This is a genomic window from Paenibacillus filicis (assembly GCF_038070315.1).
In the GTDB taxonomy this organism is placed as follows: Bacteria; Bacillota; Bacilli; order Paenibacillales; family NBRC-103111; genus Paenibacillus_G; species Paenibacillus_G filicis.
Window position 1 is genome coordinate 115,344 of the sequence record NZ_JBBPCC010000012.1, and the last position, 57,671, is coordinate 173,014.

Annotated in this window: 45 protein-coding genes (2 of these 45 cut by a window edge); 9 read left to right on the plus strand and 36 right to left on the minus strand. The window is 54.7% G+C overall.

Translation table 11 applies throughout. The features are described from left to right. The 8 genes from WMW72_RS18895 to WMW72_RS18930 form a co-directional block, all read right to left on the minus strand. Positions 1-401, minus strand: partial view of an ABC transporter permease gene (locus WMW72_RS18895; protein WP_341417095.1) — the beginning only. It extends 673 nt beyond the left edge of the window; the window shows 401 of its 1,074 coding nt (coding positions 1-401); the start codon lies at positions 399-401; the stop codon falls past the left edge of the window. After that, on the minus strand, positions 398-1,921 hold the full coding sequence (locus WMW72_RS18900; RefSeq protein WP_341417096.1) for an ABC transporter ATP-binding protein: 1,524 nt from the start codon (positions 1,919-1,921) through the stop codon (positions 398-400). The genes WMW72_RS18895 and WMW72_RS18900 overlap by 4 nt, the downstream gene beginning before the upstream one ends. A gap of 157 nt (positions 1,922-2,078) precedes the next feature. After that, positions 2,079-3,200, minus strand: a complete 1,122-nt coding sequence (locus WMW72_RS18905; RefSeq protein ID WP_341417097.1) for a BMP family lipoprotein — start codon at positions 3,198-3,200, stop codon at positions 2,079-2,081. Between the two features lie 265 nt (positions 3,201-3,465). After that, complete coding sequence (locus WMW72_RS18910) at positions 3,466-3,705, minus strand: hypothetical protein (RefSeq protein WP_341417098.1); 240 nt, start codon at positions 3,703-3,705, stop codon at positions 3,466-3,468. Positions 3,706-3,849: 144 nt separating this feature from the next. Continuing rightward, on the minus strand, positions 3,850-4,191 hold the full coding sequence (locus WMW72_RS18915; RefSeq protein WP_341417099.1) for a 4Fe-4S binding protein: 342 nt from the start codon (positions 4,189-4,191) through the stop codon (positions 3,850-3,852). Further along, entirely contained in the window at positions 4,188-5,801 is a 1,614-nt protein-coding gene (locus WMW72_RS18920; RefSeq protein ID WP_341417101.1) for an FAD-dependent oxidoreductase, read from the minus strand. The genes WMW72_RS18915 and WMW72_RS18920 overlap by 4 nt, the downstream gene beginning before the upstream one ends. 306 nt (positions 5,802-6,107) lie before the next feature. Beyond that, positions 6,108-7,484 (minus strand): MFS transporter, encoded by a 1,377-nt coding sequence (locus WMW72_RS18925; RefSeq protein WP_341417102.1) that lies wholly within the window; start codon positions 7,482-7,484, stop codon positions 6,108-6,110. Between the two features lie 302 nt (positions 7,485-7,786). Continuing rightward, positions 7,787-10,336, minus strand: coding sequence for a TPM domain-containing protein (locus WMW72_RS18930; RefSeq protein ID WP_341417103.1), 2,550 nt, complete (start codon positions 10,334-10,336; stop codon positions 7,787-7,789). 376 nt (positions 10,337-10,712) lie between these two features. Here WMW72_RS18930 and WMW72_RS18935 point away from each other — a divergent pair, with 376 nt between their 5' ends. Then, positions 10,713-11,648 carry a phosphotransferase gene (locus WMW72_RS18935; protein WP_341417104.1) on the plus strand — a complete coding sequence of 312 codons (936 nt, stop codon included), beginning with the start codon at positions 10,713-10,715 and terminating at the stop codon, positions 11,646-11,648. Positions 11,649-11,701: 53 nt separating this feature from the next. Then, positions 11,702-11,977 (plus strand): hypothetical protein, encoded by a 276-nt coding sequence (locus tag WMW72_RS18940; protein WP_341417106.1) that lies wholly within the window; start codon positions 11,702-11,704, stop codon positions 11,975-11,977. A 190-nt stretch (positions 11,978-12,167) separates the two neighbouring features. Here WMW72_RS18940 and WMW72_RS18945 read toward each other — a convergent pair whose 3' ends face one another. The 5 genes from WMW72_RS18945 to WMW72_RS18965 form a co-directional block, all read right to left on the minus strand. Next, positions 12,168-13,376: an MFS transporter gene (locus WMW72_RS18945; protein WP_341417108.1), complete on the minus strand. Its 1,209-nt coding sequence runs from the start codon at positions 13,374-13,376 to the stop codon at positions 12,168-12,170. A gap of 129 nt (positions 13,377-13,505) precedes the next feature. Beyond that, on the minus strand, positions 13,506-14,405 hold the full coding sequence (locus tag WMW72_RS18950; protein ID WP_341417109.1) for an SDR family oxidoreductase: 900 nt from the start codon (positions 14,403-14,405) through the stop codon (positions 13,506-13,508). A 139-nt stretch (positions 14,406-14,544) separates the two neighbouring features. Continuing rightward, entirely contained in the window at positions 14,545-15,522 is a 978-nt protein-coding gene (locus tag WMW72_RS18955; RefSeq protein ID WP_341417110.1) for an AraC family transcriptional regulator, read from the minus strand. A gap of 319 nt (positions 15,523-15,841) precedes the next feature. Beyond that, the gene (locus WMW72_RS18960; protein WP_341417111.1) at positions 15,842-16,027 is read right to left on the minus strand and encodes a hypothetical protein; all 186 of its coding nucleotides are present in this window, start codon (positions 16,025-16,027) and stop codon (positions 15,842-15,844) included. 73 nt (positions 16,028-16,100) lie between these two features. Next, positions 16,101-16,505 (minus strand): GNAT family N-acetyltransferase, encoded by a 405-nt coding sequence (locus tag WMW72_RS18965; protein WP_341417112.1) that lies wholly within the window; start codon positions 16,503-16,505, stop codon positions 16,101-16,103. Between the two features lie 113 nt (positions 16,506-16,618). Between WMW72_RS18965 and WMW72_RS18970 the strand changes: the two genes are divergently transcribed. After that, the gene (locus WMW72_RS18970) at positions 16,619-17,224 is read left to right on the plus strand and encodes a P-loop nucleotide/nucleoside kinase family protein (protein ID WP_341417113.1); all 606 of its coding nucleotides are present in this window, start codon (positions 16,619-16,621) and stop codon (positions 17,222-17,224) included. Here the strand turns inward: WMW72_RS18970 and WMW72_RS18975 are convergent. Both WMW72_RS18975 and WMW72_RS18980 read right to left on the minus strand, forming a co-directional pair. Then, the gene (locus WMW72_RS18975) at positions 17,196-17,822 is read right to left on the minus strand and encodes an NUDIX domain-containing protein (protein WP_341417114.1); all 627 of its coding nucleotides are present in this window, start codon (positions 17,820-17,822) and stop codon (positions 17,196-17,198) included. The two genes, WMW72_RS18970 and WMW72_RS18975, sit on opposite strands and share 29 nt — an antisense overlap. A gap of 102 nt (positions 17,823-17,924) precedes the next feature. Next, the gene (locus WMW72_RS18980) at positions 17,925-18,773 is read right to left on the minus strand and encodes a sugar phosphate isomerase/epimerase family protein (RefSeq protein ID WP_341417115.1); all 849 of its coding nucleotides are present in this window, start codon (positions 18,771-18,773) and stop codon (positions 17,925-17,927) included. A 221-nt stretch (positions 18,774-18,994) separates the two neighbouring features. Here WMW72_RS18980 and WMW72_RS18985 point away from each other — a divergent pair, with 221 nt between their 5' ends. The 3 genes from WMW72_RS18985 to WMW72_RS18995 all read left to right on the plus strand — a co-directional run bounded on the left by WMW72_RS18985 (position 18,995) and on the right by WMW72_RS18995 (position 21,046). Continuing rightward, positions 18,995-19,753 (plus strand): hypothetical protein, encoded by a 759-nt coding sequence (locus WMW72_RS18985; protein ID WP_341417116.1) that lies wholly within the window; start codon positions 18,995-18,997, stop codon positions 19,751-19,753. 182 nt (positions 19,754-19,935) lie between these two features. Next, positions 19,936-20,535: a bifunctional transcriptional activator/DNA repair enzyme AdaA gene (locus tag WMW72_RS18990; RefSeq protein WP_341417117.1), complete on the plus strand. Its 600-nt coding sequence runs from the start codon at positions 19,936-19,938 to the stop codon at positions 20,533-20,535. Further along, positions 20,525-21,046 carry a methylated-DNA--[protein]-cysteine S-methyltransferase gene (locus WMW72_RS18995; protein WP_341417118.1) on the plus strand — a complete coding sequence of 174 codons (522 nt, stop codon included), beginning with the start codon at positions 20,525-20,527 and terminating at the stop codon, positions 21,044-21,046. The genes WMW72_RS18990 and WMW72_RS18995 overlap by 11 nt, the downstream gene beginning before the upstream one ends. On the opposite strand, the gene WMW72_RS19000 is transcribed toward WMW72_RS18995, so the two are convergent. From WMW72_RS19000 to WMW72_RS19060, 13 genes are all read right to left on the minus strand, one after another. Beyond that, entirely contained in the window at positions 21,039-23,015 is a 1,977-nt protein-coding gene (locus WMW72_RS19000) for an ABC transporter substrate-binding protein (RefSeq protein ID WP_341417119.1), read from the minus strand. The two genes, WMW72_RS18995 and WMW72_RS19000, sit on opposite strands and share 8 nt — an antisense overlap. 214 nt (positions 23,016-23,229) lie before the next feature. Beyond that, on the minus strand, positions 23,230-24,726 hold the full coding sequence (locus WMW72_RS19005; protein ID WP_341417121.1) for an MDR family MFS transporter: 1,497 nt from the start codon (positions 24,724-24,726) through the stop codon (positions 23,230-23,232). A 100-nt stretch (positions 24,727-24,826) separates the two neighbouring features. Beyond that, positions 24,827-26,032, minus strand: coding sequence for a multidrug effflux MFS transporter (locus WMW72_RS19010; RefSeq protein WP_341417122.1), 1,206 nt, complete (start codon positions 26,030-26,032; stop codon positions 24,827-24,829). Between the two features lie 385 nt (positions 26,033-26,417). Further along, positions 26,418-27,611, minus strand: a complete 1,194-nt coding sequence (locus WMW72_RS19015; protein ID WP_341417123.1) for a cohesin domain-containing protein — start codon at positions 27,609-27,611, stop codon at positions 26,418-26,420. Between the two features lie 2 nt (positions 27,612-27,613). After that, the gene (locus WMW72_RS19020; RefSeq protein ID WP_341417124.1) at positions 27,614-28,657 is read right to left on the minus strand and encodes an S-layer homology domain-containing protein; all 1,044 of its coding nucleotides are present in this window, start codon (positions 28,655-28,657) and stop codon (positions 27,614-27,616) included. 294 nt (positions 28,658-28,951) lie between these two features. Further along, positions 28,952-31,735, minus strand: a complete 2,784-nt coding sequence (locus WMW72_RS19025) for a glycoside hydrolase family 3 N-terminal domain-containing protein (RefSeq protein WP_341417125.1) — start codon at positions 31,733-31,735, stop codon at positions 28,952-28,954. Between the two features lie 322 nt (positions 31,736-32,057). Beyond that, complete coding sequence (locus tag WMW72_RS19030) at positions 32,058-37,730, minus strand: GH92 family glycosyl hydrolase (protein ID WP_341417126.1); 5,673 nt, start codon at positions 37,728-37,730, stop codon at positions 32,058-32,060. Between the two features lie 65 nt (positions 37,731-37,795). After that, positions 37,796-38,617 carry a carbohydrate ABC transporter permease gene (locus WMW72_RS19035; protein ID WP_341417127.1) on the minus strand — a complete coding sequence of 274 codons (822 nt, stop codon included), beginning with the start codon at positions 38,615-38,617 and terminating at the stop codon, positions 37,796-37,798. Between the two features lies 1 nt (position 38,618). Then, entirely contained in the window at positions 38,619-39,602 is a 984-nt protein-coding gene (locus WMW72_RS19040; protein WP_341417128.1) for a carbohydrate ABC transporter permease, read from the minus strand. A 61-nt stretch (positions 39,603-39,663) separates the two neighbouring features. Further along, entirely contained in the window at positions 39,664-41,028 is a 1,365-nt protein-coding gene (locus tag WMW72_RS19045) for an ABC transporter substrate-binding protein (RefSeq protein ID WP_341417129.1), read from the minus strand. 155 nt (positions 41,029-41,183) lie between these two features. Next, positions 41,184-41,969: a response regulator transcription factor gene (locus WMW72_RS19050; RefSeq protein WP_341417130.1), complete on the minus strand. Its 786-nt coding sequence runs from the start codon at positions 41,967-41,969 to the stop codon at positions 41,184-41,186. Then, positions 41,966-43,318, minus strand: a complete 1,353-nt coding sequence (locus tag WMW72_RS19055) for an ABC transporter substrate-binding protein (protein WP_341417131.1) — start codon at positions 43,316-43,318, stop codon at positions 41,966-41,968. The genes WMW72_RS19050 and WMW72_RS19055 overlap by 4 nt, the downstream gene beginning before the upstream one ends. After that, positions 43,318-45,081 (minus strand): sensor histidine kinase, encoded by a 1,764-nt coding sequence (locus WMW72_RS19060; protein WP_341417132.1) that lies wholly within the window; start codon positions 45,079-45,081, stop codon positions 43,318-43,320. Before WMW72_RS19060 ends, WMW72_RS19055 begins: the two co-directional genes overlap by 1 nt. A 628-nt stretch (positions 45,082-45,709) precedes the next feature. Between WMW72_RS19060 and WMW72_RS19065 the strand changes: the two genes are divergently transcribed. From WMW72_RS19065 to WMW72_RS19075, 3 genes are all read left to right on the plus strand, one after another. After that, the gene (locus WMW72_RS19065) at positions 45,710-46,048 is read left to right on the plus strand and encodes an ArsR/SmtB family transcription factor (protein WP_341417133.1); all 339 of its coding nucleotides are present in this window, start codon (positions 45,710-45,712) and stop codon (positions 46,046-46,048) included. A gap of 15 nt (positions 46,049-46,063) precedes the next feature. After that, positions 46,064-46,591 (plus strand): SRPBCC family protein, encoded by a 528-nt coding sequence (locus tag WMW72_RS19070; protein ID WP_341417134.1) that lies wholly within the window; start codon positions 46,064-46,066, stop codon positions 46,589-46,591. A 280-nt stretch (positions 46,592-46,871) separates the two neighbouring features. Continuing rightward, complete coding sequence (locus WMW72_RS19075; protein WP_341417135.1) at positions 46,872-47,777, plus strand: alpha/beta fold hydrolase; 906 nt, start codon at positions 46,872-46,874, stop codon at positions 47,775-47,777. Here the strand turns inward: WMW72_RS19075 and WMW72_RS19080 are convergent. The 8 genes from WMW72_RS19080 to WMW72_RS19115 all read right to left on the minus strand — a co-directional run. After that, positions 47,763-48,821, minus strand: a complete 1,059-nt coding sequence (locus WMW72_RS19080; protein WP_341417136.1) for an oxidoreductase — start codon at positions 48,819-48,821, stop codon at positions 47,763-47,765. The two genes, WMW72_RS19075 and WMW72_RS19080, sit on opposite strands and share 15 nt — an antisense overlap. 40 nt (positions 48,822-48,861) lie before the next feature. Beyond that, positions 48,862-49,644 carry a DeoR/GlpR family DNA-binding transcription regulator gene (locus tag WMW72_RS19085; protein WP_341417137.1) on the minus strand — a complete coding sequence of 261 codons (783 nt, stop codon included), beginning with the start codon at positions 49,642-49,644 and terminating at the stop codon, positions 48,862-48,864. Positions 49,645-49,836: 192 nt separating this feature from the next. Further along, positions 49,837-50,580, minus strand: coding sequence for an SDR family oxidoreductase (locus WMW72_RS19090; RefSeq protein WP_341417138.1), 744 nt, complete (start codon positions 50,578-50,580; stop codon positions 49,837-49,839). Between the two features lie 265 nt (positions 50,581-50,845). Further along, positions 50,846-51,436 (minus strand): TetR/AcrR family transcriptional regulator, encoded by a 591-nt coding sequence (locus WMW72_RS19095; protein ID WP_341417139.1) that lies wholly within the window; start codon positions 51,434-51,436, stop codon positions 50,846-50,848. An 87-nt stretch (positions 51,437-51,523) separates the two neighbouring features. Continuing rightward, on the minus strand, positions 51,524-53,044 hold the full coding sequence (locus WMW72_RS19100) for an extracellular solute-binding protein (protein ID WP_341417140.1): 1,521 nt from the start codon (positions 53,042-53,044) through the stop codon (positions 51,524-51,526). A gap of 201 nt (positions 53,045-53,245) precedes the next feature. After that, positions 53,246-55,051: a cache domain-containing sensor histidine kinase gene (locus WMW72_RS19105; protein ID WP_341417141.1), complete on the minus strand. Its 1,806-nt coding sequence runs from the start codon at positions 55,049-55,051 to the stop codon at positions 53,246-53,248. Then, positions 55,044-56,678: a response regulator gene (locus WMW72_RS19110; RefSeq protein WP_341417142.1), complete on the minus strand. Its 1,635-nt coding sequence runs from the start codon at positions 56,676-56,678 to the stop codon at positions 55,044-55,046. The genes WMW72_RS19105 and WMW72_RS19110 overlap by 8 nt, the downstream gene beginning before the upstream one ends. 179 nt (positions 56,679-56,857) lie before the next feature. Beyond that, positions 56,858-57,671: the 3' portion of an NAD-dependent epimerase/dehydratase family protein gene (locus WMW72_RS19115; RefSeq protein WP_341417143.1), read on the minus strand. Its footprint extends 35 nt past the window's final position; 814 of the gene's 849 nt are visible here — the last part of the coding sequence; the start codon falls outside the window, past its right edge; its stop codon occupies positions 56,858-56,860.

A 57,671-nucleotide genomic window follows, 5' to 3' on the forward strand; every position in this document is an offset into this window, starting at 1 on the left:
ACGACCTCATGCACGTTGTATTTGGCTTTGAGCAGACCCGGGATGAACGCCCACAGCATGCCACCGATCATACCGGCTAGCACCATCAACAAAAGCAGCAGCGGTCGCGCCACGTCTAGATTGAGTCCGACGGCCGTTGCGCAGAAGCCGCCGAACAGCATTTGTCCTGCCGCGCCGATATTGAACAATCCCGTCCGGAAGGCGAAAGCCACAGACAAACCCGTAAAAATCAGCGGCGTCCCCGTCGCCAGCGTATTGCCGATGCGCTCCAGGTTTTTCAGACCGCCTTGGAACAAGAATTGGTACCCAAGCAGCGGATTGTGTCCCGTGATGAGCATCAGCACAGCCCCGGCCAGCAAGCCGAAGACGACAGCCATCAGCGAAATGGTAATATTCCTCATACCTGGTCCCCCCGCTTTACGCCGGCCATCATCAAGCCCATTTCATTTTCCGTTGTTTCTGCTGTAATCACGGTATCTACTAGCTCCCCGTTGTTCAAAATCGCGACCCGGTCGGATACATTCAGGACTTCGTCCAGCTCCAGCGATACCAGCAGCACCGCATTGCCTTTATCCCGGTGCTCAATCAGACGCTTGTGGATGTACTCGATCGAGCCGACATCCAGACCGCGCGTAGGCTGCACCGCAATCAGCAGCTTCGGGTTCAATTCGATCTCCCGCCCGATAATCGCCTTCTGTTGATTGCCCCCGGACAACGACCGGGTGACCGAGGTAGACCCTTGCCCGGAACGGACATCGAAGCTCGACAGAATGCCTTCGGCGTAGCTGCGAATTTTCGATTTGTTCAAAATGCCGCTGCGGGAGAAAGGCTCCCGGTTATAAATCTCCAGCACCATGTTCTCTTCAAGCGTATAATCCAGCACGAGTCCCCGCTTCTGCCGGTCCTCGGGAATGTGGCCGATACCGCTTTCAATACGTTTGCGAATGGATAGCTCCACGATATCGCTTCCCTTGAATTCGATGCTCCCGGACTCCACCTTGCGCAGTCCCGTGATCGCTTCGACGAGATCAGACTGGCCGTTGCCTTCGACCCCGGCGATGCCGACAATCTCCCCGGCTCTAACCTCGAGCGAGAAGGACTTCAGCCCTGGCACGTTCTTCGCCTTATTCACGGTCAGCTTGTCCAGCTTCAGCACAACCTCGCCCGGCTTGCTCGGCGCCTTGTCCACCTTGAACGTGATCTGGCGTCCGACCATCATCTCGGCCATCTTCTGTTCGCTGGTCGTCGCCACGTCCACTGTTCCGATCGTCTTGCCCCGCCGGATAACGGTACAGCGGTGAGCGGCTGCCTTGATCTCCTTGAGCTTATGCGTGATGATGATGATCGACTTGCCTTCCTGAATCAGATGCTGCATGATGCCGATCAGCTCTTGAATCTCCTGAGGCGTCAGCACCGCCGTCGGCTCGTCCAGAATAAGCACTTCCGCGTCGCGGTAGAGCATCTTCAAGATTTCGACACGCTGCTGCATCCCGACCGAGATGTCCTCGATCTTCGCATACGGGTCCACATTGAGCCGGTAGCGCTTGGATAATTCCTCAATACGCTTGGCGGCGCCTTTGAGATCCAGCACCACGCCCTTGCGCAGCTCGTTGCCCAGCATAATATTTTCCGTGACGGTAAAATTGCTCACCAGCTTAAAATGCTGATGCACCATCCCGATGCCCAGCTTGTTCGCGACATTCGGGTTGGCGATTTTAGTCTCGGCGCCCTTGACCTTGATTACGCCGCGGTCCGGCTGGTACATGCCGAACAGAATGCTCATCAGCGTCGACTTGCCGGCCCCGTTCTCGCCCAGGAGCGCGTGAATCTCGCCTTTCTTCAACTGGAGCGTAATATCGTCATTGGCGACGATACCGGTAAATTCTTTGCGGATCCCCAGCATTTCGACTACATAGTCCATATAAGTATCGGCTCCTTTCCGGGATAAAGCGCTGCGCGTACATACTCGTCTGGCAGAGACCGCGCGCAGCCCCATCGCCTGCTGAACTTCGAGAAAAAAGAGACGGGCAACGTCCGTCTCTTCGGTTAAATCGATAAATACTTCGCAGACTGTCCGATTACTTGATCAGATCGCCCTTTTCAGCTGCGACTTTAATCTCGCCGCTCTTGATTTTTCCGGAAACTTCCTTCACCTTAGCGACTGTTTCGTCCTTCAGGTTCGGGTTTTTCTCAGGAATACCTACGCCATCGTTCTTCGCGTCAAACGTCAGTGTTTTGCCGCCTTGGAACTTGCCGTCCTTGGCGTCCTTCACCATGTCATAGGCAGCCAAGTCGATTTTCTTCACGGCGGAAGTCAGGATTACGGATTTACCGTCCTTGTACACGCCGTCAGCGAATTGGTCAACGTCTACGCCGACAACCCATACGTCTTTGCCTGCGTTCGCACGCGTTTTCGCTTCGTTGATCGCGCCTACGCCTACGCCGCCTGCTGCAGCGAAGACAACTTTCACGCCTTTATCATACATTTGAGCCGCCAATTGTGCACCTGCCGCTACGTTGTCGAAGCTGCCTTGGTAAACGACGTTCTCAGGCTTGATCGTAATCTTCGTACCCAGCTTCTCGTTGGCATACTTCACGCCTTGCTGGAAGCCCCAGTTGAACTTCTGTACAGCCGGAATTTCCATACCGCCGATGAAGCCCGCTTCTGCTTCCTTCAGTTGAAGAGCAGTCGCTACGCCAGCCAGGAAGCCGGATTCATGCTCAGCAAAGAAGATCGCAACCGTATTGTCCTTTACGACCGGCTTGCCGTCACCTGCGTGAGGCGCTCCGTCGATGATGATGAATTTTGCATCTTTGTATTTATCTTGAGCCTTGAAGATCGCCGTTTCGAACTTAAAGCCCGGCGTTGCGATGAATTTGAAGCCTGCATCGTATAGGTTGCCGATTTCTTTCAGGTATTCCGCTTCGGTCGTGCCGGCCGGTTTCAGGTACTTGGTTGCCATGCCGAATTCCTTGCCGGCCTTCTGAAGTCCTTCCCAAGTGCCTTGGTTAAACGATTTGTCATCGATGGTACCGGCGTCGGTAACCATACCTACCTGAAATTTCGCTGCTGCTGCTGGTGCGCTAGCTCCGCCTCCAGAATCTTTCGTACCTTCGTTACCGGATTTGCTGCTGCCACAGCCGACAACAACCGACATCATGGCACTTACAATTGCTAACGAGATTAGTCCTTTTTTCATACCGCCTGACCCCTTTTTTCTTCAGTTGATGTTTTGAACACGGGTTAGAACATACCCAGACTCTAGTCCCATTCACAACAATAACATAATGAACCTAGTGTCCGCAAAAACCTACTCATGAAGGATTGCATGCCTCCATCATTCCTTACATTTTCTGCAAAACCTTGATTGTTTGTGACATTCCGACCATGCGGGCAAGCTGCAATTCGACATCTAAAGACTGAAATTTTGTAAAAGTCGAACTGTATCATTTGTTAACAATATCTTAAATATAAGTGGAAGAGGACAATTTGTAAACAAATATCTCATCTCTATTTTCAACAAAATATTTATTTGTCAGCTCGATGATAGTTACCTGAACATTCAAATAGTTGCAGCACCCTCTGGTGCTGTCTATCTCATCCATGGATGCGGCTTCCGCTCTACTAGCAAGTGTGCCCAAGCTTACAAAAAACATCCTCGCAGCCAAGGGGTTTGCCGGATGATCCGCTTCGTCCATATCCATAGGGCACCCCCGCCAAACCGGTAGCCGAGGGATGGCCCGGGTACGCGAAAAAGACTTCCAGCCTTTGCTTTCGCAAAAACGGAAGTCTCTGTTTTCATCACTTGCTTCAAGCTCCACTACATCGCTACCGCACCTTGTATACTTTTAATGCAGCGCACGCATCCGCTGGAAGATGATATAAGAGCCGTCGCTGGATGCCGTGGATTTCCGGCCTTTTCCCCAGCCTACATGCTCCCGGTAGCTGCCCAGCAAGCCCTGTGCAGCCAGGTCGTCCTCATTCACTGCCACAAGCTGCTCATCGGCCAACGGCGCTACATACAGTGCATCCGTCGGGCAGTACAGCTCGCACATGAAGCAGCTCTGGCAATCCGATTGCCGTGCGATGACGGGAATGCCGCCCTCCGTACGCTCGAAGACGTTGGTCGGGCATACGGACACACACTGGTTGCAGCTGATGCACCGTTCCTTGCTCAATAGCTCGATCATGCGTTGACCTCCTCCCGGATATCGGACTGGCTGGACGGCTGCGACAGCGGCTTCGCCCATGGGCGATCCAATCCGCCGCTCACAATCCGATAGTGCTGGGCAGCGTCCTGAGCCGGGAAGTCCTCGCGGCGATGCATGCCCCGTGTCTCCTTGCGCTCCAGACCGCTCGTATACATCCATCTGGCTGTCGCCGTCATCGCGGCCGCTTCGCGTGCGCGGACCGGGTTGCCGTCGCTTGTGCTGAGACCTTGCCGGACTTCCTTCCAGACCTGCTCCAGCCGGCCCAGCGAGGCCTGCATCCCCGCGCCGCTGCGGAACCAGTTGCGGTCGTAAGGGAAAACCTCCTCCTGGACGGCCTTGACGATTTCGCCGGCATCAGCCGCCCCAGCGGCCTTCGACGCCTGCGTCGGAATCCCGCTCGCCTCGGACAAGCCTCGGGCCCCGCGCCCAACCGCCTGTGGACCCTGGCTCCGCGCATAGGCCGCCGCGCCTTCGCCGGCCCAGTAGCCGGACGACATCGCCCAGGCTGCGTTGTGGCTGCCCCCGCCGGTGAAGCCGCCGCAGATCAGCTCCCGCGTCGCCGCATCTCCTGCGGCGTACAGACCGGGTACCTTCGTCGCGCAGGACTCATCGACGATATGAATGCCGCCGGTGCCGCGCACCGTTCCTTCGAAGCGCAGCGTCACCGGAAACTTCTGCGTGAACGGGTCGATGCCGAGACGGTCGAACGACAAGAAGAAATTTGGCTGCGCCTGGCGCATCGCAGCCTTCACCGTATCATCCGCCTTGTCCAGGCGTGCGTAGACCGGCTCCTTCAACAGCGTGCGGGCAATAACCGACCGGCCCCGCTGCGAGCCTGCGCCTTCAATGACGCGCCCGTCTTCATAATAGAAGGTCGCCCATACATAGAAGGCCGATTTCGTTACGGGCGAGAAGGCCGGGGCCAATGAATACGCCGTGGAAAACTCCATCCCCGAGAAGTCCGCACCCGCTTCCGCTGCGAGCAGATAGCCGTCGCCTGTCAGCACATTGGTCCCCAGCGCCTTGCTCAAGAAGGCGCAGCCACCAGTTGCGATGACGACGGCCGCAGCCTCCACCTTCCACGGCTGCTGCGTCTGGTTGTTCACGCCAGCCGCTCCCGCGACCCCGTGCGTGTCCGCCAGCAGTTCCAGCGCTGGACTGTGATCCAGAATGCGTACGCCCGCCTTCTGCACCTTACGGCGCATCAGCCGCATATATTCGGGACCTTGGAGACTACGGCGGTGAGGAGCTCCCGCCTCGTCCACCGGGAACGGGTAGCCCCAGGCCGCGATCTGATTGATATTGTCATACGTGCGGTTCAGCACTCGCTGCATCCAGCCGCGGTCTGCCAGGTAGCCGCCCAGTCCTTCGCGGCTGGCCATCGCGTCCTCGCGGGACTTCTCACCAGGCTCTACATACCAGACGCCTGTACCGGATGGCGCTGTCGCCCCGCTGGTTCCGCAGTAGCCCTTGTCGACCAGCACCACATCCGCTCCCTGCTCAGCAGCCGTCAGAGCCGCCCACGCACCGGCCGGCCCGCCTCCGATGACCAGCACATCCGCTTGCAAAAGTACCCCGTTGTCACTCATCTTCATGCCTCCCCTGCATTACTCGGATAAATAAAAAAGACTTCCGGTTTGCGTTAGACGCAAAAGCGGAAGTCTCCTCTGAAAAGGTCGACCATTCACTTACTATTCTTAGTTAAATACTTGGTTATATGAACTATAGCATTGAACCGGCGGCCCGTCAACCATTATGCGGTGACGAAGCTCTCCCGTAAATAGACATGATGCATGCTCCGTACAATCGCTACGCCGAGGTCCTCTGGTGAAGAGCATCAGCACCAGGCAAAGGGGACATTTTCTCAGACGATGGACACACTCCGCCGTTCCGCTTCAACTCGCTCGCTTGACAGCCCCAGCCCGTGCGGGCAATCGCAGGGACAGCCAAAGAATCAGCACGCTGATCACCGCGCAGGCAACTGCTAGACCATGCAGCTTACCAGTCGTGATCCCGTGTCCGAAGGCCGCTCCGAGCAAGCTGGAGGAAAGAATCGTGCCCATAAAACGGCTCGTCATGAACAATCCGGAGGCGATCCCGGTCTCCGTGGTCGCGACGGATGCGTACAGCGTCGATTGCAGCCCCAGGTTGTGGAAGCCGCTGCTGATGCCGAGTACGGCCAGCACGGAGAAAATCCACACCTGAGAGGTGTTGTCGTGAAGCGTCAGCAGCAGCAACGTACCGCTCAGCACAATCAGCGAACCGGTGATCAGCGGAATTTTGGACCCGGCCCGGTCGATCCAGCGTCCAACCAGCGGAGTGACAACTACGCCGAAGCCCGAAATTGCGAGCATAAGCAGGCCGACCTGCTGGGAATCGAATTCGCGCACCTGCTGCAGGTAAGACGGGATACCGAACATTACCGAGTAGAAGACAATGTTCACGAGAATAAACTGCGCGTAGACGAGCGTAACCTGCCGATTTCCTGCCAGAAAGCGCACATCCACGAACGGGTGGCGGCGCTTCGCCTCGAATGCGTAAAATCCGGCGCTCAGTCCCAGCCCCGCCGCCAGCAGCCACCAGTTGATGCCTGATTGGATGGAGAGGAAGAAAAACAGCCAGGTGACGATCAGCACGATGAAGAAAGCAATGCCCCACCCGTCGAGCGCTCCGTTTTCCGGTTTCTTAGCGGCCCCATCCTTGGGCATCAAGCGCACCGCCAGCACGAAGGAAATCAGAATAACCGGGAAGTTGATCATGAACAAGGCCGGCCAGTCGCTATAATGCAGCAGGAATCCGCCGACGGACGGTCCGAACGCTGCCGAGGTTGAGCTGAATATCGACATGATGCCTAGCGTCCGGGCCAGATTGGTGGTCACGACCTGGCGGATAATACCCATCCCCGATGGAAATAACGCCGAGGTGCCGATCGCCTGGATGACCCGGAAAGCCATCAGCCAGCCGATGCTGGTCGAGAGCGGGGCCAGCATCGAGGACAAGGTCACGAGTCCTAGACCGATCAGAAACAAACGCTTGCGTCCGAATAAATCGCCGAGCTTGCCCATGACCGGCTGCGCGACAGCGCTCGCTACATAGTAGGTCGCGATGAGCCAGGAAATGGCGCTGTACCCGACCTCGAATTCCTCCTGCAGCCTGGAGAACGCCACGGCGATCATGGACGTATTCAGCGGGTTCAGCATAGTACCCAGCGCGATAGCGGTAATCAGCCAAAAGCGCTTCTGTGACGATGGTTCAGTCTTCGTTGTCATCATGGTCAGATCCGTCCTTCGTATCATTTGTTGCAGTTGCAACTAATAAGGATTCATAGTCCGGCTTACGCTCATTATGCTAAGTTATGTAAGCTTATTCCGCGTCCGGTAAGCAGATTACCTCATTAAGCTAGCACGGAGCTGGAAGTTTTGTCAATTGTCTAACTTGTACGGTCAGCAGGCATCAGGGGGAAGCAGAACTTGCGGTTCGCCAAGCCACCTCAAAGCGGTTACCCCTGAAGGCCCATGACCGGGGGACCTGGATTAGATCCGCCGGTTCCGTCGAACGCTTCTCGCCCACGCTGCTAAAAGTTATCTCCGCCGCTTGAACCTGATTTATCATTCGAGAAGCTGTCTCCGCCCGAACTGCCGCTACTGCTGTATGAACTGCTAGAGCTTCTAGCGGCTCCTTCTTGTTCCCGAGCCATCTCCCTCTGCCGCTGCTCTTCCCGAGCCTCCTCTTCGTAAATCGACCGGAGCTCCTGCACGGAACGCTCGGCCTCGGCCATTCGGCTCATCGCATCCGCATACAGCCCCATTGCCATCAATTTGTTGACATGATCCATGGAGCTCTTGTACCTGGTCGAAAATAAGCTACGTCTGCTGCGTGAGCGAACGCGGGAGTACGAGGAGTTATAGCTGGAGTGAATCCGCCGCATACGCTGCTCGGCCTGCTCCTTCTCCCTGATCATGCGGGTTACATGGGACTCGTAAGCCTCAATATTTCGGAGAAACTGCTGGACTTCCTGGCCGATGCGCTGCGGCTGATACGGCTGCTGGTTCGTCAGCTTATTCAGCGTTCCCTTCTGCATCTCGATGGTGTCGGACAGCCGATTCAACGCCTCAGCCGTATATGCCTGGAGCGGCAAGCCGCGGGAAGCCTTAGAGGCCATCCGCTGGTAACGGCTCCAGCCCTGAGCCATGTCTTTGCGCAGCGTCTCCATCCTCTGTACCGCTCCGCTGTACACGGAAAGCGCCTGCCTCGTTCTCGGCTCCACATCCTCGTAAAGCGCCTGCAAGCGTGTTAGTTCAGCATCCGCTTGCTGGAAATACTGCTCGGCTGTCTGCCGCTTGACGATGGCAAATCGGTTCGCGAGTTCAACTCCCGACATCCTAAGCTGGGTACATTCCTGAGGCAAGGAGGACCAGACCGAGATGTCATACTCCTTCTGCAGCAGCACAAGCTCGCCCTGGAGCCTTTGAAGCTTGCCTTCGAGCGCCTGCAGCCGCTCTGCGAATTGCCGGACGGCCGGCTCCAGCTTCTTCTTGAGCCGGACCTGGTTCCGGAGGTCCTGCCAAGCCCCGTTCAGCCCGCTCTCGGCCTTCTCCTTGAGCTCGGCGGCGGCGATAAGGTCCCCGGCCAGCAGTACGGTCTTGTAACGCTCAACCTGCGTCTGGGCCTGCTTCACCGCCCCCTCGGGGTCAATTTCTCCAGGCTTCAACCCGTTCTTGGCCATCACATCCGCGATGCGGCCGTGCAGGTTCGCCACCTTGTCTGGCCCCTTGGTCATCCAGGCCTCAAGCTCCGGCAGCCGCTTCAGCAAGCCCCCGTAGAGCTCGATCCGGCGCTGGACCGGCGCCAGGGCTTCCTTGGCGTCGAACAGGTCGCTCATCTGACGCAACCGGACTTGCTCGATCTCTCTAAGTAGCTGGTCCAGGTCTGTCAGCATGTGCCCCAGACTGTGCGTACCCGAGGTCGCGACCGATGTGGCCCGCCTCTTCAACTGTTCAGCTTGCTGGGCAAGCTCCAGGATGATCTTCGGATTGTTCCGATCCCAGCCAGCCAACTCATCTATACGTGACACGATCTGCTTTGTTTGCTTAACCAGCTCTTTGATCTGCCGCTCTGCGGGGGCAAGCGTCCGCTGTCCCTTACCGGGCCAAACCATATACGACAGCCGGACTTCCGTGATTTCGGCCATCGCCCTGCTAACCTCCGGCAGCAGCATCTCCAGCTCAGTCATGATCTCGCCGGTCAATCTCCGGGCAGGCGGAGCGGTGTACAAGTCGGCCAGCAGCACAAACCGTTCCCGGGTGCGCAGCAGCTCGATCGTCAACTTCTCGGCCGTCTTAAGCCCCAGTTTCTTGCGGAGTAGCTGCCACAAGTATATCAGGGCGCGTATGACCAGCACGAGAACTATAATCAACAGCGCACCGGCAGCCACGCCCTTCCACAGCCATGGCCCCCAGTCGAACCGAGAATCATAGGAAGGTGCCGAATCGGTCGCCACTATATCTGCCACAGAATCTGTCACAGCTTCGGGAGCGGTTTCCTCCACCGCTGCCTGCGGCGGGGGACTAGCCGCAGGCTCCTCGGCTGTCGCACCGGCCTCCACAGCTGCCGGCTGAACGGGCGGCAGAGCGTTCATAGCTTCGATCAGCGCGAGCAGGCCCTTCACATAATCGTCTTTTTTCGCCGGAGGCGTGAAGTGCTTGCCGATCATCTGATCAAGCATCGACCGCCCCTCGTAACCGCTGCCTGCATAATCCGAAGGAAGCGCATCAAGCCGCTGCTGCAGGTCGGCATTGTTGAAGTGCACCTCGATCCGCCGTTCGCCCTTGGAGATCAGGACCAGAATATCATCGGCCTGCAGCTCCCAGTCCTTATAAATCCGCCGGGCGAGATCGGCCCCCTTCTCCCCGTCGAAGCTTCGGACCGTCAAGATATAGAACGGATACATCGGCGCTTGCGAGGCTGCCTTCTCCAGCGAAGGATTCTGCGCCTTGGGGAACATCCCGGCACCGTCCTGCACATGCTGACTGCCCTTGACGGGAATAGTGGCGGCTCCGGCAACTCCCAGCCCTGCCGTGAGCAGCAGCATGCTGAATAGCACCCAAGCGATGATTCTTTTCATGTGACCCTCCAAAATATTGAAGACTTTTACAGATAGTATAGCAAAATTTGCTAGTTTTTGGCGAAAGTTTTAAGACTTATTTTATTTCTTGCACGCAAAAAGCCCTACCCTGTGGTATGGCATCCACTAGACCGTTCATGATCACTAGCAAGCTGCCGATGTCCTACATCTGCAGACCAGTCGTCGGCTCATCCGTCACCTAGATGCTCCCCGGCTTATGCAACTCGCCAGAGCAAGCTGTTTGTGTGCGTTGTGAAGACTTGATCGTAATCCTGTATTCGTTGTGAAGGCCAGTCCTAGCTCCATGATGTGCTTCTTTTGCCATTTTTGCAGGTAGTTCATGGTATAATATGGTACGTAGAAGGGGGAATAAAATTTGAAAAATATCCATGCTTTCGAACTGATACAGAACACCCTACGGAAATTTATAAATCCCAACGCTGAAGTTTTAAGCGTGGAAAACCAGCCCATTCACATGGGTTTGCAAGCGGTTGATCTAAATCGCCATCATGTGCAATTTAAAACAGATGGAGCCGCCAGAAGTTTGTCCCTTATTTCCAAAAGAGCAACGAGCATAGAACGCCGCGTGCTATCAAGGCTCTACTCGCAAAAAGCAAACGTACCCTTTTCTTTGTCGCATGCTCCTGACGAAGAAGAGCGTTCATTGCTCTGCATACAGGATGTTGATTTTCAAACAGATTATACGAATCTAAATATGAATGCGCTTCAGAAAAAAGAACCGAAAGTATTAGCTCACATTCACATTTCTAACTATGGACAAAGAAAAGAATTATCATGGTTACCAGCAGCAGACGGTCTTCATATTGAAAAAATGGTAAACGAGCGATGGCTCCCTCAATGGGAAACTGCGAAGAGGCAGGAGCCGTTTCTAGAGGTTTTTGGGGAGTATCTGTCCTCTGTGGAGGCAGTTGCTGCAACTATTTCCGAAGATATGAAGATGGTTATTCATGACGAGCAGAGCCAAACTTTAATACACAATGACCTTAACCCGGGAAATGTCCTCGTACAACATAATACGGATGTATTTTTTATTGATTGGGAAGAAACAAGATATGGTTCACTATTTTTAGATGTCCCTTTACGCTGTAGGACCCAACAACAAATCGAAGAGTACAGAGAAGTATTAGCAGATGCAAATATTGAGATTTCCAGTCATCGTTTTGAACAGCTTTATCAAATCGCATCTCGCTATCTGGGGCTTCGGTATATGAGCTGGAATTTAGGTGCCTGGACAAGTCATTCACAGGCTAAAGAGGATTTGAGAAAATATTTAGATATGGTGGTAGGGTAGTTACGAGGGACCAGGGTCTTACCAACGATGAGCAGCAGGCGATCACAGCCATTATGGATCGGTATAACAACAATTTTGAATGGGATGACAGGGGAGAAACCTTCTCTGCCTATGATCCTGATCCGGAAAGCCCGACAGAGATTTTTGCAGGTTCAACCAAGCTGCCCATGTCTGATAACCTTGAAGATATGCTTCAAGCTTTGTTTCATTGGTTGGATTGCTTGACGGAAATTAGAAGAGTCGTGGATGGCGGAGATTGGCATGTACACTTAGATGACACGGATGTAGTTTGGGATGAAGAGCAGGGCTGGCAGATGCCCGAAAGTTAATGTTTACACAAATCCGTATTCATAACGGGGAAATACAGCGGATTGCTCGGCTAATCCGCATGGGTCCGTGAAGGCCGACGAGCCACGCATGTCCCTGAGGCTAGCCACGAAAAAAGGTCAAAAGCGTCGCGGTAACCGCGTCTTTTGACCTTTTTCCACTACAGCGATATGAGATTGCGCGATAGCTTATTCAACCGCTTACGCTCTCTTGAGGAGCATCGCTACGAATTAGGCAAGCGGCCCAAAATCCGATGCTGAGCACAAGTGCCAACAAAATAAAAGTGAGCACGAAGCTGCCCGTTCTCATGCTCTGAATCGCAATAATTGGCCCTAAACTCGTTCCCCCGAATAGGACAAACGTATAGACAGATACCGCAATACCACGTAATTTTCCACCAAACTGACCCACAAGCGTTATGAGAGCTGGACCTACAAGAGCAATGCCCGCCGTAAAGATGACGCTCATAACCACAAGCAACGTTAAGCTTGAGATTAGACCTAAAGAGGCAAGCCCGAGTATGGCTAATAATAATCCTCCACGCAATATCTTCAGTGTGCCGAAACGCCCAGCAAGCACTCCTGCAAAGGGTGAAAGCAGCATCCCTAACACACCAGCAGAACGAACGTATAAAATCTCCTGTGCGCTTAACCCAAACGTCAAGCCGCTCAAATAGGTGCCCAAAACCGTCGACATACTTACGAATGACATCAAAAGAACAAGCGCAACGAAATAAGCGAGTATGAGGTTCTTACGGGCAAATAATTTCCCTATGTTTCGAATCGGTTCCAGGATGCTGGAATTGGGATTCTGAAAATCCGCTTTCGGCAGGAATTTTAAGACCAGAACAGCAGTAACTATATAGACCGCTGCCAGCAAAAAGAAAATAGCATTCCATCCATAATATTGGCTGATGATTCCACTTATCACTTGTCCAACGATACCGGCAACCATAAATCCAGTTGTAATGAACCCGATCGACGTCACCCGTTTTTCCGCAGGGAACATTTCAACAGCATAGGCAAGCGCAACAGGAGAGAACGTTGCGGCCGCTGCCCCCTGCAATCCTCGAAATACGATGATCCAGGAAAAGTCGTGGACCAGGCCAATAAGTAAAGATATGCAGGTTAAAGCAATTAATCCGATAAAAATAACCTTCTTGCGGCCATATTTTTCAGATAATGGACCATAGATAAGGCAACCTATCGCAAATCCCAACGAAAAGATACTCCCTGCAGTTGCAGCCTGCGTGGAAGATACTCCAAAGGTGTCCGAGAACAAGGAAATGAGTGGAATGGTCACGTACAGACTAGACATGATCACCATGCCTGCCCAACACAGAATGATGGTCATGAAGGTATAATTTCTTGCGGGAGTGTTAGCTACGATTGCTTGTTTCATAAGAACACCTCTTTTTTAAAGATGATGCCCGTGCAGGGCTTACATCAAAAGCCCCCTTCGCTGAATTAGCGGAAGGGGACCGTTCAAAGCTATGCCGTAGGACGATCCTACACTACTTGTCGTTCTCAATCAGTTTTTAAAATAATAATCCCCTTCCAGATCACGCAGCAGTTCTGCATGCTCTGGCTTCCACCCGAGCAGTTCTTGGGTCAGCTGACTCGAAGCCTGTATGTTCTGCGAAGCGAAATGCGCCAGCCAGCCAAAGTGGCCAGGAGCTTCTTCCATCGACTTGCTGATTACAGGCAACTCCAGGCGACGGCCGATCACTTGTGCCAGCTCGCGAATAGACACACCTTCCTCGCCGATGGCATGCAGCTTGGAGCCTGCTGGAGCAGACTCAAGTGCCAGTCGGTAAAGTCGTGCCGCATCCAGTCGGTGCACAGCGGACCAGCAGTTTGAACCTTCGCCCACATAGGCTGCCGCACCTGTACGCCGAGCGGCATTAATTAACGCCGGAACAAAACCGCCGCGGTCTCCATCGCCGTGTACCGAAGGCGGGAGCCTGAGCACGGATACACGCACGCCTTGTGAAGCCAGGGCTAGAGCATCCTCTTCAGAAGCAATGCGGTGCTTGCCTGCCGTGTTGCCATCGGTAGCATCTTCCTCTGTGCCGATTCGACCTGGTGCAAGATGAGCAATCACGGAAGTAACAACCAGAGGACGACCTGAACCTGCAAGCGCTGCACCGAAAGTCTGAATGGCACGTTGGTCCGTTTCTCCAGCAGCTGCCATGTTCGAAAAATCATGGTTGAAAGCCGTATGAATGACACCATCCGATGCTTCCGCACCGCTTCTCAGGCTTTCGAGATCATCCAAAGAACCACGATGTACAGATGCTCCGACTTTAAGAAGAGAATCAGCCGCTTCATCCGAGCGAGCCAGACCCAGGACCTCGTGCCCTGCACTTAACAATTCACTGACAACAGCAGAGCCGATAAAACCTGTCGCTCCAGTTACAAAAATACGCACAATGAAATCCTCCTCCGAATGTTAGTTCTGCTTGAACCGGCGAAATGATCAACGGTCATCGGAATTCGTGGTTACAAGACTACGTTTATTTTAGTACGCATACGATTCCGATAATTGCCTGTTCTGCTTCACTTGTTGCCTATTCCAACGGAAGATTCGAATCTGGAGTCACTTGTTGACGTAATCCTACAACGTCTCTTTTAGGCGGACTTCCAAAAAAGCGGCTGTAATCTCGATTAAATTGCGAGGGACTAGCATAACCTACTAGATTGCATGCAGTTGTCGCGTCCATGAATTCAGATACCATTAACCGTCTCGCTTCATGCAGACGAAGCGCTTTTTGATATTGTAAGGGACTCATGGAAGTCATGGACTTAAAGTGCACACGAAAAGTAGACTCGCTCATATGTACCATGTCAGCCAATTCCGCAACCTTCATGGGATGGGAGAAATGATTGCGGAGCCAAGCGACCGCTTTCGTAACTAAATTCGCTTCCGAACCTGCAAAACCAAGCTCAGCGATCCGAGCTCCAATAGGGCTGCGCAGGACGCGTATCAAAATCTCATCCATGACAAGGGGGCCGAGCAATTCAGCATCGCTAGTATGGCTCAAGCATGCTACAAGTCTTGATGCAGCGTTAATCATTGCTGCATCGGCGCTAAGAACATAACCGGCGCTCCATTTTGTTACGGCAGGCACACCCTGTGGATATACCCTGAGGACTAATTCAGCAATTTTATGCGGGTCAAGAACCAGCTTCACACTTAGATAAGGTTCCAAGTGGCTAGCGTGTGTGATTTTCAAGGAAATCGGCAGCGCAACTGGAAGCACAAGGATTTGCGATTGCTTGAAAGGATAGACCTCTTGCCCTACTGTCACGGTCTTAGCCCCTTGAGCAACGATTAACAAGGAGGGTAAGTCGAAGGATTTCATATCGTCCTTAGTAGCTCGAGAATAACGACTCACGGACAAACCAGGAATACGCTGGCTAAAGGAACCCTCATAGGGAGCTTGGCCACTAATCAGGCTTGCCAAGCGAATGGTTTCTACAGCAAGCGAATCCTTGATGCTACCATTCGCAGGTGTAGCCGGTGTATGTTCGGATTGGATCGTCATACGTACAAAAGCACCTCCAATGGTTCCATCCATCTATTTTTGCATATTTATTATATTTCTGTCCTAGTACCGAGACCCCTTTTCTGAGGGCGCATTATCTTTTTCGGGTTATCCCACCAAAATCATGGACGCTGCACCTCTTACAGCGGTTTGAATCCGGTGATCGTTCGATTATTCCCTAGCTAGCAATACCAAAACCGGCCCCATACTGGATGGGGCCGGTTTTGGATGCAAACCTATTCAGTAGAGCGGACTCATAGCCTAGGCTATGAGTCTTCAAGTGACTGGGGTCCGCGGCGGACGCCGGGCCAGGACCCAGCTATTCCGCATATTCGCGGAGCAGCCGCTGAGTCTCGTTCTCGTCCAGCAGCTCGGCAGGAGCGACGCCTTTTTCGACCCAACAGTCCATGCATTGCTTCTCGGTGACACATTCATGGGCTTTCTGGCAGGTGTAGCAGAACTGAATATAATTTTTCGTGATCAGCGCTTCGCGGTTGTTTTTCATCTGGGCTCACTCCTTCTCTTTCTTATGAGTTAAGCATAGCACAGATAGCATTCTAGTCATGTGATTTATTTCACTAAGTCGAAGTTTCCATAATCACGTACTCAATACCACCCTTGGCAAACCGCTGATCCGTTTCCTTCAATCCGAACTTGGCGTAGAAGCCAGCCTTGGATTGTCTCGCATTGCACCAGATTCTGCCGATTCCCTGGGCACGGGCTTCGTTCATCACATGGGACAGCAGCTTGCTGCCGTAACCCTTGCCCTGCTCCTGCTCCAAGGTGGCGAACTTGCGGAATTGAGCCGTATCCTGTTCCACGAATAACGAGACCGCCGAAACAAGCCTCCCCTCGACAAACAGGCCGTAATGTATGCCTTGGCCATCATCGGGCAGCTTCACGTAGTCAAGCTCCCGGTCCGGCCACATAACCTCATGCCTGATCTGCCAGGCGTCTTCCTTGCTGATGCGTCTGATGTCCAATTGCTCGGCCTCCTATGAACATGACGGCGCCCGGCTTGCTCCGCTCTGGAGATCAGCCGCCGCCGGCCTTATAATGTATCTTAAGAATACCGCTAACTGAGGGAGGCTTTGCCGTGACAAAACCGAAAATACTATTTATTGTCGGCCCTGCCGGGGCAGGCAAGACGACTTTAGCCAAAGCACTCGCGCGCAGCAGCCGCACGCCCTTGTTCGATATGGATACGCTGCTGCGGCCCGCCGCCGAGACGATCATGACGATCTCGGGCCTTGATCCGAATGACCGCGATTCCCCCGTGTACAAGACGTATTGCCGCGATCTCGGGTACCGGATCACGATGGATGCGGTGCTGGAGAATACGCAGCTCGGCCTCGACGCCCTCGTCGTCGGCCCCTTTACCCGGGAGACGGCGGACCCTCAGTGGCCGGAACAAGAACTGGCCCGTATCGAAGCCACTCTGCAGGACGTGGACCTGAAGGTCATCAGCGTCTACCTGCCGGACGACGGCGATTACCGCGAGCGGATTCAGCAAAGAGCCTCCATACTCGACGTATGGAAGCTGGACAACTGGGACAACTTCCGCCCGTCGCTGGGCCGCCGGACGATCCAATGGCCGGTGCCTTCATCCGCCCTGCTGGAGTTTGACAACTCGGGGCCGCTGACCCCGGACAAGCTGGCAGCCGTCACACAGTTTACATTCGGAACAAGCCATGCCCCTTGAGCTGCTCCCACGCGGGCTCCCGGTCCATCGTTAACCCGGCCGTCTGTGCCTGGAACCCGGCATCGACGAGCCAGCGGGTAAAGCTGGCGACGTTCATCGTCTCCATCTCCTGAAGGCTGAAGAAGCCCGCATCGTCGACTTCGACGCCATCAGGACGCGGCTCGCCGGAGACGTAATCCATCGCAAAGGCAATATACACATTGTGGATGCTGCGGGGCAGATCACGCAGAGCGATAATGCTCTGTACGGTCGCCTCGACTCCCGCTTCCTCCATGACTTCCCGTTCCACAGTCTCCTGAATCGGCTCTAGCTGCTCGATATACCCCCCTGGATTCGTCCAGTATCCCTTGCCCGGCTCCTGCGCTCTTCGGACGAGCAGCACCTTGCCTTCCCGGACGACCAGTGCCCCGACCCCGATGCTGTAATTGCCCCAATGGACGAAGCTGCATTGCGTACAGGCTCTTCGCAGCGTACCGTCTACATCGCGATTCTCCAGTGCATGTCCGCAGACCATGCAAAATTTCGCTTCCACTCCTGCCACCTCGGTGTATGTAAGATTAACGTCCTCCTCACTATACCATACAAGCCAGTTTCTCATGCAGCAAAAAAAAGCTCCCATCACGTACACATCGTACGTTCGCGGAAGCCTAGGATGACCTGAATGTAGCCTGTACAGATGCTAGGTTCTGGCCGGTACCGTTTACAGATGGGCTGAGGACGGCTGCAGATAAGGCTCTACCAGGCGCCGGACCCGCTCCAAGCCTTCCCACATGTCCCCCGGGCCGTCGTAAATCAGCACGTAAGCTCCCCTATACCCGCTTTCTGCTACCGCCCGCAGACAAAGCTGCAGCTCCTGCTCGTCTGGTATGCCCTGCTCATCGTACTTGGGCTTAACATGAATGGAGACGCTGTACGGTGTCGTCATTCCGATCTCCTCATATTTAGCCGCTCCTTGAAAGTTGCCGAAATCCGTAATCAGAGGCAGTGCATGGCCCGTCTTTTCCCTTAGCTGCAGACAGCTTGCCGCTGTGGAGGTCAGCTGGCGAAAATTCTCGGTAACCACTTGAACACCCAGCGGTGCAGCGAATTCCAGCAGCTCGGTCAAGGCCCCGGCGGATAGCTGGATCGCCGCCTCATCGGTCGGGGGAGCTTCGCCGGCTATCACGCGAATTTGCTTAGCCCCACACAGGGAAGCTACTTGAATCCACTTGCGGATCAGGGCAATATCCGCTTCCTGGCGAAGCGCATCGGTATCCGTCAGATTGCCGTAATCGAGCAGCAACGTATCGAAGCGGATACCCGCAGCCACGAATGCCTGCCGCAGCTCCTCGAGATAGCCAGTTTCCGTCGATGGAAAATGAAAATGGCAAACTTCCAGAGCCTGATATCCTCTTCTGGCAGCTTCTGCTGGAAGCTCCAGCAAAGCGAGGACTTGCGGCTGATCCTGCTCACGTGTAAGATGGACACGACTCGCCGTGTCCCAGCCTGTCCAGCGCAGCGGACCCAGCAGGCGGTGAAGGCTCCAGGTACTGATTGAAAGATAAGACATCTTTGTCACGCTCCTTGATTTCCCAGGGAATTGAAACATGCATATTCGGTCTGTTTCCTCCCTCATCATAGCATACACCAGTACTCGTAAAGATCATGAAAATTATGATTTTGTTGACGTATCTTCGCATCGGCATACCGGAATTGGATGACAAGGCAACATGGAGAAAAACATGATACAATAAACGTATAGAACGAAGCTGAGAAGAAAGGCGGCTATTTATGGTACCTGCTTTTGTGATAGAGCCCTTGACCTACCAGCCCTTCGAGGACGAGGCCGCGCTCATCGAGCAATGCAAGCGTTGGGGGCTGCTGACGGAGAAAGCCACCAAGACGAAAACCTTCCTGTATAAGAAACAAGGAGCCAGCATGACTTGCAGCATCGTCGGCCTGGTTGATTCCATCACGGCCGTTATCGAATTCGAGGATCAGCAGCGGCACTGCATCCATCCCTCCTATCTGAAGGAAATGCAAGCCTCCGGCTTCACCCAGCGGATTGCCGCCGAAGCGGACGAGCTGGCGGAGGGCAAGAGCGCTGAGCCAGACGAAGCGGAGGCCGTTCCGGCTGCCAAGAGCAAGAATCGGCCACAGGCCGAGGACGGCGGACCGGCAGACCAGTCGGAAGAGACAGCGGAGAAGCCGAAAGCGAAAGCCAAGAAGGAAAAAGCGCCGAAGCTGGAACTGCCTGTGGAGAAGGTTGGCCTGACTGCTATCGTCAAAGCATTCGCTACCGTACCGAATCACTTCTCCGACAATGACGACGAGGTCATCATCTATGAGTCCGTTGCCATTACCGAGCCGGCCCTTGAACTCGGTGAGGCCTGGTCGAGCCATAGCGCGACCCTGAAAAAGCTCGAGCTGGAGGTCGGGGATCACTTGACCTTCGAAGGCAAGCTGGTCGCCAAGAAGCTCTCCAAGCATCCGGTTCCCTATAAGATCAACAATCCGGCTAAGATGCAAAAATCATCCCCAACCGCCTAGCTCTAAAGCAACAAGGCCTCCAGCCCGCAGCCATTGCGGTTCTGGAGGCCTCTTCGGTTACGGATGGGGGGTGGCCGTGTCTCGGCAGGAGCCCCAAGCGAATTTCGCTATCTTGCTTTCCCACTCTGCAGCGGGGACAGATGTTCCCTGTACAGGTTATACTAAATGCGGAGGTGATCCCGATGGCCCTGAGAACCGGACCGGAAGCGATGACGGACGAGGCTTGGCAGGCGATACGCAACAACGACCCTGCTTATGACGGGAAATTCTGGTACGCCGTGCGAACGACCCGCATCTTCTGCCGGCCGTCATGCAAGTCCAGGCCGCCCAAGCTGGAGAATAGCTGCGTATTCCGCACAGTAGAGCAGGCGATGGAAGCCGGATTTCGCCCTTGCAAACGCTGCAAGCCAACCGGCCTGCGCCTGCCTGACGAGGAGTGGATCGGCCTGATTACAGATTATATCGACAAGCATTATATGGAGGCACTGACGCTGGGCGTGCTTGCCGAGATCGGACATGGCAGTCCGTATCATCTGCACCGCGTGTTCCACAAGATAACCGGAAAAACGCCGGTGGACTATATTCAGCAGAAACGTATCGAGCAGGCGAAGGAACGGCTGACCGGGTCGGATCAGAGCATCGCCGAGATCGGGCAATCTGTAGGCCTTGCCAACACGCCTTATTTCATCACCCTATTCAAGAAAAAAACCGGCCATACGCCGGCCGGCTATCGTCAACTACACAACCGGATGACCGGGGAGGAACATATAGATGGAAACTAATAATCAGACTCTAATCCGCTGGACCGTGCTCACGCATGAAGACTGGAGCCTGCATCTTGCGGCTACTTCGCAAGGACTTTGCTTTATCGGCTCGCAGCAGCAAGCATTCGACGAGTTGGCTCAATGGGCGAACGCCCGCCGTCTGCCCGGCAGCTCTCTCGTCCGTGACGACGCCTATCTGCAGGCCTATGCGGATCAGCTCGCCGAATATTTACAGGGCAAGCGGCAGAGCCTGGACTTGCCGCTGGATTACCGGGGGACTCCCTTCCAGATGGCCGTATGGCAGGCGCTGCGGGAGATCCCCTACGGCAAGACGGTGTCTTATTCAGACATCGCCGAGCGCATCCAGCGGCCTGCTGCCGTCCGTGCCGTCGGCGCCGCGATCGGCGCCAATCCTGTCCTGATCGCTGTGCCCTGTCACCGCGTCATCGGCAAGAGCGGCGCTCTCACCGGTTACCGGGGCGGGATGGATATGAAGACTGGACTGCTGGACCTGGAACAGCTTACTTGACGTTAAAATAGGCCATGATTTCATTCAGGAGCAGGTTGGCTGCTTTATAGCCGCCGGCAGAATTCCAGATGCCTTCGTCGACCTGGATGACTTTATTGGTTTTGGCTACGTTCAAGTTTTTGAACAGCGGATCGTTCTTCCACTCCTCGACCACTTTGGCCGCATCGGTCTTACCGGCTGCTTCTGTGACGAAGTAGAACAGGACATCCCCGTCCAGGCTAGGAATCTTCTCCTTCGACAGCACTTCCATGAAGGAGTCCTTGTCCTGGGAGGCCGGGCGGGCAATGCCGAGTTGATCCAGCAGGACGCCCGAGAACGTTTGCTTCTGATAGATCCGTACCTGGGTAGCGGAGAAGCGTGCGACGGAAACCTGGGTCTTGACTTTATCGCCGAGCTTGGCTTTGGCTTCCGCGACGCGCTTGTCGAAGTCCGCCATCGCTTTCTCGCCTTCCGTCATCTTATTCAAGGCTTCCGCATAGAGCTTGAAGTTGATTTTCCAATCCCCGACCAGGTCCGCGGCGAATACCGTTGGAGCAATTTGCTTCAATTGCTCGTAGATCTTCTCCTGACGCACCTTATTTCCGATTATCAAGTCCGGCTTGAGGCTTGCGATCAGCTCCAGGTTCGGCTGCAGCTCATCCCCGACGACCGTTACACCCTGCATGCTGTCTTTAATATGATCATACCAGGGATCGCCTAACCACGATTTGACGGCACCGATCGGCTTGATGCCAACGGTAAGCAGTGCCTCTGTTCCTTCGTTGGTCAGGATCACGACACGCTCAGGCGTACCTGTAAGTGTGACCTCCCCCATCGCATGCTTGATCACTCGCGGTGTCTGTACGGCTTTGGCTTCCGTGGCCGAAGTCGCGGCCGGTGCCGTCGTACTCGTCCCCCCGCTTGGAGTTTTCGCCCCGGTCGTGCTTGTGGGTGCTGCAGTCGAGCAAGCACTTAGCAGCAATAGTAAGCAAAGTATGAGCGCCCCCGCCATGGAAGTTCTGGAATCCTTGTACATCATGGATAAATCTCCCTCTCTGTTGTCTTGATAATGATTATCAAAATCACTATAGCCGCTCGGCTTGATTGAAACAATGGGAGATCCCGACATCAGGGATGGATTATTTCGACTTCTAGGCCATGCAGGGACATGCGCTGCAAAGCTCCTGGGCGAAACACCTTCATATTTTTTAAACATCCGGCTGAAATAGTAGCTGTCCGGATATCCGACATGCTCGGCAATTTCTTTGAGCGTTAAATCCGTTCCAAGCAGCAACTCCTTGGCTTTGTCCATCCGAACACGGATGAGATAATCGATCGGACTTGTCTTCATCCGGCTCTTGAACATCCGGAGCAGCTGTCTGGAGTTGCAATCGAGTATGTCAGCCAGCGCCTCCAGGGTGACCGGCGTCCTGAAGTGATCGTGAATATACCTCACGGCCTGTGCTACCGGATCGGGCCTCAGGACAGCGGTTCCTTGCCTGTGAAGATGCCCCAGCACCTCATGCACAAACTGGTAAAATAACGTCTTCACATGCAGCTTCTGCAGCGCATCCGGGCGCTCCCACTCCCCGCTCATCCGACCCGCCAGCTCGTATAGGGCGACCGGATACAGCGGGCTGAACCCGTACTGACTCTGGAAAGGACTGCCCGCCTCCATCAGCCTCACCAGTTCTTGGCGAGCCGGCAACGTCAGCACCGCTTTGTACAGGATCAGATAATATTCCAGCCATTCCTCCGCCGTAATATCCAGCTGCACCCCTTTCCCCCCGTGCAGAACATGGAAGCGCTCCGTCGCATGCTTCGTTCCATCCAGACTCACCTGCGCACGGCCTCTGACTGTGTACACAAACGCGCTGGCCGGCAGCCGGTACGCGCGCAAGGAATCCCCGGGCTCCAGGATCACATGGCGTACATCCAGTACCGTGACAGCGGCATGATTCCAAATCAAGATATGGTCACTTAGCTTCATGGCTTCAATCTCCTCTAAGCCTGATCGGACAGGCTTCCTATTCATTATAGATGATAATCATTCTCAGTTTCAATCCTCATCTCACGAATTTTGAAACCGATGCAGACGCAAAAACGGCTTCAGAGAGGGAATCCAACTGACGGACTCTCTCCCTGAAGCCTGGTTATTTGCCTTGTACTTCCGCGCTGGACGGAATCTCCGTCCGGACCGGTTCTTAATGCACCGGGGCGCGTTGCCCCTCCATGTCAGGTTCTCCTTTCGGCGGTACCGCCCGCTTCACGAAGAACGAGATTAGGAAGCCCGCGACAACGAGAGCGAAAGCCAGCAGAAACGCGCTTTTCATGCCGGCAATCAGGGCCAATACTTTGACCTCAGGTGCCGTGCTGTTCCCTGCACTCGCCATATACTTAGCGGTGCCGTTGGTCATGATCGTGACGAGCAGCGCCGTACCGACGGCTCCCGCCACCTGCTGCAGCGTACTGATGACCGCTGTTCCGTGCGCATACAGCATCGGAGGCAGTTCGTTGAGCGCATTGGTCATTACCGGCATCATCAGCATGGAGATGCCCAGCATCAGCAGGGTGTTCAGGACCATGATAACCCCGTATGAGGTGGACATCGTGATGTAGGCGAACTGCCACAGCGTGTTGGCAATCAGCGCCAGACCGATGATCGCCAGCCATCTGGCTCCGAACTTATCGAACAGCCGTCCCGTAATCGGGGACATGATGCCCATCAGAATACCGCCCGGCAGCATGACCAGACCGGCTTCAAGCGGGCTGTAGCCAAGCGCGTTCTGCAGGAAGATCGGCAGCAGCATCATCGCCGAGAACATAGCCATCATGACGATCATCATGATCACGGTCGATACCCGGAAGATCCGGTAGGTGAACACTCTCAGGTTCAGTAGAGGCTGCTCGATCGTAAGCTGTCGCCAGGTGAAGAGCAAGAGCGCGACGATACCTACCGCCATAGGGATCAGCACCGAGCTGCTCGCCCAGCCGCCATGGCCCTCTCCTGCGCTACTAAAACCGTACACGATGCCGCCGAAGCCTAGCGTGGACAACAGCAAAGACAGCGTATCGATCTTAGGCTTCGTCGTCTCCGTGACATTTTTCAACTTAAAGTAGGCGAAGAGAATGACAAGGAGCGCGACCGGCAACACGCTGTAGAACAGCACGCGCCAGCTGTAATGCTCCACGATGATACCCGACAGCGTAGGTCCGATTGCAGGCGCAAACGTGATGACAATCCCGATCGTACCCATCGCCGAGCCGCGCTTGGCCATCGGCACGAGCGAGAAGACGACATTCGTCAGCAGCGGGAACAGCAGCCCCGTTCCTCCTGCCTGGAGCACCCGTCCAAGCAGCAGCATCGTGAAGCCCGGCGCCACTGCGGCGATACAGGTGCCGACGAAGAACAGTCCCATGGCTGTCAGGAACAAGCTTCTTGTCGTGAAGCGCTGGATCAGAAAGGCTGTTACCGGAATCAGAACGCCGATGACCAGCAAATACCCGGTCGTCAGCCATTGGGCCGTACTCGGCTGGATTCCGATGTCCCCCATGATTTTGGACAAAGCCACATTCAGAAGCGTCTCATTGAGAATCGCGACGAATACTCCGAGAATCATCACCATGATGACGAGCAGATTGGCTTTGCTCCCGAAGGTCCCTACATGCTCGGACGCCTCCTGTTGTGCTTGATTTCCCACTATCTATCTCCTCCTATCCTCTATTGCCTATCTATTTTATCATACGGTGTCTAGAGGGGTTTCTTATCGATTGCGATGTTACCCTTGGTTGTGAGCTTAGTTATGCTGCTTGCTTGCGAGGCTGTCTGGCGAGGCCCAGGAAAGACAGCAGCGCCAGCAGACTGGTCGCCAGGATGATGATGCCAAGCGGCACGGCCGTCTGTTCGCCGGCTATTCCGACCAGTGGCGAAACAACGGCGCCCAGCAGGAACGGAATCAAGCCGAGCAAGGCGGCGGCGCTGCCCGCCATCCGGTCCTGCGTCTCCATCGCCAGCGAGAACGACGCCGTAGCAGTCATGCCGATGGAGGCCACGAAGAAGAACAGCGGAATGACCAGAGCGAACAAAGGTCCTTGGAACAGCACGACGAGCAGCACGGCGATGCTGGTCACGACGGACAGCAGCAGTCCGATCAGCAGAAACCTCCGTTCGGAAATCACATGGGCCAGCCGTCCCACGACCTGGGAGCCGATAATCAGGCTGATTCCGTTGGAGCCGAACAGCACGGCGAATAATTGCGGCGACGCGCCATAGATCTTCTGATAAATGAACGGCGTTCCGGATACATAAGCGAAAACTCCTGCGATCATAATGCCTTGAGCCAGCGCATACCCGGCGAACTGCCGGTCCTGCAGCAAGGACTTGAAATTCCGGAGCAGCTCCATGATGTTGCTCGAAACCCGCTTCTCTACAGGCAAGGTTTCCTCCAGCCTCCACGTCGTCATGATGACCAGGAAAATACCGATTAGCCCCAGAGCGACAAACACGCCGTTCCAGGCTGTGAAGGAAATGACTCCGCTGCCCGCTACCGGGGCAACCAGCGGAGCGACGTTGCTCACCAGCATCAGCAGGGAGAAAAACTTGGTAAGCTCATGCCCACTGTACACATCACGGACGATCGCCCGCGAGATGACGATACCAGCTGCAGCCGCGAAGCCCTGAATAAAGCGTACGGCTATGAAAAAACCGATACTGGGTGCGATGGCACAAACCAGCGAGGCTACCGCGTACAAGATCATGGCAAGCAGGAGCGGCTTGCGTCTTCCCATCACATCGCTCCAGGCTCCCATGACGAGCTGCCCTACGCCGAGACCCAGCAGAGATGCCGTCAGGCTGAGCTGAACCATCGAGGCCTCCGTGCCGAATTGCGCGGCAATCTCCGGAAATGACGGCAGGTACATATCGATCGTGAAGGGGCCCAAGGCCGAAAAGGCCCCCAGCAATAACGCAAACCGAAGCCGGTGGCGGCTTATTGTTCCACTATTCATCGTTCCTTATTTCTCCTATCCCTTTTCTCTATAGATGGAAGCCCCATCTCAAGCTGCCGCACCGTTTCTTCGAGCTCTTCCCCACCTCTCTTCCTGGTCAGATATCGTCTACGCATACCTTCACCAGGATAACCTACGAAGTGGACAGAATCTGTCATAGTTAGAACGGGAGCATAACATTTATCCTACCAGCATTATTTGAATATGCATAGCTATTATTTAGATATTAACTAAATATTTAAAAGAGGGTTTCCTTTCCAGTATTCCTGTATTCCGATCCGCAGCTGACATTCCTCAACTTGTAAGTACAAGCAAAAAAGACTGCCTGCCCTTAGTTAATAAGGGAGACAGTCTCTTCATTTCCGCTATGCGGACGGGTGAGAATTTAAGGAGCGGTTACCGGATCCTGCAGCAGGATAGCGGCCACCGCGGCCAAATCTGCGATGTCGACGATGCCATCGCCGTTGATGTCGGCCTTCTTGTACAGCTCCCAGTCGGGATCTGTTTTGGATTTGCCATAGGCCGCGGCGATCACCGCGATATCGCCGATGGTGACCTTGCCGTCTCCGTTCAGATCACCCGGAGTGACGGGATTGCTCGGGTTCACCGCATCGGAGAACGTCTGCAGAGCCGTCTTCAGCGCCGTCACGGCTTGGTCCACCGCCTGCTGGGTGCTGGACGCATTGTCCGCAACGGACTTCGCAGCGGCAATGGCGGTCTTCAAGGCTGCCTTGGAGCCTTCCTTGTACTGTCCCGGAAGGGTGCCTTCCACAGCCTGGTCATGCTTCTCTGTAGCCTGAGTGATCAGGTCCAGCAGCTCCTGCTTGTTCACGGATGCCGGCTTAATCACGATATGGCTGTTCGTCTCGGAGTTCAAGGTGGTCTCGACCCCTTGGCCGTCGGACACCACTACGCTAGCCAGCGCAACATCTGCCGTGCCGGGCTGTGCGTCCGATTTGACTTTCCAGTGCAGCTTGATCAGATCGCCGCTGGCCGCATTGCCATTCGATTGGCCGAGGGATGCCGCCAGAATACGGAGCTTGCCCTGCTGATTCGTAATATTGACAATAGAAATGGCATTTTCCTTCAGCGAGGTGGCGGAATCGAACTCCAGCTTGGAGACATCGTAAGTCAGATTAATATCCTGTGCATAGATGCCTTCCGCTACACTTCTGAGGCCATAGATCAGGTCGAAGGCTTCCCCGCCGGTCACGGTAACGGTTCCGTTCAACACAGCAGAGGGCTTCCCTTCATCCCCCAAAATCGTAATCAGAATTTCACCGGTGTAATTCGTGCCGTCTGTAGCCGAGGCCGTCACCTTTACCTTGCCCGGCTTCTTGGCTGTCACGACGCCTTCGGAAGTCACGGACGCTTTATCCGTAGCGCCTCCGTTCCAATCTGTCACCTTCCAGCTCACGTGGGGATACCCGGCTGACAAGTTAATCGAATCCCCAACATGAAGGACGACGCTGACATCAAGCGAGGACGCGCTGGCGGCTTGCGCCGGCTTGGCACCGGGAATCACATTGAGCAGCAGCAGCAAAAATACGGCAACCACTAGTAAACCAAACTTCTTCATACTCACTCAGCTCCTTGCGGACTTTTACTCCGGAGCACAGACAGGATCAGATTCACTGCCTCTGCCCGGGTAGCCTTATCATTAGGGGCAAACAGGTTCTCCCCTCTGCCCTGGATCAGGGATGCATCTGCAGCGGCCGTCACGTACGGAACGGCCCAATCTGGAATATCGTCTGCATCGGCAAAGGCGGACTGGGCGCCTTCATCGACCTTCATGCCGAATGCCTTGGCGATCATGACCGCGAGCTCGGAACGGGTAATCGGATTGGAGGACCGGAACGAGTTATCCTCGTAGCCTGAGACAATGCCTAACTTAACCGCTTCCCCGATAAAAGGTCCCGCCCAATCGGGGATGCTGTCCGCATCGGCAAACGAAAGGCTATTGCCCGCCGCCGGTTGGATTTTCATCGCCCGTATCAGCATAGCGACGAATTCGGAACGAGAAACGTCGTAATCGGGACGGAAGGTTTGGTCCGGATAGCCGTCCACGAAGCCCCGCTTCACCGACTCTACAATCACGTCCTTAGCCCAATGCCCCTGGATGTCCGTGAAGCTCACTTCTTTCCCCGCAGGCACCTTGTCCACGAGAGCGAGCACGACCGACGAGTTGCTCTGAGTCGATGCAACCAGCTTGCTGTTGACGAGCTTCACGTCCTTGAGACTGATCGGGGCTTCCCCCGATTCAATCGGCTCAAACGTGAGGGTACATAGGGTCACATTTCCGCTGTCACCCGCTACCTTGCCTACTTTGGTATGTGCAAACTGTACTTTGTTTCCCTTGACGATCGGGCTAATGGAGAAGCCGCTTCCCTGCTCTGCCTTGGCTCCCTTAAATTTCAATCGCTTGCTGTCAAATTCCACATTGACTTCATACGCATAGATATCGTCAGCCTGCTCGCCCTTGACCGTAACCGAAATCTCGCCGCCAGGCTTCTCCGGTTCATTCATCGTCAGCGTAAACACAGGGTCGCCTGCCGCCAGAATGGTGGACCACGAGGATAGCAGTAGCACCAGCGTCAAGCAAAATGTTAAGTATGTTCGTTTCACTCGGAATTCTCCCTTTCTCGATCAAGTTAGGATCTTATCCGATCCATTCTGTATCCGGATGAAATCGGATTCATAACTCCTCCGATTGTGTACGCACCTCCTAGTTCACGGGCATCACTGCGATGGACAGTAGATTCCCCCAGAATAGCCTGCTTAAAAAATTTATGTCCACGATACATATTGTATCAGATTTTTCGAATATGTCACTAAAACGTTTTCATTTTCCAGAAAATAATAGTTTGTAGGGAAGAGCAGCCTGTCTGGAGCAGGCTGCTCTTCCCCTTATTTTCCATTTTATTTCAAGATTGCATTTGCTACAATAGCCAAGTCCAAAATGTCTACTTTGCCGTCGTTGTTCACGTCGGCAATTTTGTATTTATCCCAATCCGGATCGGCCGATGTTTTACCATAAGCAGCCGCTACGATACCGAGATCGCCGATGCTGACGTTGCCGTCACCAGACGTGTCGCCAGGTACAGATGGATTGACGGAGGACGTGAAGGTTTGTACGGCCTGATTCAGATCCGTAACCGCCTTCTCAACCTCAGCTTGTGTAGCCGCCGTATTATTCAGCACCGTCTTGGCAGCGTTAATCGCTGTCTGCAGAGCAGCCTTGGCTGCTGCCGGATATTGACCCGGACGGGTTCCTTCTACAGCTGCATCGTACTTGCCTTGCGCGCTGGCGATCAGGCTGCTCAGAGCTGTCTTGTCAACGGCTTGGATGTGGATACTGTGAGAAGCTCCGCTCAGCTCGGTTTCTACACCCTTGGCGTCAGCGATCAGGACACCCGATACCTGCACGGCCGTATTGACCGATTGAGCCGACTTGGCGCGGAATTTCAGCGTCAGCCAGTCTCCGCTCGTGTCATGGTTCGTGCCGACGTTAGCCAGGATGAAGCGGACCTTGCCGTTCGATTCTTTCTTGTCTACGATCTGGGAGCCGGACTTAGCCGGGGTGGCGGATACATAGTCCAGGTGCTCAGGATTGTAGCTTACCGTAACATCTTGTGCATACGTTTGCCCGCTCACGTTATTGATCTTGTACGTCAGATCGAACTCTTGGCCCGGCGTGACGTCTTTGGCTCCGGACAGTACCGCTCCGGATTTCGTATCGGCATAAGTCAAGCCATAGCCCAGCGGGAACAATGGATTGCTCTTATCCTTGGCATTGATTTCTTCAAACGTGCGAGGCCATGTGTAAGGCAGCTTGCCCTGGAAGTCGTAGTCGCCGAATACGACATCGGCTACGCCTGCGCCTTCCGACCCAGGAAGCCATGCTTCTACGACGGCATCCCAGTTAGGCAGGTCGTTGGTGATAACCAGCGGACGGCCGGACACGAGGATGATGACCACTTTCAGGTTCGGGTTAGCTTCCTTGGCTGCTTTCAGGTTCGCTACGATGCTAGCGTCGCTGGAAGCTCCGCCACCGGTTCCGTAGGTCAGGTTGTTGCCTTGACGGTCGCCATTGCCTTCGGCATAAGGATCTTCACCGATGACTGCGATCGCAATATCGTGACCTGCGATTCCGCTGGCTCCGGTTTGATTCCAGTCTACCGTCACGTTCGGACCGGCTACCTGCTTGATGCCGTTCAGGATGTGCGTACCCTTCGTATTCGGGTTGGCTCCGCCCTGCCAGGAGATCGTCCAGCCGCCGAGCTGATAGCCGATTTGATTGGCTTTATCACCGATCACGACAATCTTCTGGGAACCGTCCTTCTTCAGAGGCAAGACGTTGTTGTTTTTAAGCAGAACGAGCGATTTTCTGGCAGCTTCCCGGGCAAGTGCTGCATGTTCTTGGTTGTAGATCACGCTGTCGGGATTCGTAACGCTGTCGGATAAAGGCTGTTCGAACAATCCGTTTTCAAACTTGACCCGCAGAATCCGAGTAACCGCATCGTCGATCCGAGCGTTGGTTACTTCACCGGATTGGACCAGCGACTTCAGGTTGTTGATGAACCCGATCCAGCCGTTGCCTGCACCGTTGCTGCTCGTCGTGTTGCCTTTGTCCGACAGCATGAACAAGTCGACGCCTGCATTGACGCTGGCTTTGATTTGCTTCTTGTAATTGGCAGCACCGCTGATATTGTTGCCTTGATCGTCTATGACGATGCGCTGGATGGCGTTGTAGTCGGAAACCACAAAGCCAGTAAAGCCAAAACGGCCTTTCAATACGTCCGTTATCAGGTAAGTGTCCGCATGCGTCTTCACCCCGTTGATGCCGCTGTAGGTGATCATAACGGTACGCGCGCCCTCGTCGACCGCTTTTTTGTAATAGGCCAGATGAGGCGCCAGGAACTCATCCTTGGCTTGGTTCAACGTTTTGCCTGCAGGCACAGGAATCGTGATGTTGCCTTCGTTGATCCCGTTGTCGGTCAATCCGTCTCCGATGTAGTGTTTGATGTTGGCGGCGATCTTATTGCCCTTCAGAAATCCGGGAGTACCGAGATCGCCCTGCAAACCGTGCACGGCGGCTACGCCGAGCTTGGATACGATCTGCGGGTCCTCACTGAAGCCCTCGTACGTACGACCCCAGCGTATATTTTGAACGGCAGAGATAACAGGCGCAAAGGTCCAGTGAACACCCGTCGCACGCACTTCCGCTGCCGTCGCGCTTCCGATTCTTTTCACCAGATCCGCATCGTTGGCAGCCCCGAGCCCTACGTTATGCGGGAATATGGTCGCATCCTTCAAGTTATTGTGACCGTGTACGGCATCCACGCCGTAGATGATCGGAATACCGAGCCGGGTAGCCAGAGCCTGATTTTGAAAATTATCGACCATGGACTTCCAGGCTGCTGCTGTGTTTCCTGCCGGAACTGAGCCGCCTCCGCTTAATACCGAGCCCAAGGCGTAAGTTTTGACATCATTAGCCGCCAGGGAAACCCGCTCGGCTTGAACCATCTGACCGATTTTTTCATCGAGCGTCAGCTTGCCCAGCAAATCCTGTACCCGCTGCTCGACAGGGGCATTCGGATTTTTGTAGATGGGAACATCGTCAGCTGCCGCCACATTGACCACATTGAAGGGCAATAAGGACAGCATCAGCACAGAGGCAAGATAAGAAGTTAGTTTCTTCATCTTTTGTTTCAAATCCTCCCAATGGTTATTGGCCTTGCATTTGGTGAATTTGGTGCGTTTGGTGCCATTCTGCTGCCTTGCATCACATCCAGACTCTCTCGACCTTCACCTCCCTCATGCGATAAATGATACATTTTGTATCATTTATCGCATGACTATTGAATAAAGCGTTTACAACCCCTATTATCTTCGATAATTGCCTGGATGAACATTCAATTTTCTCATATTTTGTATGAATATTCTACTGTTTCGCTAGGATGCAACTCCTGCTTTTTGGTAGGGAGAGAAGAAGACGGACGATCTTCCTCTCCCTCCGTAAACTTTAGAATTCCAGAATTCTTTGGGCTACTGCCGCCAGGTCCGCCAGGTCCACGACACCGTCGCCATTGATGTCTGCGACTTTATACTGCTGCCAGTTGCTGTCGGCAGAAGTCTTGCCATAGTAGGCCGCCACGATCGCCAGGTCGCCGATGCTGAATCTGCCGTCTCCGTTAACATCACCAGGCTTGGCGGTATTGACGGAAGACAGGAAGACTTGCAGAGCCGCATTCAGCGTTCTGACCGCTTGATCGACTTCCGCTTGTGTCGCCCCGGAGTTGGCAGCTACTGCAGATGCCTGGTGAATGGCCGCTTGCAGCGCTGCTTTGGAGCCTGCCGGATACTGGCCTTCGCGGGTTCCTTCGACAGCGGCATCATGCTTGCTTTGTACATCGGCAATCAGCGCCTTCAGCACCGAGAGGTCTGCTGTCTTGATCAGCACTTCATGAGCATGACCCTGAATCTCCGATTCCACTCCGCTGCCGTCAGCTGCTGTCACCTTGGACAACGCTATGGTAACGGACGACGATTGCGTAATCTCCCTGGCCTTGAAGGTAAGCTTCATCAGGTCTACATCCGAGACGCTGCCGCCTACCTGTGCCGTGATCAGACGGACCTGACCCGGCTCCTGTGCTTCCTTCACGATCAGGAAATGCTCATCCAGCGACTCCGCCTTGACGTACTCCACCTTCTGCGGATCGTAGGTCACCGTAATATCCTGGGCATACGTCGACTGGGTAACGCTGCTCAGCGAGTAGGCCAACCCGAAGGTTTGCCCTGGCGTCACTTGCGTCACGCCGCTCAGGGAAGCGCTAGGCGCCTGTGGAGCACTCTTCTCATGCTTGATCAGAATATCGTCCACATATCCGCGGAAGAAGCCCGTTTGACCCGTCGCGTTGAACGAAATCAGCACTTTATCGACAATCTTCCCGGCTGCAACCGCTCCGATATCAGCGGTCACCGTATTCCAGGCGTCCAGCTTCAGCTTGCCGCCCTGACCTTGGGCCAGCGGATTCAAGACAATGCCGTTCTGATCCTTCGCTTTCAAGTCATGCAGGTACGTGCCGTCGGTGAACAGCAGATCGATCGCCACATAAGCGCTCGTCTTGCGGATCGTGGACGTGCTCGTCTGCGCATCCGGTCCTTCCGGCAGGATGCGGTACGACAACACGGTCGATGGCTTAACATCAAAGGAAACGTCGAACAGCTGGCTGTACGTATAGTTCTCGGAAGCCTCCAAAGCATTGCCGGAGTACAGCAAAGCGTTGGTCTTGTCGAGATCGACCATGCCGATCTTGGACTCCATCCCGCCGATGCCGCAGCAGAATTCGCCTACATTCTTAGCAGCGATCGGAGAGTTGCTCCACGTCGGAGCACGATCAGCCGGTTCAAATCCGTTCGAGAAGTCCGTTCCTGCTTCATACGGCGGCTCCGTCTTGCTAATTGCCTTGACGATGACTGTGAAAACCTTGCTTTGGGATACCGTTCCTTTCTGCACGGTAGCCGTCAGCGTAACCGTCTTATCCGACTGGCCGAGGCCCGGACGGGAGACTACTTTCCCGGCATGGCTCAGAACGGCAGGGTCCGAGCTGACCCATGTCGTGGTCGTTCCTTGCGTGCCGGCTGTCGGCAAGTTCACGGCCACGGTCACCTGCTTCGTGTCGCCCAGATCCAGAGCTGCGACGGCTTTCGCTACCGAATCCTCGTCGCTGAGCACCGATCCAAGGAATTCAATCTCAGCCAGCGACGTGGTGGCCCCTCCGCCATTGGCCGTAATCTCGAGCCGATAACTGGCATACTCCGCCTCGCTGCTGATCGGGAAGGCACGCGTCTGTTGACGCCACGGGAATTTCTCGTCCGTCCTCGTATCGAGCAGCGTCCAATTCTTCCCATCATTGGAGCCCTTCAGCGTCCAACTCGCCGGGTCGGTATTGGAGTTGTTCGTTGACGAGGTCAGCGTGTACATGTAGACCTTTTCCTTGCCCTTGGTGAAATCGTACTGAATCCAAGGGGCATTGCTGCTGATGCTTGCGTTCGTACCCGAAGTGTTGTCGAACAGATTGTTCAACACATTCGCAGACGTACCTGCACTGTCTGTGACTTTCCCTGCACCCTGACCGATCAGCCGGTCGGTTTTATCCTGATAGGGTCTAGGGATCTCATGGCCCTTCGTGATCGAGTCCGGCGCATCGTCGCTGCCGGTTCCCCAAGCGGATGGCGCTGCTCCCATATCGAAGTCCAGAACCGCTCCGTCAGCAAGCGTAGCATGGCTGATGGACGTCTTCGTATAATCCGCACCGTTAACCTTCAGCCCTTGCACGTACTTATTGTTCATGCTGTTATTCGGCGCGTTGATGACCAGCTTCTTGCCGTTCTCCAGGTTGATCGTCGCCTTCTTGAACAGCGGAGCTCCGATCGCATACTCCGGACTGCCCATCTGCAGCGGATAGAAGCCCAGCGCGCTGAAGATGTACCAGGCGGACAGCTCGCCATTATCCTCATCTCCGGCATAGCCCTGGCCAATCGCATTACCGACATAGAGACGGTTTAATACTTCGCGCGTCAGCGCCTGTGTCTTCGACGGCTGACCGGTGTAATTGTACATGTAGATGATATGATGCGACGGCTGGTTGCTGTGGCCGTAGTTGCCCATTCTCACGTCGCGCGCTTCCCGCATCTCATGAATCAGGCCGCCGTACGTCCCTGGATGCTGGGCATCCTCCGGCGTGCTGAAGAACTCATCGAGCTTCTGAGCCAGCTTTTCTTTGCCGCCATACAGATTGGCTAGCCCTTGGCCGTCCTGCGGAACGTGGAACGCCATATTCCACGCGTTGGTCTCCGTATAATCGCCAGAGCCGCCGCCCCAGGCCAGCGGATTGAAGTTGGCCGGCGTATTGCGCCATGCCCCGTTAGCGTCACGGCCGTTGAAGAAGCCGATATTCGGGTTGAACATGTTCACGTAGTTTCTCGCACGATTGATATAGTAGTCGTAATCCGATGCGTAGTAGGCGTGATAAGGGTCGCTGCTGTCTGTATTGGCCGCCAGCGCCTTGGCAAGATTGGCGATGCCGAAATCATTGATGTAGCCGTCCATCGCCCACGACAACGCTTCACCAACGTCACTGTAGCTGGTGTACCCCTTGAAGACAGCCGTGTGCATGCCTTTGCGGCCTACATTCGCATTGGGCGGATTGACGGATGCATCCTTGATCGCGGACTGATAGAAGCTCTGAACGTCGAAGTTCGTGACGCCCTTCAGATAGGCATCGGCAAAGGCGACGTTGGCACTCGTTCCGACCATGATGTTCGAGTAGCCCGGCGAGGACCAGCGGGAGATCCAGCCTCCGTCCTTGTACTGCTGGACGAAGCCGTCGACCAGTTCCCCGGCCATCTTGGGTGTAAAGAGGCTATAGGCAGGCCAAGTCGTCCGGTAGGTGTCCCAGAAGCCGTTGTTGACATAGGATTTGCCGTCCAGAATCTTGGCGCAGGCCTGGGTAGGCGTGCTGTTTGAGCAGGTCGTCAGCGGAGTCTGGTCAGCATGCTTGTAGACCGGGGCTTGCGTCGTGCCTGTATTCTCGAAGGCCGAGTTCGGGTATAGGTACAGACGGTACATGTTGGAGTACAGGCTGATCAGCTGATCCTCGGTTGCGCCTTCCACCTGGATCGTACCCAGCAGTTGATCCCACTTCGTCTGTGCCTTTTCCTTGATGGAATTGAACGTCTCGGAGGCCGGAACCTCCATCTCCAGGTTCTTCTTCGCCTGTTCCACGCCGATCAGCGAAGTGGCGATCTTCATTGTTACGACTTTATCGGCCGTCGTATCGAACTTGTAATAACGCGAGACGTTGGCGCCTCCGCCCAGCTTGGACGGCGTCCCGCTCGCCTTCACCTGCTTGTCGAAGGTCGCGTAGAAGAACATGCGGGCAGCTCCGGCGGAGTTTCCGCTGCGCTGATCGGAATAGCCCTGGATCGAGCCATCGGCGTTCAGCGTGATGCCCCCGTTGTTATTCTGGTTGTCGAAAATCAGATTGGACTCGTCGCCGGTAAAGGTAAAGCGGAACACGGCGGCATGGTCCGTCGGCGTCATTTCTGTCTTCATCCCATTCTCGAAGGTGACTCCATAATAATGCGCCTTGGCAATTTCATTGGCATGGTTGAATTCCAGCTGGCGCTCTGTGCGGTTCGCGCTCGGCACTCCCGTGGCGCCGGAAGGCATCACCTGGAACGTCTGGCGGTCTCCCATCCATGGGCTCGGCTCATGATTGAGCGAGAAGGCCTGAATCACCGGCAGGTTATTGGCCGTATTCCGCTCGTTGTACGTATACACCCAGGAACCGGAGCCTGCGTCGGTCATCGGCGTCCAGAAGTTAAAGCCATGCGGCACAGCTACGGCAGGGAAGGTATTGCCCCGGGAGAACCCACCGTTCGAATGCGTGCCCCGCAGCGTATTCACGTAATCCGATAATCTGGCATAGACAGGCTGAGCCGGATTGCCGTCGATCTTAATATCGTCCACGGTGGCCTTGAAGGACGTACCCGCTTCGGCTGACGGATTGTCGTAGGCGAGCAGAATACGCTTGATTTTCTTGCCTGCCGCCTTCTCGCCGATCTTGGATTTAACGAAGTTCCACTGGTTGTTGTACAACACCTTGGATTCTCCCTGGGAGACGGCATCCACCTTGTAGCCGTATTGATCAGTTGCACCCAGCTCATGCAGGTACGTACCGTCGGAGAAGGCTAGATCGACGGCCGTATAGGTGCTCGTATAATCGGTCTGCTTCGTGCTCATAAACTGCGGAGCCAGATAATAGGAAAGCTCGGTCTGAGGCGTGACGTCGATGTCCACCTCGTAAATTTTGTTGTACGAATAAGTCCTACCGCTGGATAGATTCGTTCCTGCGATCGTCATCGCCTTCAGTCCGCTCCAGCCCACTCCGTTTTTGGCCGTATACAGCCCGGAAGGACCGCTCGAAATATCGGATTTCATATCGGCCGGGGGAGGTGGCGGCAGCTCGATGCCATCGGACAACTGAACCTCTGCGAGCTGAATGATGCTTGCGCCGTTGTTGAGTGTAATGTCGAGCTTATAATAGAGATAAGCGGTCGTATTCGCAAAGTCATACACATTGGTAATAAAGCGGTTGGAGAAGGACTGATTCGTTCTTGTGTCCAGTACCGTCCAGTCGGTACCGTTATTCGAGCCCTGCAGCGTCCAGTTTTTCGGATCTCTGCCCGGTTCGTCGTCTGCGGAGGTCAGCGCATACTTGACGATCACTCTAGGCTTGTCGAACTTGAATTGTGCCCAGCTCTTGCTGCTGAAATCGAGCCACTTGGTATTCGCATTCAAGTCGGTCAGCATGGTCGCAATTTCGTTAGGAGCATTCTCTCCCCGGGCGGTCACCTGAACCACGCTTCCCGACACGTTGCCGGGAATGCCCGCAAAAGGGGTGTTGCCATCCACCCCTGATGTCATCTTCTTGCCTGACTTGTCCGTCTCCGTCGTATTGACCCAAGTCGGCGGCGCTTCTCCAGCCTCGAACGAGGTGAAGAAGCTGGTCGACAAGGGGAGAGGCGTATCCGGCAAAGCCGATTGCGCTCCAGGCACATACAGCAGGCCCGCGAGCAGCGTGGAGCAGGATAACATGGACATCGTTTTGACAGCCAATCTGCTTTTCACTTCAGCATTCCTCCAAATTTGGATTTACTGGAATAGCTTACATATGCAATCATGCACGCTCTGGCCTAGCCTTTGATCGATCCCGCCAATAATCCGCGGATGAAAAACCGGCTGAGCAGCATGTAAATCAACAAAGTGGGCAGCGCAGCGAGCAAGGCCCCTGCCATCTGCACGTTCCACTGCACGATCTGGCTCCCGGACAGGTTCTGCAGAGCGACCATGATCGGCTGCTGCTTCTGGGTCGTCAGCGTCACAGCGAACAGAAATTCGTTCCAGACGCTGGTGAACTGCCAGATCGCCACGACCACGAAGCCTGTGACGGACAACGGGAGAATGACATAACGATAAATCCCGAAGAAGCCGTTACCGTCAATCTTCGCCGCTTCCAGCACCTCCGTCGGCACGCCCACATAGAAGTTGCGGAACATCAGCGTGCAGATCGGCAGCCCATAGGCGACATGCACCAGAATCAGACCGGGAATCGAGTTATACAATTGAACCGATTGCAGAAATTGAATCAGCGGAATCAGAATACTCTGATACGGGATGAACATCCCGAACAGCATGAAGGTGAACAGCACCTGAGAGCCTCTGAACGGCCATTTGGCTAATATGTAGCCATTGATGGAGCCTAGCAGCGCGGACAAGAGCGTAGCAGGCACAGCGAGCAGAAAGCTGTTGGTCAGGTTCGGAATCAGCTTCCGGAACGCTTCCTTGTACCCCGACACATCGATCTGTCCGGGCAGCGCCCACATATTGTCCAAGGTCACTTCGCTCAGACTTTTGACGCTGGTGATCAGCAGCACGTAGACGGGCACGAGATAAGCCACAGCCAGCACGATCAGCAGAGCATACAGCAGCGAGCGGTTGAAGCGCCGTAAGGTCATGTCACTTCTTCTCCTTTCGCATGCTGGTGGCCAGATACGGTACGATAAACAGGGAGACAAGCAGCAGCATAATGATCGAGATGCTGGCACCCTGGGCGTAATTATTGCCCCGGAACGTCGTCTCGAACATGTACACGCCAGGAACATCGGTCACGAACATCGCACCCGGTCCGGTCATCGCATAGATCAGATCGAAGATCTTCAGCGAGATATGCGCCAGGATGATGATCAGGCTCATGGAGATCGGCTTCAGCTGCGGGATGATGACCTTGCTGACGAGCTGCCATTCATTCGCTCCGTCGACGCGTGCCGCTTCCCGCAGATCGTCGGAGATGCTGCGCAGCCCGGCCAGGTACATCGCCATCGCGAATCCGGACATCTGCCAGACGGCAGCGATCGCCACAGCTATGATCGCAAGCGGAAGCCCGAACTCAATTTGTCCCATCGGAATACTGGGCACGATAGTCGTGCTCACATACCAATCGGGCACATGCTCCAGGCCTAGCGACTTCAGGATCAGGTTGACCCCTGTCGCCGGATTCAGAATCCACTGCCAGACGACCCCGGTCACAATAAAGGACAAGGCCATCGGGAAAAGAAACACGTTGCGGAAAAACGTCTCGCCCCGCACCTTGCGGTCCACCATCAGCGCGAGAAACATACCGATGATCATCGTCATGATGATGAAGATCACGGTAAACATCAGCGTATTGCGCATATCGGATTGAAAGCGGAAGTCCTGGAACAGCAGCTCGTAGTTGGCGAGGCCGACGAAGCTCAGGTCCTTGACCATCGTCTTCCAGCCGGTCAAGGAAACGAATCCGGTCCAGACAATGAAGGCGTAGACAAACACACCGATTAATACCAGAGACGGAAGCAGCATCAGTATGGGAATCCATCTCTCCGATTGCCACACGCTGCGCCTTGCGGGAACCGCGAGCCCAGATGGGGTCCGGGGTTCTCCGGTTGTACGGGTAGCACTCATATCCTCACACTCCTGAAAAATAGGGTCAGATGCCGAGTCTCTCTCATCTGACCCCTCTGTATTATTTTTTGATGCCGTTCGCTTCAGCCGCCTGCTTGAGCGTCTTCAGCGCCTGATCCACGTTGCCCTGCGTGACGAAGATGTTGATGATCTGGTTAGCTTGCGTCGCGAAGCCCTCGATAGCTGCCGAGCCGTGCGCGAGAGATGGCGTCAGCTTGCTCTTCTTGAAGTCTTCAATCGTGGATTTGCCGTAGACGTCATACTTGGAGATATCCGCGTCGATGCGTGCCGGGATGGAGCCCTTCAGCGGGTTGAATACGTCCTGGCCCTCAGCCGAGCCAAGAACCTTCAGCCACTCCTTGGCACTCGCCTGATCCTTGGAATCCTTCGGCAGTGCGAACGTGTCGGTAATGACCATGAAATCCCCGCTCGTATCCGGCGTTGTGATCCAGCCGAAGTCTTCATTAGGCTTGAGATTCAGGTCCGTCGTGAAGTAGCCCTTCGCCCAGTCGCCCATCACGTTCATCGCCGCTTCACCCTTTGCTACCAGTTGGGCGGCATCCTGCCAGTTGCGCGCAGCATGATCCTTGTTGATGTACGTGAGCATCTTCTTGAACGCTTCGAGAGATTCCTTGACCTTCGGATCGTCAAAGGCGATCTCGCCGGTCCACAGCTTGTTGTAATTATCCGGGCCCAGCTTGCCAAGCAGGATATTCTCGAACAGCATCGTAGCCGTCCACGGCTCCTTGTCGCCGAGCGCCAGAGGCGTAATGCCCTTGGCCTTCAGCGCGTCCGCCGTCGCGAAAAACTCATCGAATGTTGTAGGCGCTTTCAAACCATTGCTGTCCAGAATTTTCTTGTTGTAGAAAATGACATTCCCCCGGTGGATATTGACCGGAACGGAGTAAATGCTGCCATCCTTGCTGACCATGTCGATCAGGTCTTTGGGGAATTTGCTCTTCCACCCTTCCTGGTCATACAGATCATTGAGCGGGCTGACCTTGCCTGCGGCTACCCATCCCGTATTCAGCTCGGCGCCGCCATGGACCTGGAATGCGGATGGCGGATCTCCGCCCTGCATCCGGCTGGCCAGCACAGCCTTGGCGTTCGTTCCCGCTCCACCGGCGACCGCCGCATTGATAAGCTCAATGCCGGGATGCTTCTCCTTGAACAACTTGATAAGCCCCTGCAGTCCAGCCTCCTCACCGGCTCCCGTCCACCAGCTGAAGATCTCCACCTTGCCTCCGGTTGCAGCCGGTTTGGGTGTGTCGGCCGGCTTTGTCGTGTCCGCCGGAGCTGGCGTGTTCTGAGTGGCCGGAGTTTTCGTCTCGGCAGGTGCCTGGGTCGGCGTCGAGCCGCTGCAAGCCGACAAGACCATACTGGTCAAAGTTAAACTGGATACGATAACACCTAATTTACGTTTCACATAACTTCCCCTTTCGCTCATGCGTGAAATCGCTTTACACTTTGTATTGTAACGAAAAGGGAAAGTCAGGATAACGAGGTAAACCTATCCTTTATTCTGTTTTTCTATCCATCCTCCGAAGAGAGAGACTTCGCCCGCCCGCGCCTAGATCACATCTAGATCGCATGGCGCTTGCGGTAATCCCCGGGGGACATCCCTGTCTGCTTCTGGAACCATTCGCTGAAGTACCGGGGATTCGGATAGCCTACGGCATCGCCGATCTGGTAAATTTTCAGCGTGCTGGACTTCAGCAGCTCGGCCGCCCGCTCCACCCGCAGATCGGAGAGATAGTCGCTGAAGGACTTGCCCGTTTCCTGCCGGAACAAGCGGCTCAGGTAATTCGGGGTCACGCTCAATTCGTCCGCAATGCCGGAGAGCTGGAGATTTTCCGTAAACCGCGAGCCGATGACGCCAAGCGCCTTCTTGATCAGGTAGGAAGCCGGTTCCTCCGCCGGGTCCATGCGGTCCTCGTCATCAGCCGGGCCAGGCTGGTCCCTGCTGTCTCTGAGCGCCTTCGCTTTGGCGAGAGAGGCCTCAATCTCCTCCACATCGGTCGGCTTGAGCAGATAATCGACGGCACCCAGACGAAGCGCCTCCTGCACATACTTGAAGTCGCCGAATCCGCTCAGGAAGATCACCCGCACCCGGGAGAGGGACCTATGCTCCTTGGCCAATTCCCGGATGGCCGCTACGAGCTCCAGACCTGTCATATTCGGCATGCGGATGTCCGATAGCAGAATATCCACGGGATGCTCCCGGATATACGCGATGGCGTCCATCCCGTCCTCGAAAATCTGAACCAGCTCAATCCCAAGACGCTCCCAGCCGATATGCTTGCTCAGCCCATCGCGAATCCAGGCTTCGTCATCGATGATGACGGCACGACAGCCCGATGTCTTCATGGAATTTCCCCCATTCGTTTGGAACTTCTAATAGAAATATGCGCAGACAGATTGCGTAATTCGATCGCTGCGGTCTGGAAAGCCTCCGACGGACTGGCAAACAGCGTCAGGATCTTGGCGAGCGCATCCTCCTGCACCTGGACCATCGCCGGGTAATAGATGAGCGAAGGCTCGCTCTTCGCCATCTTCATGCTCTCCAGAATCAGCGCAAAATCCGGCCTGCTATCGCGGAAGACGGGATCGCTTAGAATGGAGCGTCTCGCAGGAACGCCGCCGTTCCGGGCATAGATCATCCCTCCCTGCTTGCCGGTGGCGAACTCGAGGAACTTCCACGCGTTCACCTGCTTGGATGAGCTGGCGTTAATCGCGAGCGTCCACCCGTGCTGGAAGGGAACCCGGCGCACCTGCCCGCCTCCGTCCCGGATGCCCGGGATTAGGGCGATGCGGATCTTATCCTTGAGCGGCGAGCTGCTCTGCGTGATCATCGGATAAGCGGAGTTCCAATAAGGAGCCGCCATCGCAATATCGCCGTTCAGCAGGCCCTCGCGCGTCCGGGAAAAATCCCAGGAGATCAAGTCGCTGGGGACGATCCGGCTCCGCACCAATTTCTCCAGATATTCGCCGCTTTGAATCGACTCCCTCGTATCGAACAAGACGCTGCCGTCATCCCCGATAAGGTCCCCGCCGAAGGACCACAGGATGGAGTCGAATATTTTCTCCCGTTCCTCCGGCACGACAGCCGGCATCGCCAATCCCCAGCGGGTCGGCGATTCGGGATGAAGACTGGCGGAGAATTGCTGCGCAACCTCATACAGCTCCTCCCAGGTCTCCGGCGGGTTCGGGATCAGATCGCTGCGGTAATACAGGAAGTGCGTGCTGATATCGGTCGGCAGCGCGTAGATCGATCCGTCATACCTGTACACCGATAGAAAGTCGTCCAGGTCAAACTTCTCTTGTGCAGCTGGGTCGCTGCCCGCCATGAAGCGGTCGAGCGGAATAATCGCCTTCGCAGAGGCGAATTGGGCGATGGAGGTGCTCGGCATCAGGACGATGTCGAACGTATTGGACCCGGCAAACAGCTGGGTGCCCACAGCCGTAAAGTAACTGTCTCGCCCCACCTCGATGAACTCCACCTTGATCCCTGTAGCCTGCTGGAAGGGCTGGGCAATCTGGCGCAAGGCGGCAGACTCTGTGCCCGTGCGGATGAGCACGCGGATCGGATCGGCGGACTTGGGGGAGTCGTTCGTATCCATCATATCCCGGTTCAGCAGCACGAAGCCGGTCAAGGCCCACAGCACGAGGAGGGAGAAGGATACGGCCACCAGGGTGCTCAGCTTGAAATGATTCATCAGGCGACCTCCGTTCGGTAAGGGATGTAGACGAACACCAGCGCCCCCTCCTCCTGCGCCGGGGAGAACACGATGCCATACTCGGGACCGAACGCCAGCTTGATCCGCTGGTCGACATTCCGCATCCCGACATGCTGGCCCGCCTCAGAGCTCTGGAGCAGCTTCTTGGCCCGTTCGATATCGATCCCGCTGCCTGTGTTGAACACGGAGAGCCGCACGCGCTCTCCTTCGCGGGTGACTGTGATGGACACCTTGCCTCCCTTGGACATCTTGGCGATCCCGTGCTCCAGCGCGTTCTCCACGAGCGGCTGCAGGATCAGAGGCATCACCCAAACATGCGTCAGCGACGGCTCGACCTCGATCTCGTATTCCAGCTTATCCTTGTACCGGAACGATTGAATCCGCAAGTAATTTTCCACATGATCCAGCTCCTGCTTCATGCTTGTCCATTCCTGGCCGGAATGCAGGGTAAACCGGAAAAACCTCCCCAGCGCCGTGACCAGCTTGCTGATCGAATCCGCTTCGTACTCCTTGGACATCCAGTAAATCGTATCCAGCGTATTGTACAGAAAATGGGGCTGAATTTGCATCTGCATGACCTGCATCAGCGCCTCCCGTTTCTCCTTCTGCTGCTGCTCGTTATCATGCAGCAGCTGCTGAATCCGCTCCCGCAAGCGGTTGAAATTCCGCTGCAGGATGCTGATCTCCCGGATCGGGCCGACATTTTCCCGCATATGCAGATTGTCGATCGAAGTCGTAGTCATCAGCCGGGCGAGATGGATGACCGGCTTGGAGATGGCCGTCGCCAGCAAGACGGACACGATGATAAAGACCGCGGTGCCGAGCCCGGCAATAATAATCAAGTATTGCAGCACCCGCTGATTCGGGACCAGCAGCTCCCTCAGCGGCACCACCGCCGTCATCTGCCAGCCGCTGGTCGGTGAAGTATTGTAAGCGAGCAGCCACTGTCCGTCCACGACCTGGATGCCCTGTCCGGACTTGGGAAGCCCGCGGATCGCCTCCGCCATGCTGGCGTTCTGAAACAGCTCGGAATCCTGCTGGTAGATCACGTCGCCCGAGGCATCGGAGATCATGAAGGAGCCGGTGGACCCGATGCGCACGCTTCCGACATTCTCACTGATAAACCGGTCGTTCAGCTGAACGAATAAATAACCCCGGAGCTGGGAGGTATTGCTGTCATTCAGCCTGCGGACCGCCGTGACGGAAGCATGGAGCGGAGTCACGAAGCCTTCCTCGGAGCGAAAGATCGTCCAGCGGTCGCTGAACCAGTTCATGCCGAGCGGCTGCCGCTCAATATGATCCACTATGTATCGAAAATGATCCGCCTCCACCTGATCGAAGGAGTAGAATGTCGTATTCGTAGACAGCACCTGATGGTCCGCCGTGACCAGGTAAATATCGCGGATATGGTCCAGCCGTCCGCGAAACAGGTACATATACACCATATCCCGGAACTTCTGGTTCGCCTGGAACAACTGATACGGGGTTTCGAGCGGGCTGTCCAGAAAATCCAGCGACTGCTGATACAGCAGCGGCCACGTCAACCGGTCAATCTCGGATAAATTGGCGTGCAGCGCCCGCTGCGTCTGCTCGACCGTTTGCAGCAAATATTGACTGACCTGCTTTTGGGAGATTTCATTTTCCTTTTTGTACGTAATGATCATTACCGTGAGCGGGAAAATCATCAGCAGTAAAAAAACGGACAGCAGCAGCGAGCGGATCGAGATGGTTTTCTTGAACATAAGATCGGGGATCACCCTCCCTCATCATTGTATGCGCTTACAACTATTTGTCGAATGATACATTCGGTATCATATTAACACGAGTTTGCCCTTCGGGGAAGAGTCAATTCGAAGAGGATATCGGGGATGTTCACCGCAGAGCTGATGGGCTATGGGAGGGGGTGGACAAATATCCCGTGGAAATCCGCGGGATTCACTTGTCTCTAATAAGGCATAAATTGGCGAAAAAGTTTCATGATACGAAAAGACGTTTGTTCTACTATGCCCTTCTGCCAATGGCATCGCGAATCCTTGAGCTGATGGTCCGTCAGGCAGATGTTTTTTAATACGGGACGGGACTCTCCCTTTCTGCTCCGATGATCAAAGGTCGAATCAGGACTAATGCTTGTTTCTGTATTCGGACATTTTGCTTTCCTTGCTAGAACAGCCTTCCTGATACCGCTGAAGAAGGACAACCAGCCGCAGATCAGCAAGTGCATCACCCACAAACATTCCTTGACAGGAATATTCCATTCGGGTTATATTTAGATGCGAGACAACTAAGCACCCTGGATCGCCGTCACGATAAGGTCCTTGGAGAACCATTGAGCATCTACTTGCCTCTGGACCGAACGGAGGTGGAATACGCATGAACGCAACGACATTCAGTGCGCTAGCCGAGCCCAACCGGCTGGATATCGTGCAATTGCTCAGCGAAGGCCCCCTGCCTGTCGGGGAGATCGCCGGTCGTCTCGAGCTCAATCAGCCTCAGACGTCCAAGCATCTGCGCGTCCTGTGCGACGCTGGCCTCGTCGAGGTGCAGCCGCAGGCGAACAAACGGATCTACAAGCTGCGCGCGGAGCCTTTCAAGGAAATGGACACTTGGCTGGAAACTTATCGGCGCATATGGGAAGAGAAATTCGACAAGCTGGAGGCCTACCTTCGCAAGCTGCAGCAACAGCAGGAACCGCCACAATCCCAAGAATGAATTGGAGGATGTACCATGGAAAATCAACAAGCAGCGCAAGCAACTAATCAGGATGAACTGGTCATTATCCGGGTGCTCGATGCGCCCCGCGACCTGGTATTTCAAGTATGGTCTGAGGCCGATCATCTTAAGCACTGGTGGGGGCCGGCAGGGTTCGAGTGGGTGTATGCCAAGCTGGATTTTCGTCCGGGAGGCGCATTTCACTATAACATGAGAGCGCCGCAAGGCTTCGAGATGTGGGGAAAGTTCGTGTATCTGGAGATCGAGGCTCCTGAGCGAATCGTATTCGTCAATTCCTTCTCCGATGCGGAAGGCAACACGGTACGAGCTCCGTTCAACTCGGCGTTTCCGTTGGAGGTTCGGAATGTGATCACCTTCACGGAGCAGGACGGGAAGACCACCGTCACACTGCGCGGCGGTCCCATCAACGCGACCGAAGAAGAGCATGCTTTCTTCCGCAGCATGAAGGATTCGATGAACCAAGGCTTTACTGGCACATTCAACCAGCTGGTTGCATACCTAGATTCCGTACGCGGATCCTGATGATCTAAACAACCCGTCACCGACTTCAATCGGTGATGGGTTGTTTATTTTTATTTCAGCCTGTCAGACTCTTGTCAACACCTGTTGAATCTTGTATAATCCAAAAATGAACTATAATTCATTTATAATCCTTGCATGTATACCGAACGGATACCTACTGCCTCGTACTGAACATAGCGAAGACGAAAGGCGTCGATCGGTAACCCAGATAAGAAAACCGATGTGGGCAGGTATTTTTGTCGTAATAATGAATTTAAATTCATTTTTAGGAGGAGTCAACATGGAAAGAAACATTCAGCGGTACACGACCCGAGACGGGTATAACGTAGAGTATTCGATCGTCGGGCAGGGAGAGCCGGTCCTGATCATGCACGGCGGGCATTCCAACTGCCAGGAAGAGCTTGGTTACAGGGAGCTGATGGAGAACGGCTATGCTGTCATTACCCCATCCAGGCCGGGGTATGGCACGACGTCCAAGGAGCTCGGAGCAGATCTTATCGCCGCCTGCGAAGCGTACCTGGAGTTACTGGATGAATTGCGCATACGTCAGGTTCATATCATCGCCATATCCGCCGGCGGTCCGAGCGGTATCCTGTTTGCATCCCGATATCCGGAGCGAGTCCAAAGCCTGATCTTGCAATCGGCTGTGTCCGGCACTTGGTTAACCCCTGAGGACAAGTTATACAAATCCGCTCAAATCATGTTCCGGCCGTCTCATGAAAAATACCTCTGGGGCATCATCAGGCTCATAAATAACCTGTTCCCGAGCTTCCTGTTCAACAGCATGATCGCTTCTTTCAGTCAATTGAACACCAAACAGGTCTTGCTCCAAATTAACGGTGAAGATCGCCGGCAGTTCAGAAGCATGCTGAACCGTCAACGGTCCGGGCACGGCTTTCTTATCGATCTAGTGCTGACCGGACAGGATTTGACTTCCGTCTTGTCCGGTATTCAGTGCCCTACTCTGCTTATGCACAGTATTCACGATGCATCCGTACCCATGAATCAAGCTCGCATAGCTGCGCATCGGCATATTCCCAATGCGCAGCTATGCGAGCTTGATTCATGGGGGCATTTGATATGGCTTGGAGAGGGCGCCACCGGCATGTTTCAACAGCTGTTCGCCTTTCTCGATACCGTTAAGCAGCAAGAAATCTCATCCGTAAACCAGCTAGAAACTCTTTAAACAACCGCCAACGGGAATGACACGCTGCTCGCGATGGCTTTGCTGGACCAGCTCGATGACCTGGATCACCTGCAGGGCCTCGTCTGCACGGACAGGGACCGGCCTGCCGGCTGTGACCGCTTCATACAGCAGCTCGTAGTAGCGCTCATAGGAGCCGGGCACCGTCTGCACCCGCATCCGGGCGTCCGGCTGGGCGGTATCCAGCTCGCCGTATTGATTTGCAGTGTCCAGGCCCCAAGCCGGATCCTGCGGTCCCCGGCCCGCGCGCAGCAAGCCTTCCTGGGAATCCAATCCCCGCTTCACGAAGCTGCCCTTGTCCCCGTGCAGCTGAAAGCGGATGCCGCTGTTTTTCACCATAGAGCCGGACTGCAGCACGACCCGAAGCTCAGCATAGCCGAGGACGATATGGAAGTAATCGTCTACTTGCCCGCCGCTCTTCTGAATCTGCAGATCGCCATACACCGTTTCGGGCAACCCGAACAACTGCAGAGCCTGATCGATCAGATGAGAGCCCAGATCATACAACTGCCCCGAGCCCGCCTGGTCCTGATCCTTCCATCTCGTAGTCACGTCCGGACGGAACTTATCGAATTGGGAATGGAAGGTATGAATATGTCCGAGTGAACCTGACCCGATGACGTCCTTGAGCGTCAGAAAATCATTATCCCACCGGCGGTTATGATACACGCTGAGCACCTTCTCTTGCCTGGCCGCCAGCTCGATCAGCTCCATCGCCTCGGCCGAGCTGGTTACGAACGGCTTCTCTACGACGACATGCTTGCCAGAGGTCAGCGCCGCCTTGGCAAGCGCATAATGCGTGAAATTCGGCGTCGTGATGACGACCATATCGATCGCCGGATCAGTGAACAGCCGCGCAGCATCGTCCACCACCTCGACACCGGGCAGCAGCTCCTGCACCTTGGGCTTATTGGATGAAACGACGGTGACGATCTCGAAGCCGGGAACGAACGTAAGCAGGGGCAAATGGAAGGCTTGCGCCGACAGGCCGAAGCCGATCAAACCTACACGTATGGATGAGTTCATCAAGCACACACTCTCCTTCTATTTCAAATCTTCCTGATATTCACGCTTCACTATCCGGCGACGAACTCTGGCCGGCTACCAGGATGCTCACCTCATGACGATTCAGCTGAGCACTGATCTCCGCAGGCGGATCCGCATCGGTTACAAGTAAATCGATCTCGTCAAAATCACACACGGCATGAAGAAAGCTTTTCCGGAATTTACTTTGATCGGCGAGCACGATAACCCGCTGCGCATGCCCGATCATTTCCTTCTTCACGTACGCTTCATCCAGATAAGGACTGCTCAGTCCCGTCTCCACGACGCTGCAGGCTCCCAGCAGCAGCGTATCCACCTGGAATTCCGAGATCATCCGGATCGTATGGACACCGGTGACGTTCCTGTTCCAGCTATGGAATTCTCCGCCCAGCAGGTGGACCTTGATCCCTGGCCTCTTGCCCAGTATGCCTGCAATATCGATGGAATTCGTAATGACAGTGACCCCCGTCGCAGTGATCGCTTCCGCGGCTAGCTGGACCGTCGTGGAGGCGTCCATAAACAAGGTTTCCCCATCCCTGATCCGTTCAGCAGCAGCGCGTCCGATGGATTGCTTGGCCTGATGATGTTCGGTTCTCTCTCCATAGGCTAACAATGGCTGCTGTCCGCCCTGGAGAATCGCCCCGCCGTGCGTTCGGATGACCCGGTTCTGTTCCTCCAGCTTAACCAGGTCCCGCCTTGCACTGTCTCTCGAGATCTGAAACATCTCGCAGATTTGTTCCACCCGGATACTTTCATGAACCTCAAGAAAATCGACAATAGCCTTAAGCCTTTCCTCTTGAATCAAAACCGTCACCTCCTTGCTTCCTCACATGTTTATTTAAGTATATTACTTAAGTAAATCAATTACAATAAAGGATTTTAAACGTACCCTTCGATTTCAAATGAAACAAAGAGCAGATCGAATGTACCCATTCGTCTGCCCTTTCAGGGATTGTTTATATGCATAATGCCTTGTAATAAGCGTTCAGAGGTTTGCTTAGACGAAGCCGCCATTTACGCGGATCGTCTGGCCCGTGACCCATTGCGATGCCGGCCCAGCGAGGAAGAGTACCACGCTGGAGATATCGTCCGGCTCGCCCAGGCGCCCGAACGAGTTCATACTGCCCACAGCCTTGATCTGTTCTTCTGTCTTGCCTGCCGTGAATAGCTCCGTATTGACCGGACCCGGTGCTACGGCGTTGATCGTAATTCCCTTAGGCCCGAGCTCCTTGGCCAGTTGACGGGTGAACTGCTCCACCGCACCCTTGGTGCCCGCATAGACGCTATACGTCGGGAACATCTGACCGGCTACAGAGGTCGAGAAATTGATAATCCGTCCGTTCTCCTTCATATGAAGAGCAGCCTGCTGGCAGGCGAAGAACGTACCTTTGACATTGATGGCGAACTGCTTGTCGAAATCTTCTTCCGTAAACTGGGCAACGGACTTCGTAATCATGATGCCTGCGTTGTTCACCAGAATATCCACCTGCCCGTATGTCTCCAGCGTCTGCTGAAACAGCCGCTCAATCTCAGCGACCCGGCTGATATCCGCCTGAATGGCGACAGCCTCGCCTCCCCGCTGCCGGATGCCTGCAACAACTTCCTCGGCTTTCCCTGGGCTAGTCGCGTAATTGACGATGACCTTGGCTCCATGTAGAGCCAGCTCTTCCGCAATGTTTTGTCCCATCCCTCTGGATGCACCTGTTACGATCGCCACTTTGCCTGTAAGAGTTTGATCCATCTTAGATCCCGCCTATCCTCGATTTTATATGCTGAACCGGTGAGTCTGTTCGATGCGGCATAATCGTGAAGTTCCTTCGCATGGGGAAGGATTACGTCCTGCCACATCGCGCATACTAGCATAAACCGTATAACCGAATTTCTTAACAAGCTGATTATAGAATGACATTAATCAAATGTCAAATGACAATATTATAATTTTGTCATTATAATCAATAAAAAAACTCCTGAGTGAGCCTCAGAAGGTGTTAAGCTATCATTCATTCCTATAATTGAATGCCTCCGAGCAGTACATGCCATACGTCTGCAAAGTCCGTGTCCACAGCTTGCACCCGCCACTCGCTTGCATGCGCAGGATGATGAAATCTCGAAGTCGCCATAAAAATCCCATTGGCAATCGCTCCAGGAGACCCGGCCTTCAGTTCTTGGGCTTGTATGCCTTCCTCGATGATCCCGGCTATCTGCTGAATAAGCCCCTGCACGTGGAACTGGATCATCTCCGCGGCATCCAGCGTAACGGCCGTATACATCGCAAACATCTCCGGGTCCTCCAACGCATACTTCCTCTTCGCGCTGATCAGCGCATCGAACCATATGCGCAAACGCTCCGTCGCCTGCACATCCGTTCTGTCCGCAATTTCTTGCAGCGGTTGCGCAATGCTCACATTCAGCCATCTCTCGGTCACAGCCTCCCGCAACGCCGCTTTGCTGGCGAAGTGCCGGTATAAAGTACCATGACTCACCTGAAGCACCTTGGCTATATCCACGACTGACGTTTTATCCGGACCAAAGCGCCGAAAAACCTGTTCTGCCGTATCTAAAATCAACGCTTTCGTCAAAGCTTGCTCGTTCGCCATCGTAGCCCTCCCTCTCTCGTCCCCCTATTCTACCAGAAACTCAGAAGCCGAACAAAATTCAATACTTGTTTTCTGTTAGCCCAGTCGTCATTTCTTAGCCGCCAGAAAAGCGTCGATCTGCCTCTGCACATCGGCGATGACCGGATCGAGTCCGTTCGATTTCTGCAGCTCGATATAGCTTCCGACGGCTTTGTCCACATCCTTGACCATGCCGAAGATAATCGGCTTATCGAACTCCTCTATCGCTTGATCCCGCTTGACGAGGAAGCTTTTAATGTTGTCTTCAGTAATAAAGAGCCCGTCCACCGGGGAATCCACATTGTTCGGCAGGCTGGCGAACTCGGCTTCCTTCGTCCAGAAATCTTGATCGTATGCTGGATTAGCCCTCATGAACTGCGGCTTCCACAGTGCCCACTGGCCCCCCCATTCCATATAATTGCTCGTCGTATTTTTCATCCCTTCGGGGTAGACAACACGGTCGTTTCTAATCATATAGGTCTTACCCTCAATCCCATACTGGACCAGATCATACAGCGCTTTGTCAGTCTCCAGCATATCCAGGAACCGCAATACCCGCTCAGGGTGTCTAGAGTTTTGATTGATCGCGACGACATTGGCGAGTGGTGTCCGGTTGATAAATTTCCGGTCCGGATAGAGCTGGGAGCTTTGCGTCGCGTAGGATGGATCGGAGAAGCCTTGATTCGCATGAATCCATTCGTGGGAGTTCCAGCCGAACAGGGCCTTGCCGTTACGCCATTGTGCGGCACCGTCCTCCTTATCCATCATCGCATCGCGGTTCATAATTCCGTCGTCATACCACTTCTTGGTCATAGCGGCCGCCTCTTTGTAGAACGGCTGCTGCTCCATCGCCTTCACCGTCACCTTCGGATCATGCAGGTAAAAGCCGAGATGGTGGAACCCGAGATCAACCCATTCATCCCGAAGCTCGTACACGGCCCTGGCCCCCACCCGCGTAATCCGCTCGTTCGGATACGCTTGTTTCATCTGATGCAGAAATTGATCCACATCCTCGATCGTTTGTAAGGAACCCGGCGCTGGATTAATTCCTGCTTTCTCCGTCAGATCGGAGCGCCACTGCGCAAACTGACGCTGGTTCATCTTAATCGTCCACGGCAGTCCGACGATCTGGCCGTTCACGGAAGCCGCGCCCAGCGTACCCTGCCCTTGATAGCGGGCAAACAGATTGGGCGCATACTGGGGAAGCAGCTCGTTCAGCGCCAGGTATGCGCCCTTAGCGGCCATCGGGTTGAAGGACAGCCAATCGCCATCGAAGTTCATATCCCAGGTATCTCCTGAAGCAGCCATGACGAGCATCTTTTCTTTAAAATCACCGAGCGGGATGAAACGGATGTCGAATTTGACATTGAGTCCTTTCTCCTTCACATGGCTGCTGACGGCAGACCATACTTCGCCCATGGCCGATTTCTTATCCCCCGGGAAATACAATTTCAGCGTTACCTCTTGCTCCTGCGTGTCTGTTCCGTAAGTCCCCGGATGCTCAGAGTGCGTGCTGCAGCCGGGTAACCCTATACCAGCCGCCAGCACAGCGCAGAGCAGTAAGGCTGCTTTTCGCTGTATAGTCTCCATCCTCGAATCTCTCCTGCCATTCCAACTTGTATCCTCAACCAGCGTTATGCCGCGTAATTGCAGCTTTCCTTTACCATACCACTTATCGTACGGAATAAGCCACTGATAGGGCTGCTCAACCCGGATCGCAGCGAACCCGGCTTCGCTGACGGAAATAAGAAAAGCTCCGGATCGGAGCTTTTCGAGGAAGAACGTTCATCACTAGGATGAAGGATACGGACTTCGCTCCGCCTCCTCCTCGCTCATGACCGGATGCTTCAAGGTAATATGGGTGCCGTTCGTATTGTCGATCTTCAGCTTGTAGCTCTCGCCAAAGTAAAGCTTCAGCCGGTCGTTCACATTGCGGAGCCCTACGCCGCGGCGGCTTGCCTTCTCATCGGCCGAATGAGGCTTGTTCAGGCTCTCGATGATCGAATCGGGGAGGCCTTCCCCGTTATCGGTCAATTGAATGACGATGTCTCGGCCCTCCTGCCGGACGGACAGTATGATTTTGCCATTGTCAAAATTGCTGCGAATGCCGTGGTGAATGGCATTCTCCACAAGCGGCTGCAGCAGCAGCCGGAGGAACGGAGCGTTCAGAACCTGCTCATCCACCATATACAAGATGCGGACGGGAGCTCCCAGCCGGGCCTGCTCAATATTCACGTAAGCTCTGACCTGTTCGATCTCCCGGGCGACTGTCGTAATTTCCTTGCCCTGATTCAAGCTGAGCCGCAGCAGATTGCCGAGCGAGGAGACCATCTCGCTGATCTCGTCCATATGATGCGACGCCGCCTTCCACCTTATGGATTCCAGCGTATTGTACAGAAAGTGCGGATTGATCTGATGGCTCAGCACCTGGAATTCCAGCTCTTTCTTGGCCCGCTCCGAACGGAACGCCTGCTCGATCAATTCTTGTATCCGCTGGGCCATATTATTGAAGCCCCGGTACAGCCACCCGATCTCATCGGCCCGGCTGGAATTGGGCAGCGCATAGTGGAACTCCCCAAATTCCAGCTTGCGCATCGACTTCACAAGCCGGAGCAGCGGGTTGGTAAAATACAGCGTCAAATAAATAACGACGCCGACACAGCAGATCAGGTACACCACCAGGAACATCAGGAAGACGTTATTGATTTTTTTGATCGGGCCGGTCAACGCCTGCAGCGGCGTCGAACTGACCAGGTACCAAGGCTCTTCATTGAGACGGGAGTAGGTCACCAGCATGGAGCCTCCATCAATCTCCAGCGTACCTGCCCCTTCCGAGCTCGCACGGATGAGATTCATCAGCTCGGGTGAAGCAATCGGCTGGCCCACGGTAGCGTTGTTATCCGAGTCATAGAGCACAAAGCCGCTTCCCGTCATGAGATAAGTACGCTGCTGCGGAACCCGGTGTGAAGGAGACAGATAGCGCCCCAGCTGATCGTCCGACAAGTCGGTAACGACGAGGCCCCGCGGCAGCTGATCATACAGCCCCGTAAACCGCTTCACCTTGGAGAGGATCGGCTTGCTCTGCTGGTTCTCCCCGGGCAGGAACAGCTGCCATGTCGGCGTGACCGATTCCATAGATTGCCTGAACCACGCCTCGTTTTCCAGAACCCCCTGGAAATTAAGTACATTCGAGCTCATATAGAGCGGGTACTTGGACGGATCCTTCGGAAATACGCGGATCTGGAATGCATCGACGTAGGGCATACTTTGGTATAAGAGATTGAGCATTTCCGAGGTAAACAAGCTCTCCTCTTCCGGCGTATGGGGGATTTCTCCCATCAGCTGCTGCAGCTTTTTATTGCCGATGACTTCGTTGATTTGATTGTTGAGATGCGCTAGATATTCATCGAAATTATTTTTGGATTGCACCAGATAATCCATAGCGAACGCAGCGTTGGCGTTGGAGATGCCCTCCACCGACTTCAGATGCGCATAATACGCAAAGAGCACAAAAGGAATAATCGTCATAAAAATAAAAATGAGAATCATTTTGTTGCGGAATGAAATCACCTTATGCCGGACTTCTCCGCTACTCATCCTGAATGCCCCTCAGCTTTCGGTACTCCTTCGGGGTATACCCAACGCACTTGCGGAATAGCTTGGAGAAGTGCACGGGATCTCGGTACCCGACATCCTGCGAGATCTGATAGATTTTATAGCGCACGTCGCCGAGCATTTCCTTGGCCTTCTCCATGCGGATCGAAGTCAGGAATTCCAGGAAGGTCTGGTTCAATTCCTTCTTGAACAGCTTGCTGAGCCAGACCGGCGTCACATGCACCTCAGCGGCCACGCCCTGCAGCGTCAGACTGTCCCCATAGTTGCGGCTCATATATTTCACCGCCTCGGAGATGATCTGGCTATGCGGCTTGCCCAGCCGCTTCAATTCATGGGACAGCTCGAGCAGGAACGCCTCGACCTGGGCACGCAGCGACTCCAGCGTATCGTATTGCTCCAGCCGCTCCCACATGGCGATCGGATTTCGGTCCCACTCCAGATCCTTGACTCCCAGAGCCGAAGCCTTCTTGAACAGCCGAAGCAGCCACTCGAACAGGCGCTGCTGGATATCCTTGATCGCCGTCACTGGCCAGGAACGCACCATTTCATTCATATCGTTCAAAGCCGCTGAAATTTCATATTCGCTCCCATACTGGATCAGATCGAATACCGCATCCGTGTCGCTGAGCGACATCGCCGAAAATTCCTCGTCCATGCCGGTCTCATCCTGGACCAGCAGCCGGTTGCCGCCATATACAATCTTCTGCTCCAGAATATCGCCCGTCTCCTGGACCATCCGGTAGAGCGTGTTCAGATGTCCGGTCGCCGGGTGCAGGCCGACGCTTACGTTTACCTTCACATAGCGGTTCACCCGCTCGATACATTGAACCGCCGTTTCCTTGCAAACCTCCAGCCCCTCGGCTGTGGAGCTCAGGATGACCGTCCATCTGTACTTCTCATCCATAAACAGCACGAAGAGGCCCGGGTAAACCTCATCGCAGGTTTCTTGCACCACATTGCCGATGCTGAACAGCACGAGTTCTTTTTCCTTACGGTATGCCTTCGTTTGCTCCAAGGATTTGATATCGTCCACTTCGATCATCATGACCGCCAGCGATTCCTGGAGTACCCAGTCCAGCTCCACATTCGTGAGCCGGTGCCGCATGCGCGTCTCCCAGTAAGGATTGTATGGATTGCCGGTAATTTCACGCAGCACGTCCTCCTGCAGCTTGGGTAGGGCGAACTGCACTTGATTGGCAAGCAGCAGCTTGTTTTTCTGGTCGTTGCGCTCTTTCTGGACCTGATCCAAGGCCCGGACGACGACCTTGATCAATTCCTCGATATTAATCGGCTTGAGGATATAATCCATCGCTCCCAATTGGATGGCCTGTCTGACCAGATCAAAATCATCGTAACCGCTTACAACAACCGACTTGCACTGGTTGCCGCAGTTTTCCCTCACCTGCCCGATGAACTCCAGCCCTGACATCCGGTTCATTTTAATATCCGACAGAATCAGATCCGGTCTCTCGGCCAGCACTTTATGTAAAGCGACATCGCCGTCCTCGGCGGTATCCACCTGATCGACCCCATAATCGGCCCAAGGGAACCTGGACCGCAGCCCATCCCGAATTTCCTTCTCGTCATCTACAATAAGCACACGATACATGCGTTCACCCCTCCGGCTCCCACGAGACATTTAGTAATTCTATCTTATATGCGTTCCTCCGGACTTAGCAATACGTGAATCTTGGTTTCTACTGGGGGATTCGCATACAACACCAATAGCCCTGAAGAGGTATCATCCTCTTCAAGGCTGCGCTCGGAACAACAGCTGCGGAGCATTCATTACCGCTGAATCGTATCGCTCCAGGAATGCTCGGCCCTCCAGCTCAGCACGCGTTGCGCCCGCTCCGTGCTGACAATCGCTTCGCGTCCGGTGAAGCGTCGGCGCCGATCCTTCACCTCCGGGTAATACCGGTCAAGCAGCTCTTCCGTATCCAGGTCGCTGAGCGTATCCCGGCTCGTGATATTGAGATCGGCCGAGCGGACCTCGAGATCGCCGAGCGAGGCGATACACGCCCGGACCGCATCCCGTATATCGATATAGCTCCACAGAATCCGCTTATGGCGTTCCGGATTGCGGATATCCTTCTCGAATGCCGCGTACTGCTGCGGAGCGAGGATCAAGGAGAAGCGGAGTGACATCACCTGCATCCCCGTACGCCGGTGAAACATGCTAGCGGTCAGCTCATTGACGACCTTGGATAACCCGTAGCATTCCTGCGGCAGCTGGGGATGCTCCTCATCCACTGGCACATAGTGCGGGTCGAACGGACTCGGCGCCCAGCAGAAGCCGTACGACGATTCGCTGGAGCCGGTCACGACCTTGCCGATTCCGAGCACGGAGGCAGCCTCCAGCACATGATACGTGGAGAGCACATTATTGGAGAAAATATACGAGTTCGTATAATCGATCGGAGCCGGGATCGCCGCCAGATGGATCACCGCATCCGCCCCGGCCAAGCCTGCGACGACCTGACCGAAGTCATTCAGATTCACGCGGATTTGCTTGCACCGGAGCTGATCGGATCTGCGCTCGTCCAGCGCGATGACCTGATAGCCCTGATCCAGCAAACCTTTCACAACCTCAGTTCCCAGC

Bases quoted from the DNA above. Each gene is read 5' to 3' on its own strand.
- WMW72_RS18900 (WP_341417096.1), bottom strand. From the start codon at position 1,921: ATGGACTATGTAGTCGAAATGCTGGGGATCCGCAAAGAATTTACCGGT.
- WMW72_RS18905 (WP_341417097.1), bottom strand. From the start codon at position 3,200: ATGAAAAAAGGACTAATCTCGTTAGCAATTGTAAGTGCCATGATGTCG.
- WMW72_RS18910 (WP_341417098.1), bottom strand. From the start codon at position 3,705: ATGGATATGGACGAAGCGGATCATCCGGCAAACCCCTTGGCTGCGAGG.
- WMW72_RS18915 (WP_341417099.1), bottom strand. From the start codon at position 4,191: ATGATCGAGCTATTGAGCAAGGAACGGTGCATCAGCTGCAACCAGTGT.
- WMW72_RS18920 (WP_341417101.1), bottom strand. From the start codon at position 5,801: ATGAGTGACAACGGGGTACTTTTGCAAGCGGATGTGCTGGTCATCGGA.
- WMW72_RS18925 (WP_341417102.1), bottom strand. From the start codon at position 7,484: ATGATGACAACGAAGACTGAACCATCGTCACAGAAGCGCTTTTGGCTG.
- WMW72_RS18930 (WP_341417103.1), bottom strand. From the start codon at position 10,336: ATGAAAAGAATCATCGCTTGGGTGCTATTCAGCATGCTGCTGCTCACG.
- WMW72_RS18940 (WP_341417106.1), top strand. From the start codon at position 11,702: ATGGATCGGTATAACAACAATTTTGAATGGGATGACAGGGGAGAAACC.
- WMW72_RS18945 (WP_341417108.1), bottom strand. From the start codon at position 13,376: ATGAAACAAGCAATCGTAGCTAACACTCCCGCAAGAAATTATACCTTC.
- WMW72_RS18955 (WP_341417110.1), bottom strand. From the start codon at position 15,522: ATGACGATCCAATCCGAACATACACCGGCTACACCTGCGAATGGTAGC.
- WMW72_RS18960 (WP_341417111.1), bottom strand. From the start codon at position 16,027: ATGAAAAACAACCGCGAAGCGCTGATCACGAAAAATTATATTCAGTTC.
- WMW72_RS18975 (WP_341417114.1), bottom strand. From the start codon at position 17,822: ATGAGAAACTGGCTTGTATGGTATAGTGAGGAGGACGTTAATCTTACA.
- WMW72_RS18980 (WP_341417115.1), bottom strand. From the start codon at position 18,773: ATGTCTTATCTTTCAATCAGTACCTGGAGCCTTCACCGCCTGCTGGGT.
- WMW72_RS18985 (WP_341417116.1), top strand. From the start codon at position 18,995: ATGGTACCTGCTTTTGTGATAGAGCCCTTGACCTACCAGCCCTTCGAG.
- WMW72_RS18990 (WP_341417117.1), top strand. From the start codon at position 19,936: ATGGCCCTGAGAACCGGACCGGAAGCGATGACGGACGAGGCTTGGCAG.
- WMW72_RS18995 (WP_341417118.1), top strand. From the start codon at position 20,525: ATGGAAACTAATAATCAGACTCTAATCCGCTGGACCGTGCTCACGCAT.
- WMW72_RS19000 (WP_341417119.1), bottom strand. From the start codon at position 23,015: ATGAAGCTAAGTGACCATATCTTGATTTGGAATCATGCCGCTGTCACG.
- WMW72_RS19010 (WP_341417122.1), bottom strand. From the start codon at position 26,032: ATGAATAGTGGAACAATAAGCCGCCACCGGCTTCGGTTTGCGTTATTG.
- WMW72_RS19015 (WP_341417123.1), bottom strand. From the start codon at position 27,611: ATGAAGAAGTTTGGTTTACTAGTGGTTGCCGTATTTTTGCTGCTGCTG.
- WMW72_RS19025 (WP_341417125.1), bottom strand. From the start codon at position 31,735: ATGAAGAAACTAACTTCTTATCTTGCCTCTGTGCTGATGCTGTCCTTA.
- WMW72_RS19035 (WP_341417127.1), bottom strand. From the start codon at position 38,617: ATGACCTTACGGCGCTTCAACCGCTCGCTGCTGTATGCTCTGCTGATC.
- WMW72_RS19040 (WP_341417128.1), bottom strand. From the start codon at position 39,602: ATGAGTGCTACCCGTACAACCGGAGAACCCCGGACCCCATCTGGGCTC.
- WMW72_RS19050 (WP_341417130.1), bottom strand. From the start codon at position 41,969: ATGAAGACATCGGGCTGTCGTGCCGTCATCATCGATGACGAAGCCTGG.
- WMW72_RS19055 (WP_341417131.1), bottom strand. From the start codon at position 43,318: ATGAATCATTTCAAGCTGAGCACCCTGGTGGCCGTATCCTTCTCCCTC.
- WMW72_RS19060 (WP_341417132.1), bottom strand. From the start codon at position 45,081: ATGTTCAAGAAAACCATCTCGATCCGCTCGCTGCTGCTGTCCGTTTTT.
- WMW72_RS19065 (WP_341417133.1), top strand. From the start codon at position 45,710: ATGAACGCAACGACATTCAGTGCGCTAGCCGAGCCCAACCGGCTGGAT.
- WMW72_RS19070 (WP_341417134.1), top strand. From the start codon at position 46,064: ATGGAAAATCAACAAGCAGCGCAAGCAACTAATCAGGATGAACTGGTC.
- WMW72_RS19075 (WP_341417135.1), top strand. From the start codon at position 46,872: ATGGAAAGAAACATTCAGCGGTACACGACCCGAGACGGGTATAACGTA.
- WMW72_RS19080 (WP_341417136.1), bottom strand. From the start codon at position 48,821: ATGAACTCATCCATACGTGTAGGTTTGATCGGCTTCGGCCTGTCGGCG.
- WMW72_RS19090 (WP_341417138.1), bottom strand. From the start codon at position 50,580: ATGGATCAAACTCTTACAGGCAAAGTGGCGATCGTAACAGGTGCATCC.
- WMW72_RS19095 (WP_341417139.1), bottom strand. From the start codon at position 51,436: ATGGCGAACGAGCAAGCTTTGACGAAAGCGTTGATTTTAGATACGGCA.
- WMW72_RS19100 (WP_341417140.1), bottom strand. From the start codon at position 53,044: ATGGAGACTATACAGCGAAAAGCAGCCTTACTGCTCTGCGCTGTGCTG.
- WMW72_RS19105 (WP_341417141.1), bottom strand. From the start codon at position 55,051: ATGAGTAGCGGAGAAGTCCGGCATAAGGTGATTTCATTCCGCAACAAA.
- WMW72_RS19110 (WP_341417142.1), bottom strand. From the start codon at position 56,678: ATGTATCGTGTGCTTATTGTAGATGACGAGAAGGAAATTCGGGATGGG.